We start from the raw sequence: 52,961 nt of genomic DNA, 5'->3' as shown, positions 1-52,961 counted from the left end.
CGATGCCTGCGTGGCCTGCGGGGTTCGCCCGGCCTCCGAAGCTCGTCCGGCCCCCAGGGTCCGTTCGGCCTCCGGGGTCCGCCCGGCCTCCGGGGTCCGCCCGGCCTCCGGGGTCCGTTCGGCCTCCGGGGTGCGTCCGGCCCCAGGGGTCCACCCGGCCCCAGGGGTCCGTCCGGCCCCAGGGGTCCACCCGGCCTCCGGGGGCCGTCCGGTGGTGCCCGTAGGCGGCCCGGTGTTCGGGGTGGGGACGGATATCCGGGGTGCGGCCGTCACGCCATCCACCGGTCCGGACGGGCCTCCCGGCGGCCTGTCCGCGACCGTTCGGCCTGGGCCCGCAGGAGTTCCGCCGCCTCGGTGGCGTCGCGCAGGCGGGCGGTGACCGTCTTGTTCGCGCCGGTGTCGACATGGACGTCGGCGAGGCGCTCGAACCGCTCCCAGGGCCCCTGCGCCAGCCGTACGCTCTGGACCTTGGCGTGCGGCACCAGGGCCAATTGCCTGCGGAGCAGCCCCCGCCGCGCGGCGAACACCGTGTCGGTGACGGCGAGCCCGTACCCCTTCCACCACAGCGGCACGCACCACCGGGCCCGCGCCGGCGGCCGTACGAGCGCCGCCGTGTCCGGCACGCTCACCCCCGGCAGCACCCGGGCGATCACCGACTCGGCGACCTCGCGCGGCGCGACCGGGATGAGCACGGAGTTCGAGGACCCCGCGACGTCCAGCTCGACCCGTACCCATCCGCGCCGCCGCCACAGCAGCGGCTCGACCACGCGTACGGTCTGCACGCGACCGGGCGGCACCGTCTCGTGGGCGCGGTCGAGGAGGCCGTGGTCGATGCGGAGACCGTCCGGGGACTCGCCCACCGTCCAGTCGTACTCGCCGACGAACCGGCCCACGCTGCTCGCCCCGGCCGCGCCGAGCAGCGGCAGCGCGGTCGCGAGGACCGTCCACAGACTTCCCGTGACGAACCACAGCACCGAGGGCACGACGACCGCCGCCGCCAAGGTCCCCCAGGTGGCGCCGGTCAGCGCCAGGGAGACGGCCAGGACGCGCGGCGGGACCTTCAGCAGCTGCCGTACGGGGGCCTCGCCGACGTCCTGCGCGGTGTCGGGGGCGAAACCGGCGGCACGGGCGAGCAGCTCGGCCCGCAGCGCGCGGGCGGTGCCCTCGCCGAGGTACGCCAGCTCGTCCTTGCTGCCGGTCCCGACCACGTCGAGCTTGAGTTTCGCGACGCCCGCGATCCGGGCCAGCAGGGGCCGGGTGACGTCGACGGCCTGGATGCGTTCGAGGCGGATGTGCGCGGTCCGGCGGAACAGCAGACCGGTACGTATGCGCAGCTCGCTCTCGGTCACCGCGAAATGGGTGAACCACCAGGTCAGAAAGCCGTACAGGGCGGCGGCCGGCAGCAGCACGGCCAGCCCGACCAGCAGCGTGGACGGATCCAGCCGGGTGAGCTGCCGCTGCGCCCCGTCCGGATCGTGCACCGCCCAGCCGATGACCACCGCCACCGGTGCCCAGGCCCGCCGGAGCGGCGTCACCGGATGCAGCCGGTGCTCCACGACGGCCTGTTGTCCGTCGGTGGCCGGCAGGCCGCCGTCCGCCTGCCGTTCCGTCGTGGGCCGCGGCTCGGCCGTCGTGCCTTCCGCGGTGCTCACCGAGTCGTCGGCGCCAGTGCTCGGCACGGTCACAGCCCCGCCGATCGGGCCTCGCCCAGCTGGGTCAGCCGGTCGCGGAGACGTTCCGCCTCCTCGGGGTCGAGACCGGGGATGCGGGCGTCGGTGGCGGCCGCGGCCGTGTGGAGCTGCACGCTCGCCAGCCCGAAGTGCCGTTCCACCGGCCCGGACGTCACCTCGACCAACTGCATGCGCCCGTAAGGCACCACGGTCTCCTCACGCCACAGCACCCCCCGGCTGATCAGCAGGTCGTCGGCCCGTTCGGCATACCGCCAGGAGCGCCAGTTGCGCGCCAGCATCGGCCAGCCCCACAGCAGCAGACCCAGCGGCAGCAGGGCGAACGCCGCCCAGCCGGGCCCGGCCAGCCAGCCGAGCAGCCCCGCCGTGCCGATGGTGATCGGGCCCAGCCACACCACCAGCAGCAGTCGTCTCATCCGCAGCAGCCGGCGCGGCAGTCCCGTCCACACCGGCTCGCCCTGCGCCCGCCCGGCGCCGTCCTCCAAGGTCCCCGTCTCCATCCCGCCAGCGTACGTACGACAGACTGGGTCCATGACTCCCCCGACGGAGACCAGACAGACGACGGTCGGTATCGGCGGTGCCGCCGAGAGCACGGACATGGTGCTGAACATCGGACCGCAGCACCCCTCCACGCACGGTGTGCTGCGCCTGCGGCTCGTCCTCGACGGCGAGCGCATCACGCACGCGGAGCCGGTGATCGGCTATATGCACCGCGGCGCGGAGAAGCTCTTCGAGGCGCGCGACTACCGCCAGATCATCATGCTCGCCAACCGCCACGACTGGCTCTCCGCCTTCTCGAACGAGCTGGGCGTCGTCCTCGGCGTCGAACGCATGCTCGGCATGGAGGTCCCCGAGCGGGCGGTGTGGATGCGCACGCTCCTCGCGGAGCTGAACCGGGTTCTGAACCACCTGATGTTCCTCGGCTCGTACCCGCTGGAACTCGGCGGCATCACGCCGGTCTTCTACGCGTTCCGGGAGCGCGAGGAACTCCAGAACGTCATGGAGGAGATCTCCGGCGGGCGCATGCACTACATGTTCAACCGCGTCGGCGGCCTGAAGGAGGACCTGCCGGCCGGCTGGACCGCGCGCGCCCGTGCGGCCGTCGCGGACGTCCGCTCCCGCATGGACGTCTTCGACGACCTCGTCCTCGGCAACGAGATCTTCCGGGGCCGCACGCGAGACGTGGGCGTCCTCTCCCCGGAGGCCGTGCACGCGTACGGGGTGAGCGGGCCGATCGCCCGTGCCTCCGGCGTCGACTTCGACCTGCGGCGCGACGAGCCGTATCTGGCGTACGGGGAGCTCCAGGACGTCCTGAAGGTCGTCACCCGCGACGAGGGCGACTGCCTCGCCCGCTTCGAGTGCCTGCTGGAGCAGACCCATGTCTCCCTCGCCCTCGCCGACGCCTGCCTCGACCGTCTCGCCGAGCTGCCGCCGGGGCCGGTGAACCAGCGCCTCCCCAAGGTCCTGAAGGCCCCCGAGGGCCACACCTACGCCTGGACCGAGAACCCCCTGGGTATCAACGGCTACTACCTCGTCAGCAAGGGCGAGAAGACCCCGTACCGGCTGAAGCTCCGCTCGGCGTCCTACAACAACATCCAGGCACTCACCGAACTGCTGCCGGGGACCCTGGTGGCCGACATGGTGGCGATCCTGGGGTCGATGTTCTTCGTGGTGGGGGACATCGACAAGTAGGGGGCCGGCGGGCCGGGGACGGTCCGGGGTTCCGGCCGGTCCGGGGTCCCAGCGATCCGGCGGGCCGTGGGTCCGGACTCCCGACCGTCATCCGCCCGCTCTGTCATCCGTCGGCGGCGCCGTCATCCGCCCGCGGCGCCGTCGTCCCCGAGCGGGTCCGGGATCCCCACCGGCTGGACGAGCCAGCCGAAGTCGCCGAGTCCGCCCGGTGCGGTGAGTTCGGCGGCCTCGCCGGCGCCCGCGAGGGCGCGGACGTAGGCGGCGGGGTCCGTGGCCGCCAGGGAGAGGGGCGGGCGGGCCGCGGTGACACCGAGGGCGCGCAGCGCGTCCCGCTGGGTCAGCAGCCGCGCTCCCGGCAGCGCGCAGGCGTCCAGGGCCACGTGGGCGGTGATGTCGCACGAACCGTCCGGCACGGGCGCCGTCTCCCGGCCCTCCCGGAAGCCGGTGAGCGTCCCGAAGGGCGGCCGGGCGTCCGCGAGATGCGCGTAGTCGACGGCGACCGCGAGGCCCCGTTGCACGCCCGCGACGGCCGAGGCCCAGGCCCGGTCCCGGGGCAGCCCGATCTCGGCGCGCAGCCCCTCCTCCGGGGCCGGCGGCCACCACCGCTCCAGCCAGGCCGCCTCCTCCCCGCCGACAGCCTCCCCGAGCCGTTCCCGTCCGTCCGCGCGGACGAGGACCAGCCGTGCGACGCCGGCCGCGTCCACCTCCACGACGTCCACCGGCACGTTGTCCAGCCACTCGTTGGCGAACAGCAGGCCGGTGATCCGTTCCGGCGGCTCGGCGAGCCACTCGACGCGGTGATCGAGCCCGTCCGGCCGGCCGGCGACTTCGACCGCGTACACGCGCGTGCGGGCGGCCACCTCCACGGGGAGCGACTCCAGGACGCCCTCGGCCAGCTCGCCCCGCCCCGCGCCCATGTCCACGAATCCCAGCTCGCGCGGCCGCCCCAACGCCTCGTCGACCCGGCACAGCAGTCGCGCCACGGCCCCCGCGAAGAGCGCGGACGCGTGCACGGACGTCCGGAAGTGCCCGGCCGGCCCCTCCGGCCGCCGGTAGAAGCCGCGGGCCCCGTACAGGGCCCCCTCGGTCGCGGCGCGCCAGGGCAGCCAGGGGCCGGCCCCGCAGTCGCAGTCCACGTAGCCTCCCGAGCTTCCGGACGATCCCTCGCCGCCAGAGGCTATGCCGCCTCCACCTTGGGGAGTACTTGGCCCTGTCATGGATCGGTCCTCCGGTTGACCCCGGTGGGCCGCGCGCTTCCCTACGCTGGGTTACGTGCAGCGCCTCTATGACTTCCTCCGCCGGCACCCGACATGGGTCGACAGCTTCTGGGCCGTCGTCCTGCTCGGGATGTCCCTGGTGGGCGGAGCGATCGACAGGGACTACGCGGAGAGCATGAACGAGGCCGCGCTCGTACCGATCGCCCTGGCGCTCTGCCTCTCGGTCGCCCTGCGACGCCGTATGCCGGAGAAGATGCTGGTGCTGGCCGCCGCGGCGGGCTTCGCCCAGCTGATCTTCGGCGTGCCGAGGATCGCGGCCGACTTCGCGATGCTGGTGATCATCTACACCGTCGCGGCGAACGGCGCCCGCTGGGCCTCCCGGTTCGCCCTGGCCGGGGGTCTCTGCGCCGCGCCGCTGGCGCAGATGCGGTGGAGCGAGGACCAGACGGGCATGCTGGGCAACGCGGTGCTCGCGATCATCCTGACGGTGCCGTTCGCCCTGGCCTGGGTGCTCGGCGACTCGCTGCGCACCCGCCGGGCGTACTTCGCCCAGCTGGAGGAGCGCGCCGCCCGCCTGGAGAAGGAGCGCGAGGCGCAGGCCAAGGTCGCGGTCGCCGCCGAGCGCGCCCGGATCGCCCGGGAACTGCACGACGTCGTCGCGCACAACGTGTCGGTAATGGTCGTCCAGGCCGACGGTGCCGCCTACGTCCTGGACGCCGCCCCCGACCAGGCGAAGAAGGCCCTGGAGACCATCTCGTCCACCGGCCGCCAGGCCCTCGCCGAGATGCGCCGCCTGCTGGGCGTCCTGCGCACCGGAGAGCACCAGGAGGTCGGCGAGTACGTACCGCAGCCGGACGTCGAGCAGATCGACGACCTGGTGGAGCAGTGCCGTACCGCCGGTCTGCCCGTCGACTTCAAGATCGAGGGCACCCCGCGCCCGCTGCCCAGCGGTGTGGAGCTGACGGCGTACCGCATCGTCCAGGAGGCCCTGACCAACACCCGCAAGCACGGCGGCCCGAACGCGGGGGCGAGCGTCCGGCTGGTCTACTTCGACGACGGTCTCGGTCTGCTCGTCGAGGACGACGGCAAGGGTGCCCCGCACGAGCTGTACGAGGAGGGCGGCGCCGACGGCCAGGGGCACGGGCTGATCGGCATGCGGGAGCGCGTCGGTATGGTCGGCGGCACGCTCGACGCGGGTCCCCGGCCGGGTGGCGGCTTCCGCATCAGCGCCCTGCTGCCCCTCAAGCCCGCACACTGACACGGTCGTGCCACCGGCTGACACCTGTCACATGTCACACGGCCGGCACCCGACGACACCCCACGGACACGGAAGAGGACCCCGATGGCGATCCGCGTAATGCTCGTCGACGACCAGGTGCTGCTGCGCACCGGGTTCCGGATGGTGCTGGCGGCCCAGCCGGACATGGAGGTCGTGGCCGAGGCGGGCGACGGCGTCGAGGCCCTCCAGGTGGTGCGGTCGACGGCCGTGGACGTGGTCCTCATGGACGTCCGGATGCCGAAGCTGGACGGCGTCGAGGCCACCCGCCGTATCTGCGCCGAGCCGGACCCGCCGAAGGTGCTCATCCTGACCACCTTCGACCTCGACGAGTACGCCTTCTCCGGGCTGAAGGCGGGCGCCTCCGGGTTCATGCTCAAGGACGTGCCGCCCGGCGAACTGCTGGCCGCGATCCGTTCCGTGCACAGCGGTGACGCCGTCGTGGCGCCCTCCACCACCCGGCGGCTGCTCGACCGGTTCGCGCCGATGCTGCCGGGTGCCGCCGATCCCCAGCACAAGGAACTGGAGCGGCTCACCGAACGCGAACGCGAGGTGATGATCCTCGTCGCCCAGGGCCTCTCCAACGGCGAGATCGCCGCCCGCCTCGTGCTGTCCGAGGCCACGGTCAAGACCCACGTCGGCCGCATCCTCACCAAGCTGGGCCTGCGCGACCGCGTCCAGGTGGTCGTCCTGGCGTACGAGACGGGGCTGGTACGGGCCGGGGGGCACGGCTGAGCCGACGGTCTTCCCCGGCGTCCCGCAGGAGCGTGACCTCCGTGTGGCGGGCGCCCGCTAGGGTGCGCGCATGCTCCTGTGGATCAACGGCCCCTTCGGGGGCGGCAAGACACAGACCGCACACGAGATCCGGCGGCGGCTGCCGGGCAGCGTGATCTGCGACCCCGAGCACCCGGGCTTCGGTCTGCACCGCATGCTGCCGCCCGAACTACGGGGGGACTTCCAGGACTTGGCGTCCTGGCGGCAGGGCGTGGTCGAGGTCCTGGACCTCGCCCTCACCCGGCACGACGGCGTGGTGATCGCCCCCATGACGGTCACCCACCCCGCCTACTTCGCGGAGACCGTCGGCCGCCTGCGCGAACTCGGCCACGACGTACGCCACTTCACGCTGCTCGCCGAGCGCGGGACGGTCCTGAAGCGGCTGCGGGAACGCGGCTTCGGCGATCTCCTCCGGTACGTGGCGGGGAAGGACGCCCCGCCGCGCGGGGAGAGCTGGGCGGTCGGACAACTGGACCACTGTCTGGAGCGTCTCCAGGAGCCCGAGTTCGCCGAGCACCTGTGGACCGACCACTCGACCGTACCGAGGACGGCGGACCGCATCGCCGTCCTGGCCGGTCTCGCCCTCCGCCCGAACAACGACGGCCCCCTGCGCACCCGCCTCCGCCAGGCCCGCGTCGGCCTACGACACATACGCTTCGACTGACGGCCGCTCGGGCGGCCGGACGGCGCCCCTACCGCAGTACCCCTTCCAGGAAGTCGCTCCCGAGGCGGGCCACCACCGCCACGTCCAGTTGGTGCAGGACGTACCGGCCGCGGCGGCGGGTCGTGAGGAGCCCCGCCTTCTTCAGGACGGCGAGGTGCCGGGATATCTCCGGCGCGGTCATGCCCAGCATCTGGGCCAGCTCGCCCGTGGTGTACACGCTGCGGGCGAGGTGGCGGCACAGGCGCATCCGGACCGGATGGGAGAGGGCGGTCATCCGCAGGGCGAGCTGCTCGACCGAGGGCGGCGCGGCGGGACCGGCCGTACTGACCGGGTACTGGAGCACCGGCTGCCAGCCGAACCGGTGCAGGACGGTCAGGTGGGGCCGGCCCAGACTGGTCGGCACGAGGAGCAGGCCCCCGTCCTCCGTGGCCGTCCGGCTCTCGACCAGCTTGTCCACGGTGATCCGGGCCGCCGCCGCGTCCAGGGCGATGGACGGGGACACGGCGCCCAGGGCCTCGGCCAGACCCTTGTGCCGCAGCAGTTCGGTCTTGTGACGGGCGTCCCCGGCGAGGGTGTGGTGCAGCCGGGACCAGGTCTCGGCGAAGAAGGCCTCGTCGCAGTCCTCCAGGAACTGCCGCAGCCAGGCCCGCACGCCCGGCGGGTCCGCCAGCAGCCGCTGCGCGAACCGCACCTGGCGCGGCCCCCGCGCGGCCGCCAGCTCCAGGGCGCGCCCACGCGCCTCCGGGTCGGACAGGACGTCACGCTTGCGCGAGTCGTGGCCGGGGGTGCAGACGAACTCCATCCCCGCGTCCACGAACTGGTCGTCCGTCAGCTTGTCCAGCAGATCCAGTTCCTCGGCGAGCGTCCCACCGGGGAGCGTGTCCCGGCCGGGGACGCCGGCGAACGGCATGAACAGGTCCGAGAACGTCGTGCGCCACAGGAAGTCCGCCTCGCACATCCGGTCGGCGAGATGGGCGTCCAGCCGGGCGGTCACCCCGGTCACCCAGCCCTGCAGCCCCGGATGGTGCCCCGGCTCGGCCAGCACGTGCAGCGCCATGCCGAGCTCGGCCAGGGGCGAGGGGACGAAGGTCACCCGCTCCGGCCGCAGCCCCGCGATGTCGATGCGCACGCTCATGCCCACATGGTGCCCCCGACCACTGACAGCGCCCTCGACCCGGAGACCCGCCCCGGCCCTTCGCGAAACCCGCACAGCGCCCCCGGCCCACCGGGACGCTCTCCCCGTTCCGGACGCCCGGCCCCTACGCCCCCAGCACCGTCGTCACCCGTGCCACGAAGTCCGCGACCGCCCGCCTCACGTCCTGCGCCGTCCACTCCAGCCCCGCCGCCCGCACCTCCACCTCGGTGACGGCCAGGCCCGGCCCGCCCCGGTCCCAGGGGCGGGCGAACAGCAGCGTCCTGGTCTCCTCGCCCTGCCGGACCGCCGCCTCCGCGACGACGTCGGCGTCGTACGGCAGCCACACCTGGAACTCGTGGGTGTGCGGGACCTCCGGGTGCACCCGCGCCCACGGCACCCCCGCCTCCGCGAACCCCTCGCGCAGCGCGGCGGCGACCACCCGCGCGTGCCGGACGTACCCAGGCAGCCGGGGCAGCTCCCGCTCCAGCCCGACGAGGACCGACAGGGCGGTCGGGAACTGCTGGAAGAGCTGGCCCCCGTACCGGTGTCGCCAGGTCCGCAGATCGTCGACCAGCGTCCGGGGACCGGCGATCGCGGCACCGCCGTAGGCGTCCAGGGACTTGTAGTACGACACGTAGACGCTGTCGGCGAGGGCCGCGATCTCGCCGACGGTGCGGCCGAAGTGGGTGGCCGACTCCCACAGCCGGGCCCCGTCGAAGTGGACCACCGCGTCGCGTTCGCGGGCCGCCTCGGTGAGCGCGGTCAGCTCCTCCCAGGAAGGCAGCACGAACCCCGCGTCCCTGAGGGGCAGTTCGAGCATCAGTGTGCCGAAGGGCTCGGGGAATCCCCTGACCTCGTCGGCGGTCGGCTGCCGGGACTCGCTCGTCAGCCGGACCGGGCGCAGCCCGCTGAGCTGGCTGAGCGCGTCCCGTTCGTGCACCTCCGGGTGGGACAGCGCGTGCAGCGCGACGGCCGGGTTCCCGGTCCGGGCCGCCCAGCAGCGCAGGGCCACCTGCTGGGCCATCGTGCCGGTCGGGAAGAAGGCGGCGGCCTCCATGCCGAGCAGTGCGGCCGTCCGCTCCTCCAGGGCCTCGACGACCCCGTTGCCGTAGATGTCCGCCGACTCGTCCAGGTCGTACACGTCCCCGGCCGCGTCCAGCAGGGCCAGCCGCTCCCGGACGGTCCCCAGGGCACCCGACCGCGACAGCACGCGGTCCGCCGCGCGGTGGGCGATCCGGCGCCGCCTGTACAAGGACATCGCCGGTGACTCCTTCTCCGGTGACTCCTTCTCCGCGGACTCGGTCTCCGGGGACTCGGTCTCCGGAGACTCGGTCACGCATCCCTCCGGCTCTCCCCGTACGGTCCCCTCGGGCTCCCCGGAGTGCTCCCGCCCGCGCGGCTCCTCCGCCGCTTTCCCCGCCGCTTCAGTCATCCCCGGATCATCCCGCGCCCGGCCGTCTCCCCGCACACGGAATTCCGCACGGCCGTGACCTGCGGACACTCTCCACGGAAACCCACAGCCTGTGGACAACCGAACGGCCCTCGAACCAATCGCGTTAACATGACGAGAAATCGTCCGGTACCCAGAGCGGACTGGAACGGGAAGGCCACCGCGAGTGAGTACATTCCAGCAACCAGAGCCGAAGGACCGCCCCGCGCGGCTCACCGTCGGCGTCGTGGGCGCCGGCCGGGTCGGCCCGGCGCTGGCCGCGTCGCTGCGGCTCGCGGGGCACCGCCCGGTGGCCGTGTCCGGGGTCTCCGACGCCTCCCGGCGACGCGCCGCCGAACTGCTGCCCGACGTGCCGCTGATGTCCCCGGCCGACGTACTGCGTCACGCAGACCTCGTCCTGCTGACCGTCCCGGACGACGCCCTGCCGGGCCTCGTGGAGGGCCTCGCCGAGACCGGGTCCGTACGGCCCGGGCAGCTGCTGGTGCACACCTCCGGGCGGTACGGCGCGAAGGTGCTGGACCCGGCGCTGCGGGCCGGGGCGCTGCCGTTGGCGCTGCACCCCGCCATGACGTTCACCGGGACCGCCGTGGACGTGCAGCGGCTCGCCGGGTGCTCCTTCGGGGTCACTGCGCCCGAGGAACTGCGGCTGGCCGCCGAGGCGCTGGTGATCGAGATGGGCGGCGAGCCCGAGTGGATCGCCGAGGCGAACCGGCCGCTCTACCACGCCGCCCTCGCCCTGGGCGCCAACCACCTGGTGACCCTGGTCGCCCAGTCGATGGAGCTGCTGCGCACCGCCGGCGTCACGGCCCCCGACCGTATGCTGGGCCCGCTCCTGGGCGCCGCCCTCGACAACGCGCTGCGCTCCGGGGACGCGGCCCTCACCGGCCCCGTCGCGCGCGGGGACGCGGGCACGGTCGCCGCGCACATCGCCGAGCTGCGCGCGCACGCCCCCGCGACCGTCGCCGGGTATCTGGCGATGGCCCGCGCCACCGCCGACCGGGCCCTCGCCCACGGCCTGCTCAAGCCGGAGCTGGCCGAGGACCTCCTCGGGGTACTCGCGAACGGAGCAGGCGGCACCACCGGGACCGAAGGGAACGCCGGATGACCACCACCGTGCTGCGCACCGCCGACGAACTGCACGCACGCACGCGTGCGGGCCGCCGCGCCGTCGTCATGACCATGGGCGCCCTGCACGAGGGCCACGCCACGCTGATCCGCACCGCACGCGGGATTGCGGGCGGCGAGGGCGAGGTCGTCGTCACCGTCTTCGTGAACCCCCTGCAGTTCGGCGCCGGCGAGGACCTCGACCGCTATCCCCGCACCCTGGACGCCGACGTCAAGCTCGCCGAACAGTCCGGCGCCGACGTCGTGTTCGCCCCCGCCGTCGACGAGGTCTACCCGGGCGGCGAGCCCCAGGTCCGCGTCACCGCCGGACCCATGGGCGAACGCCTGGAGGGCGCCTCCCGCCCCGGCCACTTCGACGGCATGCTCACCGTCGTCGCCAAACTGCTCCACCTCACCCGCCCCGACGTGGCGCTCTACGGCCAGAAGGACGCCCAGCAACTCGCCCTGATCCGCCGTATGGTCAGGGACCTCAACTTCGGTGTGGACGTCGTCGCCGTCCCCACCGTCCGCGAACCCGACGGTCTCGCCCTCTCCAGCCGCAACCGCTACCTGTCCGCCCGGGAGCGCCGCACGGCCCTCGCCCTCTCCCAGGCCCTGTTCGCGGGCCGGGACCGGCACGCCGCGCAGGAGGCGCTCCGCGCGCGTGCCCGCGAGGTGCCCGCCACCCGTGCGCGGGCCGAGGCCCTCAGCGCCCTCGGCGAGTCCCGCGCGGCAGCCGACGCCCACGCCATGGCCAAGGCCCACCCGTCACCCGCCACCACCCCCGGTGGAGACGCTTCGCGTCACCCCTCCGCATGCGGCCCCGCCGCCGTCCGCGCGGCCGCCCGGCTGGTCCTCGACGAGGCCCTGCGCATGAAGCCGCCGCTGGAACTCGACTACCTGGCCCTGGTGGACCCGTCCGACTTCACCGACATCCCCGACGACTTCACCGGCGAAGCCGTCCTCGCCGTCGCGGCCCGCGTGGGGACGACCCGGCTGATCGACAACATCCCGCTGACCTTCGGAGCCGCCTTGTGAGCACCGGCATACGACTGCACGCGCCCGCACCGGGCTGGTCCATCTCCGCCGACGTGGTCGTCGTCGGCTCCGGCGTCGCCGGTCTCACCGCCGCGCTGCGCTGCGAGGCCGCCGGCCTGGACACGGTCGTCGTCACCAAGGCCCGCCTCGACGACGGCTCCACCCGCTGGGCCCAGGGCGGCATCGCCGCGGCCCTCGGCGAGGGCGACACCCCCGAACAGCACCTGGACGACACCCTGGTCGCGGGCGCCGGCCTGTGCGACGAGGACGCCGTGCGCCTCCTCGTCACCGAGGGCCCCGACGCGGTACGCCGCCTGATCGAGACCGGCGCCCACTTCGACGAGTCCGAGGAAGGCGGCCTGGAGCTGACCCGCGAGGGCGGCCACCACCGCCGCCGCATCGCCCACGCGGGCGGCGACGCCACCGGCGCCGAGATATCGAGGGCCCTGGTGGAGGCGGTACGCGCGCACGGCCTCCGTACGATCGAGAACGCGCTCGTCCTGGACCTGCTGACGGACGCCGAGGGCCGCACCGCCGGTGTCACCCTGCACGTCATGGGCGAGGGGCAGCACGACGGCGTGGGAGCCGTCCACGCCCCCGCCGTGGTCCTCGCCACCGGCGGCATGGGCCAGGTCTTCTCCGCCACCACCAACCCTTCCGTGTCCACCGGCGACGGCGTGGCCCTCGCCTTGCGCGCGGGCGCCGAGGTCTCCGACCTCGAATTCGTGCAGTTCCACCCCACCGTGCTGTTCCTCGGCGCGGACGCCGAGGGCCAGCAGCCGCTGGTCTCCGAGGCCGTCCGCGGTGAGGGCGCCCACCTGGTCGACGCCGCCGGCACCCGCTTCATGCTCGGACAGCACGAACTGGCGGAACTGGCGCCGCGCGACATCGTCGCCAAGGGCATCATGCGCCGCATGCAGGAGCAGGGCGCCGAACACATGTACCTGGACGCCCGGCACTTCGGCGCCCCCATGTGGGAACACCGATTCCCCACGATCCTCGCCGCCTGCCGCGCCAACGGCCTCGACCCCGTCACCGAACCCATCCCGGTGGCCCCGGCCGCCCACTACGCCTCCGGCGGCGTGCGCACCGACTCCCACGGCCGCACCACCGTCCCCGGCCTCTACGCCTGCGGCGAGGTCGCCTGCACCGGCGTCCACGGCGCCAACCGGCTCGCCTCGAACTCCCTCCTGGAGGGCCTGGTCTACGCCGAGCGCATCGTCGCCGACATCACCGCCGCCCACGCCGGGAACAGCCTCCACGCGCGTGTGCCGCAGCCCGTCCCGTACGCCGAGCAGCCCGCGCACCCGCTGCTCGCCCCGGAGATCCGGTTCGCGATCCAGCGGACGATGACCGAGGGGGCCGGCGTCCTGCGGTCCGAGGCATCCCTGGCGACCGCCGCAGCGGCCCTGGACCGGCTGCACGCGGAGGCCCGCGACGCGCTCGCGGAGAACGGCAAGACGGCCGAGCCCGGCGTCGACACCTGGGAGACCACCAACCTCCTGTGCGTGGCCCGCGTCCTGGTCGCCGCCGCCCGGCTGCGCGAGGAGACCCGCGGCTGCCACTGGCGCGAGGACCACGCCGAGCGTGACGACACCGACTGGCGCCGCCACATCGTGGTACGGCTCAATCCGGACCGCACGCTCGCCCTACACACCACGGATACCGCAGACTTCCCCCCTACCCGGCCGTTTCACCAGGAGCAGTGACAGACGTGAGCACCCCCGAACTTCCCCTCGCCTCCGGAGGCGGCTGCGGCGACGGCTGCGCCTGCGGCGCCGATGACGGCCTCGCGGGCGAGGAGTACCTGGAGTGCGGGCTCGACCCCGCGCTCGCCCAGCTCCTGGCCGACGCCGGACTCGACCCCGTCGAGGTCGAGGACATCGCCAACGTCGCCATCCAGGAGGACCTCGACCAGGGCGTGGACGTCACCACCGTCGCGACGATCCCGGAGGACGCCCGCGCCACCGCCGACTTCACCGCCCGCGAGGGCGGCGTCGTGGCGGGCCTCAGGGTCGCCGAGGCGGTCCTGTCGGTGGCCTGCTCCGACGAGTTCGAGGTCGAGCGCCACGTCGACGACGGCGACCGCGTGGAGGCCGGCCAGAAGCTCCTCAGCGTCACCGGCGCCACCCGCGACCTCCTCACCGCCGAACGCAGCGCCCTGAACCTGCTGTGCCGCCTCTCCGGCATCGCGACCGCCACGCGCGCGTGGGCGGAGGCCCTGGAGGGCACCAAGGCGAGGGTCCGCGACACCAGGAAGACGACGCCGGGGCTGCGCTCCCTGGAGAAGTTCGCCGTCCGCTGCGGCGGGGGCGTCAACCACCGCATGTCGCTGTCCGACGCCGCCCTCGTCAAGGACAACCACGTGGTCGCCGCAGGCGGCGTCGCGCAGGCCTTCAAGGCCGTCCGCGAGATGTTCCCCGAGGTGCCCATCGAGGTCGAGGTCGACACCCTCCACCAGCTCCGCGAGGTCGTCGACGCGGGCGCCGACCTGATCCTCCTGGACAACTTCACGCCCCTGGAGTGCGAGGAGGCCGTCGCCATCGTCGCCGGCCGGGCACTGCTGGAGGCGTCCGGCCGTCTCACCCTCGGCAATGCCAAGGCGTACGCGGACACCGGTGTCGACTACCTGGCCGTCGGGGCCCTGACCCACTCGTCCCCGATCCTGGACATCGGCCTCGACCTGCGCGCGGCCGAGTAGGACGGGGCCGGCCATGCTGCTGACGATCGACGTGGGCAACACCCACACCGTGCTCGGACTGTTCGACGGTGAGGACATCGTCGAACACTGGCGCATCTCCACGGACGCGCGCCGCACCGCCGACGAGCTGGCGGTCCTGCTGCAGGGCCTCATGGGCATGCACCCGCTGCTCGGCGAGGAACTCGGCGACGGCATCGACGGCATCGCGATCTGCGCGACGGTCCCCTCGGTGCTGCACGAACTGCGCGAGGTCACCCGGCGTTACTACGGGGACGTCCCGGCGGTCCTCGTCGAGCCCGGGGTGAAGACCGGCGTGCCGATCCTCACCGACAACCCCAAGGAGGTCGGCGCCGACCGCATCATCAACGCGGTCGCCGCGGTCGAGCTGTACGGCGGGCCCGCGATCGTCGTCGACTTCGGTACGGCGACGACGTTCGACGCGGTCAGCGCGCGCGGGGAGTACGTCGGCGGTGTCATCGCCCCCGGCATCGAGATCTCCGTCGACGCGCTCGGCGTAAAGGGCGCCCAGCTCCGCAAGATCGAGGTCGCCCGGCCCCGCAGCGTCATCGGGAAGAACACGGTCGAGGCGATGCAGGCGGGCATCGTCTACGGGTTCGCCGGCCAGGTCGACGGCGTGGTGAGCCGGATGGTCCGCGAGCTGGCGGACGACCCCGAGGAGGTGACGGTCATCGCCACGGGTGGGCTGGCGCCGATGGTGCTGGGCGAGTCCTCGGTGATCGACGAGCACGAGCCGTGGCTGACGCTGATCGGGCTGCGGCTGGTGTACGAGCGGAACGTGTCGCGCCTCTGAGAGGGGGCGTCGGGCGCCTTGCCGCTCGGGGCCGCGGGTTCGTCGGCGGGTGCGGGTGGGCGGGGGTTGTGCGCGCCCACGCGGCGGAGCCGCAGGTGTCCCGCCCCGCGCCCCTGAAAACGGCCGGGGCCGCGCCCGTGCTCTTCCCATGGAGGGCGGGCCGCAGGCCCGATCCCTTCAGAGGCGCGGGGAACTGCGCGAGAGACCACACACCACCCGCACTCGCCAAAGAAGCCCGCACCCCGAGCTGTAGGGCGCCCGCGCTTCAAGATCCCCCCACGCGGGTGGTCCCCCGCGCCACGCGCCCCACGCGCGCCTCTTTTGTCTGATTAGCGCGTATCGTCACCGCATGCCCACGCCCCACGGAACCCGCGGCGGCATGGCGTTCGGCGCTGAGGAGCTGCGTGTGCTCCGTCGCGCCCTCGCCCTCGCCCTGAACCCCAGTCCCGCCTCGGCGGAGGACGTCCAGGACTGCCTCCGGCTCGCCGAGTCCGTCGACGAGGCGACCCGCGAGGACGCCCGCCTCAGGGCCTTCCTGCTGGCCGACCTGGCCCGATACCGCGCCGCGCTCCCCGGCACGGTCACGAGCTACGCGGCCCTGCTGGAGGAGGCCCTGGACGCCGGGTGCCGCCCCCACCCGGACGACCTCGCAGCGCTGCGCGCCCTGCGCGGCAACCCCGCGGCCGCGACCCTCCTGGACCGCTGCCGCGCCCTCGCGGAGCAGGACGTGCGCGCCCGCTTCGGGGGGCGCGCGGCGCGGGCGGGGGTCGTCCCGGCCTCTCGCTCCGCCGTCGGCGCCGCCCCGCGCGGGCGGCTCACCGCCCTGCCGGGCGGTCTTTCGGAGTGCGCGGTACGCGCGCGTGCGGCCGACGAGGAGCCCGCCCGGCAGCCCCCGAAACCGGCCGGGCCCGCACGTCCCGCCCAGCCCGCCGACAAGCCGGGCCCCGTGCCCCGGCCGGACGCGCCGCGGCCGAGCCGCCGGCCCGTCCCCACCCCGGGCGAGGTCTTCCCGCCCAAGCGGAAGCCCGGCGCCCCGCCCGCGAACCCGCCCCACCAGCTGGCCGCCGTCTAGCCCTGGCTACCCTGGACGCATGGACTACGTCTCCGCGCTGCTGCCCCCCTTCGTGATGGCCGCACTGTTCATCGGTGTGATCAGGGTGATCGTGAAGACCCAGGGCGGCCCCAACAAGGCCAAGGAGGACGCCGCCGTCGACGCGGCGCTCGCGCGCGCGGACCGCGCCCGCCCGGCCTCCGACGGCGACCGCTGAGGCCCGGCGCCCCGCGCCGCGCACCCCATCGGCGTACGACTCGTGTGCTTTTCGAGTCGTACGCCCTTTTTGTTCACCTTCTGCGGATATCGTGCGGAACTGTGCCTCGCCCCTTGGGAGAACTCGAAGACGCGGTCATGACGCGGGTGTGGAAGTGGAACCGCCCGGTGACCGTTCGGGAAGTCCTGGAAGATCTGCAACAGGAACGGTCCATCGCGTACACCACGGTGATGACCGTGCTGGACAATCTCCATCAGAAGGGCTGGGTCCGCCGGGAGGCGGAAGGCCGGGCCTATCGATATGAGGCGGTCTCCACGCGCGCCGCCTACGCGGCGGCACTGATGAACGAGGCCTGGTCGCAGAGCGACAACCCCGCGGCCGCTCTCGTCGCCTTCTTCGGGATGATGAGTGAGGAACAGCGGCAGTCCCTCACTGACGCCGTACGCATCGTGCAGGGTCCCGAAGCCGTCGCGCCGCCCGCCCCGGAAGCCGAAAGCCCTGCCGAAACCGGCGCCGAATCCACCGAATCGTCCGGCCGGACAAGGGGCACCCCCGGCCAATCCCCCGATCACCCCGGGCGATAGCGTCCGGTCATGCCAGCAGAGAGTCCCGAAGTCACCGCTAAAGCCCTCACTGTCCGACGGGCTCGGACCAGCGATGTCCCGCACGTGCGCCGGCTCCTCGACTCCTACGTCCAGCGGCGCATCCTGCTCGACAAAGCGACGGTGACGCTTTACGAGGACATCCAGGAGTTCTGGGTGGCTGAGCGGGACGACAACGCCGAGGTCGTGGGCTGCGGGGCGCTGCACGTGATGTGGGAAGACCTCGCGGAAGTCCGCACTCTCGCGGTGAACCCGGAGGCCAAGGGGCTCGGGGTCGGCCACCAGTTGCTGGAGAAGTTGCTGCAGACCGCTCGCTGGCTGGGTGTTCGCCGGGTTTTCTGTCTGACCTTCGAAGTCGAGTTCTTCGCGAAGCACGGCTTCGTGGAGATCGGCGAGACGCCCGTCGACACCGATGTCTACGCGGAGCTGCTGCGTTCCTATGACGAGGGCGTCGCGGAGTTCCTCGGTCTCGAACGAGTGAAACCGAACACCTTGGGCAACAGCCGGATGCTTCTGCATCTGTGATCGTCGGGCGATCGCCACGGAACCCCGGGGTTCCGAGGGGGTCTCAAGCGTTATTCCGGTGAGGGCGCCTTGCCCGGGTTCCCTATGTCCGAAACGCGCATGTTTTCGGTCTGTCCGGGCTCCCCGGTCTCTCCTGGCCCACTCCTCGGTCTCTCCCAGGGGTTTGTGTTTTTCCTGGAAAAGCGGTTTGCTTTCCGACGTACTGCAGTACTGCATATAACAGGGGACGTGAAACAGCGGCGGACGCCGCAGGCCCTCGGCCCTGAAGTTATCGATGAAAGGAAATCCGGTGGCACAGAAGGTTCAGGTCCTTCTTGTCGACGACCTCGACGGCGGCGAGGCGGACGAGACCGTGACGTTCGCGCTGGACGGCAAGACGTACGAGATCGACCTCACGACCGCCAACGCGGACAAGCTTCGCGGCCTTCTCGACCCCTACGTCAAGGGTGGTCGGCGTACCGGGGGTCGTGCCGCGGGCGGGCGCGGCAAGGCCCGTGCCGCTTCCGGCGGCAGCCAGGACACCGCGGCCATCCGCGCCTGGGCGAAGGAGAACGGCTACGAGGTCAACGACCGCGGCCGTGTCCCCGCCTCCATCCGCGAGGCCTACGAGAAGGCCAACGGCTGAGACTCGGACGGTCCGGTGCCGGCGCGCCGCAGCCGGACGCGGTGGCAGTGCGTCGCCACCGTGTCCACCACCCGTACGAGGTCGGGGGTGCCCGCAGCGCCCCCCAACGCCGACATCGTCGGCAGCGAGGGTTCGACCTCGCGTCCCGGCTCGGGGGGCCGCAGCCAGACGGCGGCCCCCTGTGAACCGGTGCCCCAGGGCACGCTCCTGCCCCCTCCGGCCCCGCCCGGAGGTGCCGGCGCCTCGATGTGACCGCCCGTTCCCACGGCTGTGAGGTCCAGTGCGAGGCCACCCCAGTCCAGCCACTCCAGCAGCCCCGGCAGCTCCTCCGCGCCGCCCGCCGCGACCAGCAGCAGCATCCGCCCGCCGCGCAGCGCCACCGGCGAGCCCGGCCCGGGAAGCGGGCCCAGATGCCGCAGCGCCGCGAAGCCGGCCTCGGCGGGGACGTCGAGCACATCGAAGCGCAGCCCCGTAATGAGATGTACGGGCGCCCCGGGCGAGGTCGCCCAGCCGAGATCGTTCTCGTACCACTGCCGCACCGCGGCGCCGTGCGGACGGCCCGGCGCGGCACGCGGAATATCGCCCGGGGTGTCGCTCGGGTCGAGCGGTCGGCGGGGAAGGGGGACGATGGCCATGTCAGGAGCAACCGTGCGAAGAGGCCCGGAGTTACGCTGGGCGTCGGCGCGGATGCACAGGGTGCAGGGAAAGGGGGCGTTCAGCGGTGTGCAGCGACGCAAGGATGTTCGCCCTTAGCGGAGGGAACCGGTGCACCCGGCATGGAGTGTCAGTCCCTACGGGTAAGACATCCCTAGTGGGAGGGGGCGACACGCAGGAAAGGCCGTCTCACGTTCGCCATCGGCGTACTGATGGTGGGGGTAACTGCCTGGCCTGCGGGAACATCGTCTCGCACCATCGGGTTGGAGCAGATGTCGGCGTTCGGGACCCAGGAGGCAGCAACTTCTGTCTCCGCGAGAGCGGAGGTGAACCGGACGGTGTCGGCAGTTGGAATGAGCGGTCCCCGCTTGCGGGACTAAGCTGCGGAAGGACAGAGAGGGGAGCGTCCCCTTACTGCCTGACCGCTCTGAGGAGCGATTAACGATGTTCGAGAGGTTCACCGACCGCGCGCGGCGGGTTGTCGTCCTGGCTCAGGAAGAAGCCCGGATGCTCAACCACAACTACATCGGCACCGAGCACATCCTCCTGGGCTTGATCCACGAGGGTGAGGGTGTCGCCGCCAAGGCCCTTGAGAGCCTCGGGATTTCGCTCGAGGCGGTCCGCCAGCAGGTGGAGGAGATCATCGGCCAGGGCCAGCAGGCCCCGTCCGGCCACATCCCCTTCACCCCCCGTGCCAAGAAGGTCCTGGAGCTGTCGCTCCGCGAGGCCCTTCAGCTGGGCCACAACTACATCGGCACGGAGCACATCCTGCTCGGCCTGATCCGGGAGGGCGAGGGCGTCGCCGCCCAGGTCCTCGTCAAGCTGGGCGCAGATCTCAACCGGGTGCGGCAGCAGGTCATCCAGCTGCTCTCCGGCTACCAGGGCAAGGAGACCGCCGCCGCCGGCGGTCCTGCCGAGGGCACGCCCTCCACGTCCCTGGTCCTCGACCAGTTCGGCCGGAACCTCACCCAGGCCGCTCGTGAGTCCAAGCTCGACCCGGTCATCGGGCGCGAGAAGGAGATCGAGCGGGTCATGCAGGTGCTGTCCCGCCGCACCAAGAACAACCCCGTCCTGATCGGTGAGCCCGGCGTCGGCAAGACCGCCGTCGTCGAGGGCCTCGCCCAGGCCATCGTCAAGGGCGAGGTGCCCGAGACCCTCAAGGACAAGCACCTCTACACCCTGGACCTCGGCGCGCTGGTCGCCGGCTCCCGCTACCGCGGTGACTTCGAGGAGCGCCTGAAGAAGGTGCTCAAGGAGATCCGCACCCGCGGCGACATCATCCTGTTCATCGACGAGCTCCACACGCTGGTCGGTGCGGGTGCCGCCGAGGGCGCCATCGACGCCGCTTCGATCCTGAAGCCGATGCTGGCCCGCGGTGAGCTGCAGACCATCGGTGCCACCACCCTGGACGAGTACCGCAAGCACCTGGAGAAGGACGCGGCCCTGGAGCGCCGCTTCCAGCCCATCCAGGTCGCCGAGCCCTCGCTCCCGCACACCATCGAGATCCTCAAGGGTCTGCGCGACCGGTACGAGGCCCACCACCGCGTCTCCATCACCGACGAGGCGCTGGTCCAGGCAGCCACCCTGGCCGACCGGTACATCTCGGACCGCTTCCTGCCGGACAAGGCGATCGACCTGATCGACGAGGCCGGTTCCCGGATGCGTATCCGCCGGATGACCGCGCCGCCGGACCTGCGTGAGTTCGACGAGAAGATCGCCGGCGTCCGCCGCGACAAGGAGTCCGCGATCGACTCGCAGGACTTCGAGAAGGCCGCCTCCCTGCGCGACAAGGAGAAGCAGCTCCTCGCCGCCAAGGCCAAGCGGGAGAAGGAGTGGAAGGCCGGCGACATGGACGTCGTCGCCGAGGTCGACGGCGAGCTGATCGCCGAGGTTCTCGCCACGGCCACGGGCATCCCGGTCTTCAAGCTCACGGAGGAGGAGTCCTCCCGCCTGCTGCGCATGGAGGACGAGCTCCACAAGCGGGTCATCGGCCAGGACGACGCCGTCAAGGCGCTGTCGAAGGCGATCCGCCGTACGCGCGCCGGCCTGAAGGACCCGAAGCGTCCCGGTGGTTCGTTCATCTTCGCCGGCCCGTCCGGCGTCGGTAAGACCGAGCTGTCCAAGGCCCTCGCCGAGTTCCTCTTCGGTGACGAGGACGCGCTGATCTCCCTCGACATGTCGGAGTTCAGCGAGAAGCACACGGTGTCGCGTCTCTTCGGTTCGCCCCCCGGCTACGTGGGCTACGAGGAGGGCGGCCAGCTGACCGAGAAGGTCCGCCGCAAGCCGTTCTCCGTCGTCCTCTTCGACGAGGTCGAGAAGGCCCACCCGGACATCTTCAACTCGCTGCTGCAGATCCTGGAGGACGGTCGTCTGACCGACTCCCAGGGCCGGGTCGTGGACTTCAAGAACACGGTCATCATCATGACGACCAACCTCGGCACCCGGGACATCTCCAAGGGCTTCAACCTGGGCTTCGCGGCCTCGGGCGACACGAAGACCAACTACGAGCGCATGAAGAACAAGGTCTCGGACGAGCTCAAGCAGCACTTCCGGCCCGAGTTCCTCAACCGCGTCGACGACGTGGTGGTCTTCCCGCAGCTGACCCAGGCCGACATCCTGCGCATCGTCGACCTGATGATCGGCAAGGTGGACGAGCGCCTGAAGGACCGGGACATGGGCATCGAGCTCTCCCAGTCCGCCAAGGAGCTGCTGTCCAGGAAGGGCTACGACCCCGTGCTGGGCGCCCGGCCGCTGCGCCGCACGATCCAGCGTGAGATCGAGGACTCGCTGTCGGAGAAGATCCTCTTCGGCGAGCTGCGTCCCGGTCACATCGTGGTCGTGGACACCGAGGGCGAGGGCGAGGCCCAGACCTTCACCTTCCGCGGTGAGGAGAAGTCGGCACTCCCCGACGTCCCGCCGATCGAGCAGGCGGCCGGCGGTGCCGGGCCGAACCTGAGCAAGGACGCGTAGTCCGCTGCGCGAGGCTTGAGCAGAAGGGGCTGCCCCGGGACTTCGGTCCCGGGGCAGCCCCTTTTCCGTTGAGGGCAGTGTGGGGGCGCTCAGAGCACGCTGTCCGGCCTATCGGCGAGGGACGGCGCCGGCCGGAGCCCGAGGACACGCTCCGGCACCGTGCCGGCGTCCGGCGCGTGATGAATTGCGGCCGTACCGAGGTTCGGAAAGCGCTCCGGGATTATCGAGAGGCCTTCGGTTCCCGTGAACGCGTTGAGCCGTAGCCGGGTGACGTCCGGCAGAACGAACCGGGACCGCTTCGCACCTGACGGCGTTCCCACCCGACGGCGTTCCGGTTGACGCGCGAATTCTCCAAGGTGCGCATGCGGGCGATCTTCCCGAAGTCGTCCCCGTGAGCCTTTCCGCAGTTTGGCGAGACTCTGTTTCTCCACTGAGCGCACCTGTCCGAGTCCGCGCAGACAGGTGTGCTTGAGTGCGCTTCTGGTGAATCGCAGATACTCCGGCGGCAACCCCGGCGGAAGGGCCGCGTCGACGGAATCGGCGGACAGCGGGATACCGGGGTCCAGCGACTCCAGGGTCGCCGAGGCCGGGAGAACATGAAGAACGCCCGGCTTTTCCAGACCGGGAAGGGTATTCGAGGCCGGCCAGGTGAGCGGAAGTTCGGTCGGCGATGTCAGATCGTCGACGTGGGGACCGATGCTGAGCCCTTCCCTCCCCGGTGGCAGTTCCGGCACGAGCGGACCGCAGGACGCCGGCATCCGGCCTCCTCGGCGGGACGTGGGGGCGTAGCCCCGGTCACATTTCCGGTGGGCTCGGAGGCGCGGGTCGGTGACATGCGGCATAGGGCGTGCGTCACGTACTAGGCGGAATAGTGGCCGCGCCATGGTGGGGCAAATCGGACTTATGGTGCATCGCCGGAGTGGGTGTGGGCTGACGTGCAGGGCTTCGGGCGTTTTGGGGTGTTAGTGGAGTGATCGAGGGATTGGAGGTCTGTACGACCTTGCGTCGTAGATAGGGCGTTTTGGGTGGCGCGGGGAGTGCGGGTACCAAGGGACATGCCATTCGGCGGTCGCATTGAGCGCCGGGTGGTTCTCGTGTGCCTCTCGAGGCACCGGTCCCTGTCTCCGTCCCTCGTGAGGTCTCCATGTCGCAGCGCGTTCGCTCTCCTCGTTCCCGTATGTCCGTCCTTGGTGTCCGTGCGGCCGTCGTGGCCGTCGGAATGGGAGTCTCGGGTGTGCTGGGCGTCGGGGTCGCGGCCGCCGCCGGCGGTGCTCAGAGCGCCGGCACCGTCCAGACCGCAGGCGTAGCCCAGGCCGCCAAGGCCAAGAAGGCGACCTCGTGGGTCACGCCCGTCAAGGGCTACAAGCTTAGTGCCCGCTACGCCCAGGCCGGCAACATGTGGAACTCCACGCACAGCGGGCAGGACTTCGCCGTCAAGAGCGGCACGGCGGTCTTCGCCGCGTACGGCGGCACCGTCGTCAAGGCCGGTGGCAACGGTGCCGGTGACGGCCCCGCGTACGGCAACGCCGTCGTCATCAAGCACGGCAACGGCACGTTCTCGCAGTACGCCCACCTCTCCCGGGTCGAGGTGAAGGTGGGGCAGGTCGTCAAGACCGGGCAGCGCATAGCCCTCTCCGGCAACACCGGTAACTCCAGTGGGCCGCACCTGCACTTCGAGATCCGTACGAGCGCGAACTACGGCTCCGCCGTCGACCCCGTCGCCTTCCTGCGCGGCAAGGGCATCACGCTCTGACCGACGCCGTACGGCGTCGTCGCGGGCGTACGGCGCCGACGGGTCCTCAGACCTCCGGTCCGCCCGCGTGCGCCTGGGTCACCAGATCGATCGCGACCTCCAGGACGGCCTTGCGCTTGTCCTCGGGGTCGCCTTCGACGTCCCGGAGCACGAACATCCCGGCGTGCATGGTGAACAGGGCGCTGATGCAGCGAACCTGGTCCGTCAGGGCGGCGTCCGGTTCCTTGATGGTGTCGACCAGGCGCATCATGCGCTCCTTGAACGACTCGCCGACGCTCAACTCCCGTACCGTCGCCTGGTTCTCCTGCATGAAGCGGAAGAAGGGGGCCACGTCGGCCAGGGCCTCGCTGTAGCGGCGCAGGATCTCCCGCTTGGTGTCCAGGGTGCGCGGCTGGGTTCCCGCCCACTCGATCAGCTCGTCGATCGGGCGCTGGAGGTCCTGGAAGAGGCCGACGAGGATGTCCTCCTTCGTCTTGAAGTGGTAGTAGAGAGCCGCCTTCGTCACCTCCAGGCGCTCGGCGATCTCCCTCAGCGAGGTCTTCTCGTACCCCTGCTCGGCGAAGAGTTCGAGGGCGACGTCCTGGATGCGCTGACGGGTGTTGCCGCGGCGATGCCGTTTCGGCGCGGTGTCAGCGGGCGCGGTACCGGCTGTCGTCCCGCCCTCGGCTGTCGTCTCGCTCATCCTGCTGCTCCTCGCCGCCGTGGCCCCTCGTGGGTCAAGCCTCTGCCAAGCCCACGGAACTTACTTGACGACCGGCTAGTTGTGGACCTACTTTCCCCAAGTGTAGTCAACTAGCCGGGCGGCAAGTAAGTGCGGAAGCGGTCCGGGGGGAAGGGAGGACCGCCATGGAGGCGGATACCGAGAAGGACGCGACCCGGGGGGCCGGAGGTGCCGCCGCCGGGACCGGTGACGTCGTCCGCGACGCGGTCGAGGCGACGGAGCCGCAGCCGCGCAGTGTGCGCGTCGTGCTGTTCGCCCTCATGATCGCGATGCTGCTCGCGATGCTCGACAACATGATCGTGGGCACCGCCATGCCGACGATCGTGGGCGACCTCGGCGGGCTCGAACACCTGTCGTGGGTGGTGACCGCGTACACGCTCGCGACCGCCGCCTCCACCCCCATCTGGGGCAAGCTCGGCGACCTCTACGGCCGCAAGAGCGTCTTCATGACCTCGATCGTGATCTTCCTGATCGGATCGGCGCTCAGCGGCATGGCCCAGGACATGGGCCAGCTGATCGGCTTCCGCGCCCTCCAGGGCCTCGGCGCCGGCGGGCTAATGGTCGGCGTCATGGCGATCATCGGCGATCTGATCCCGCCACGGGAGCGGGGCAAGTACCAGGGCATGATGGCCGGTGTCATGGCCCTCGCGATGATCGCGGGGCCGCTGGTCGGCGGGACCATCACCGACCACTGGGGATGGCGCTGGTCCTTCTACATCAACCTGCCGCTCGGCGTGGTCGCGCTGGCCGCCGTCAGTGTCGTGCTGCATCTGCCGAAGCCGACGCGCGAGGCGCGGTCGGCGCGGAGCGTCGACTACCTGGGTGCGGCGTTGCTGACCGTCGGCATCACGGCGATCGTGCTGGTGACGACATGGGGCGGGACCGAGTACGCGTGGGGGTCGGCCGTCGTCATGGAGCTGACCGCGATCGGGGTGGCCGCGCTCGTGGGGTTCCTGTTCGTGGAGACCAGGGCGACCGAACCGGTGATGCCGCTGCACATCTTCCGCAGCCGGAACTTCAGCCTGATGTCCCTGATCGGGTTCATCACCGGATTCGTGATGTTCGGCGCGGTGCTCTTCCTGCCGCTCTACCAGCAGTCCGTGCAGGGCGCGTCCGCGACCAACTCCGGGCTGCTGCTGCTGCCGATGCTGGGCGCGATGCTCGCGGTGTCGATGGTCGCCGGGCGGGTGACCACGGGCAGCGGCCGCTACAAGGTCTTCCCCCTCGTCGGCAGCGTCCTGATGATCGCCGGGCTCTTCCTGCTGGCTCAGATGGACACCGGGACGAGCCGGGTGACGTCCGGGGTGTTCATGGCGGTGCTCGGCGCCGGTATGGGATGCCTGATGCAGATCACCATGCTCGTCGCGCAGAACAGCGTCGAGATGCGGGACATGGGTGTCGCGTCCTCCACGACCACGCTGGCCCGGACGCTCGGCTCGTCCTTCGGCGTCGCGATCATGGGCGCGCTGTTCAACAGCCGGGTCCAGGACGTCATGGCCGAGCGGGCCGGGGCGCTGGGGTCCAAGGTGACCGAGCAGTCCGCGCAGCTCGACGCGGCGAGCCTGGCGAAGCTGCCGGTTCCGGCCCGGGAGGCGTACCAGTACGCGGTGGCCTCCGGCACGCACTCGGCGTTCCTGCTGGGCTCGCTCGTCGCCGTCCTCGCGCTGGTGGCCGCGGTGTTCGTGAAGGAGGTGCCGCTGCGGGGTGCAGGGGGACCGGCCGCGGGCACCGAGAGCGGGGACGAGGCGAAGGAGAGGGTCACGGGGGGCGTCTGACGGGCGTCCGGCAGGCCCGGGCGGTCCGAGGGGGTGTCGGCGGTCGGCGGGCCGGGGGCGCGGTCCCGCGCACCTGAGAGGCAGGCGGCCGCGCCCCCGCCTTTCAGACCGTCGTCTCCCCCGACAGCGGCAGCATCGGATAGCTGCCCGTGTTGGTGGGGGCGTGTTCGGGAAGCCAGAGGACGGCCACGGCGCCCTCCGCCGGGACGGAGTCCGGGGCGCCGGGCGGGCGGACGTTGCGGAAGGTGAGGCGGGCGCCGAGGACCCGCGCCTGGCCGGCCGCGATGGTGAGGCCTAGGCCGTGGCCCTGGCCGGCACGATCGGAGGCGCCGGTGCGGAAACGGCGAGGGCCGTCGGCCAGCAGCTCCTCGGGGAAGCCGGGACCGTGGTCGCGGACCCGGATGACCCGCCCCTCGACGGACACCTCGATCGGCGGCCTGCCGTGCTTCGCCGCGTTGGCCAGCAGATTCAGCAGCACCCGCTCCAGGCGGCGGGGGTCCGTCGTCACCTCCGACTCATGGACCACCTGCACCCGCACACCCGCGTCCCGCGCCGCCACCCGCCGGCTCACGAACTCGCCCAGCATGATGTCCTGCAACTCCGCCCGCTCCGACGCGCCGTCGAGCCGCGCCACCTCCAGCACGTCCTCGACGAGCGTCCGCAACGCCTGGGCCCGGTCCCGGACCAGCTCCGTGGGACGGCCCGGAGGGAGGAGTTCCGCTGCGGTGAGCAGACCCGTCACCGGAGTGCGCAGCTCATGGGCGATGTCCGCCGTCACCCGGCGCTCCGCCTCGATCCGCTGCCGCAGGGTGTCGGCCATGGCGTCCACCGCCCGCGCCAGCTCGGCGGTCTCGTCCCGCGTGACCCCGCCGATCGCGTCCTGCACCCGTACGTCGGTCTCGCCCTTGGCCACCTGGTTCGCGGCGGCCGCCGCCTTGCGCAGCCGGCGTGACATCCGCCCGCCGATCAGCACACCGAGGGCCGAGCCGCCGAAGACGACCGCGATCGAGCCGATGATCAGGGCCTGGTCGAGATCCCTCAGCACCGTGGAGCTGTGGTCCGTGTGCGTGTTCAGCGACAGCACCCGGTTGTCCTTCAACGGAACCGCCGCCCAGATGTCCGGCACCCCGTCGGGACCCTCCGAGACGTACGTCGCCCGCCGGCCCTCCATGACCTTGGCCAGCAGGTCCCTCGGGATACCGGGGTCGTTGATCCGTACCCCGAACGCCCCCGACTTCAGCGGGCGCCCCGACTCGTACATGCGCTGGGCGACCTGGATGCGCTCGTCGGCCAGGTCACGCGCGTTGTCCAGCATCGACACCCGCGCCGCGTTGTGCACGACCAGGCTCAGCGCGATCGCCACCAGCGCCCCGACGAACGCGATGGCGGCGCTGAGCTGCCAGCGCAGACCGGTGCGGAGGCCCGGGACAGGGCCCCCGGAGACCGCGTCCTCGCCGTCTGCGGCACCGGGAACCGAACCGCTCGTTCCGGGGCCGCCCCCGGCGCCCGCACCGCCCGCGGCACCGGCTCTCCGCCCCGCGGCGCCCGAACCGGCCCCGCCCGGCACCCCGGGCCCGCTCCGTCCTCGTATCCCCCTCACGGCCATACCGGCGGCCCCGCTCAGGCCTTGAGCTTGTAGCCGAAGCCACGGACCGTCTCGATGCGGTCCTGGCCGATCTTCGTGCGCAGCCGCTGCACATGGACGTCGACGACCCGGGTGTCGCCGCCCCAGCCGTAGTCCCACACGCGTTCCAGGAGCTTGTCACGGGACAGGACCGTGCCGGGGGCCGACGAGAACTCCAGGAGCAGCCGCATCTCGGTCGGGGTCAGCGCCACCGGCTCCCCTGCCTTGCGGACCTCCATGCCCTCGGTGTCAACCTCCAGCTCGCCGAAGGTGAGGACTCCGCCGGCGCCGGCGGACCCGTCGTCGTCGGCCCGGGCGTCCCCGCCGCTGGCGTGCCCGAAGCGGCGCAGCACCGCGCGGATACGGGCGACCAGGACGGCGCCGTCGAACGGCTTGGTCACGTAGTCGTCGGCGCCCGCCTCCAGACCGAGGACGACGTCGATGGAGTCGGCGCGCGCGGAGAGCATGATCACCGGGACGGTCGACTCGTCACGGATGCGGCGGCACAGCGAGACCCCGTCGAGGCCGGGCACCATGACGTCGAGGAGCGCGATGTCCGGCCGGTTCGCCCGGAACGCCTCCAGGCCCGACAGCCCGTCGGGCATGGCCGTGACCGCGAAGCCGTCCCGCTCCAGCGCGAGCTGGGTGGCCTCGCGGATGACATCGTCGTCCTCGACGAACAGGACGTGGGTCTGCTCTGCCATCCGGTCTTCTCGTCCGCTCTCGGTAGTGGTCGGTGGGGTGGGTGCGTCGGGTGCGTCGGGTGCGTCGGGTGGGGGCGCCGGGAGGGCCGTCGCCCGAGGTCAGCGCGGCTCGGGGGTGGCCGTCTCCTCGCCGCCCACCGAGGTGCTGTATTCCGTACGCGTACCGGACCGTTGGACGAAGCGGTCCTTCAGCCAGCGGTAGGTGGTCACTTCCTCGCTGGACGGATACGCGGACGGGTCGCCGTACCGGTCGTTCTCGTAGAGCTGCCTGGTCACCAGCAGGTCTCCCCGGTCGATCTCCGCGTACACCGGCGGCTGTTCGGAGAGGAAGACACTGCGGTACTTCCCCTTCTCCGACCGGTAGACGTACGAGGCCACGCCGACGGCGTCCGCGCAGGACAGCACGTTGACCACGATGTCGTCCGCCGAACCCCCGGTCAGATCGCCGTAGATGACGTCGATCGGGGGCTTGTCGGCCACACAGGGCTCCAGGTCGGCCTTCACCGCCTTGCTGACCTGCGGGTCGGCCCGGACCATCGTCACGACCTCGTCCACGCTCGGCTGGTCGCCGTGGGCCGAGGCGGAGACGGCCGGTGAGGCGGCGCCGGCCGCCAGCGAGTCGCGGTCCGCCGGGCCCTCGTCGCGGGCGCCGGTGCCGCCCGTGCCGCAGGCGGAGACGGAAAGGCCGAGGGCGGCGAGCACGGCCACCGCCGTGATCACCGCCTTCGATGCCTGCCCGGCCCGCTGGTCCGGGCCGGCCGCTGTGCTCAGGCCGCGCAACGCTCCTGCTCCTTGTTCGGTGCGAGCGCGCGGGCGGCGCGCTCTTCGAGGTCCCGCGACTCCAGCTCCTCGCGCAGCCGGGCCAGCGCACGGTGGAGCGTGCTCTTCACGGTTCCGGCCGACATGCCGAGGGCTGCGGCCGTCTCCTCCGTGGACATCTGCTCCCAGTGTCGCAGCACCACGACACTGCGCTGCTTGGGAGCGAGCACCTTCATGATGTCCATAAGGAGCGCGCGGTCCGCGTGCTGCTCGGTGGAGTCGTCGACGCAGGCGTCCGGGAGCTGCTCGGTGGGGACCTCCTCCAGCTTCCGGGCCCGCCACCACTCGGTACGCGTGTTGATCATGACCCGGCGCAGATACGCGTCCGCCAGCCGCTTGTCCGCGATGCCGTCCCAGCGGCCGTACGTCCGCGCCAGCGCCGTCTGCAGCAGATCCTGGGCGTCCACCGGGTCCGGGACGAGCCGGCGGGCGCTGCGCAGCAGCGCGTCCTGCCGGGTGCGGACGTACTCCTCGAATTCGAGCACCTCGCCGTGCGCCATGATCAACCGCCTCCGTTCCCCGTTTGCCGACCCTCGCGCGGTCTGCGCCGTCGGTTCCCGCTCCTCCGTGCCGCGTGTTCCTGCGGTACGCCGAAGAAGCTACTGAGCGGTTGTCACGGGGGTGTCCGAGGCAGCCTGCGGAGAACGCTCGGCTGTCCGTCGGTTGTGTAACAGAAGTAGGAACGGGGTAAGGCGAGGGGGGATTCGGGGCGGGTACAGGGGGATTCGTCCCCGCGGAGTCCGCCGGACTCCCGTTACGAGGCCCGCCGGTTCCCCGTCACGGAGCCCGCCGGTTCCCCGTTACGAAGCCCGCCGGTTCCCCGTCACGGAGCCCGCCGGATCCCCGTCACGGACTCCGCTGCGCACCGGGCGGCTGTGTGACGCCTGTCAGGTGAGGGGGAGACGGTAGAGGCGGCCGGGGAGGGGTTCCACCAGTCCGTCGGAGACCAGACCGTCCAGCGCCCGGGCCCGCTGCACCGGCTCGTCCCATACCCGGTCGAGCACCGCCTGCGGCACGGGCTCGACGGCCTCGCGCAGCACGGCGAGAAGCTTGCCGCGCACCTGGCGGTCGGTGCCGGCGTAGGTCTGGCCCCGGCGCGCCGGCCCGTCGTGCGCCGGCTTTCCCGCGAGCCGCCAGGCGCATCGCTCGGCGATCGGGCAGCGGTGGCAGGACTCGTTCTTCGCCGTGCACACCAGCGCGCCCAGCTCCATCGACGCGGCTGCCCAGCGCGACGCCGTGTCGTCGTCCTCCGGCAGCAGGAGGCGGGCCAGCTTCCGCTCGGCGGCCGTCGTGGCGTTCGGCGGGTACTGCGTCCCGGTGACCGCGCGGGCGAGGACCCGGCGGACGTTCGTGTCCAGCACCGCGTGCCGCTGCCCGTACGCGAACGACGCCACGGCCGCCGCCGTGTACTCCCCGATGCCCGGTAGCGCGAGCAACTGCGCGTGGTCCTTCGGTACGTCGCCGCCGTGCCGTTCCGTTATGGCCGTCGCCGCGCCGTGCAGCCGCAGCGCCCGCCGCGGATACCCGAGCCGGCCCCACGCGCGGACCGCCTCACCCGGCGGTTCCTTCGCGAGGTCCGCGGGGCGGGGCCAGCGGGCCAACCACTGCTCGTAGACCGGCAGTACGCGGCTGACGGGGGTCTGCTGGAGCATGAACTCACTGACCATCACCCCCCACGGGCCGGCCTCGGGCCGCCGCCAGGGAAGATCCCGCGCGTGCGTCTCGAACCAGGCGATCACCGGGGTGTGCAGGGGGGAGGCGGACGGGGTCGGGCCGGCGGTGGTGCTCTGGGGCTTGGTGGGTGCAGTCATGGCACCTCCGATCCTGCCATGTCGCTCCGCTGGGGTGGTGGGGGCGCGGCGGGGTGGGGTGCGGGGTTCGTCGGCCGGCGCGGGATGAAGGGCGGGCCGCAGGCCCGGCCCTGCAGGGGCGCGGGGAACCGACTGAGGAGGTTGGGCGGCCGTTGTACGGGAAGCGCGCACCGGTCCTGTGAACGGATGCCATGGCAACGGGAGTTGACCTCACGCACCGTCGATCATCATGATCACGGACGGTGTCCGATCCGCCCTCCTGGTTACTCACCGCGACCGGTGACCCCCTGGTCGGATGATAAGACAGGCCGACCGTGATGATGATCCGGAAAAGTTGCGGTTCAGGGCGGCGGGTGAGGCCGGTTAAGTCCTCGATCTCTCGTACAGTTTGCGCCGTGGGATCTCTGCGCAATCCGGTCGGGCCGCTTCCCTCCACCATCTACTGGCGACGGAGGGCCGTCATGCTGGCCGTCCTCGGTGTTCTCGCCCTCCTGATCGCATGGGCCGTCACCAGTGGTGGCGGTAACGGCAAGAACAACGCGGGCGAGCCCAACGGCAAGAATCCCGCGCCCTCCATCACGCCCGGGCCCTCCGGCTCGGGTCCCGCCATCAGCCAGGCGCCCGGCGGGCGGGACGAGTCGGGCGACGAGTCGAGCTCCGGCGGCGACGGCTCCGGTTCCGGCACGGGCTCGGGGTCCGGTGGCGACGGCGGTTCGGGCGCCGCAGCGGGCGGTACGTCGGACGACGGCAAGGGCGGTGGGGGAAGCGCCTCCGGTGAACAGGTGCCGGCGGGTTCCGGCCTGCCCAACTGCACCGCCACGGCGGTGAAGTTGAGCGTGCGCAGTGTGCGCAACGCCTACGCGCCCGGTACGGACCCCACGTTCGAGCTCATCGCCCGCAACTCCTCGGGCAGTGACTGCAAGCTGGACCTCGGCCCGGACAACACGGTCGTGACCATCACGGCGGCCGGGGCCGATGACGCGTTCTGGTCCTCCGACGACTGCCACGAGACCGCCGGCAGCCTGCTGTTCCGGGTCCCGGCCGGCGACCAGGTCACCTACACCGTCCAGTGGAACCGCGACCCCAGCGCCCCCAACTGCGCCACCCCGTCGGCCGGTTCGGCCAAGGCCGGCACCTATCTGGTCGAGGCGAAGGCCCCTGGCCTGGCCAAGGACAGGACGTCGTTCGTGCTGGAGAAGGACTGACGTTCCCGGCAGGGCGGCGTGGCCCGGCTTCGAGAGGTCGGCTTCGAGAAGTCGGCTTCGCGGGGACGGGTTCCTAGCGGCGACGGGGCCGTGCCAGCGTGTCGAGCCCGTGGGCGAAGCGGCGGCTTCGGCGTGGTGACCCGATGGGCGGCTTCGGGGTGGCGGGCGATGGAGCCGTGTCAGCGGCACCCCACGGGCGTCGGCGGCCGTCGCGTCCCGGGGGACGAGGCTCGCCTTGGATGCCGGCGGCCTGGTGGAGGCCGCTGCGGCAGGACGGCCCGGAGCGGGTCCCTGACCGCTCGGCGGAGGCGGGGCGAACGGGTCCGCCGGCACCTCGCCACCGCAGAACCTGGGGCTCGTGGTGGTGCGGCACTAGACGTAGCGCTCCAGGATCGAGGACTCCGCCAGGCGGGACAGGCCCTCGCGGACGCTGCGGGCGCGGGCCTCGCCGACGCCGTCGACCGTCTGCAGGTCGTCCACGCTCGCGGCGAGCAGCTTCTGCAGACCGCCGAAGTGCTCGACCAGACGGTCGATGATGGCGCCGGGCAGGCGGGGGACCTTCGCCAGGAGGCGGAAGCCGCGCGGCGAGACCGCGGAGTCCATGCCCTCGGGGGAGCCGGTGTAGCCCAGGGCCCTGGCCACCGTGGGGAGTTCGAGGAGCTCGGCGTGGGAGAGGGCGTCCAGTTCGTGGAGGGCCTCGTCGACCGTACGGGAGCGTTTGGCCGTGGGCTCGGGGACGTAGTCCCGGACCACCAGCTCCCGCTCCGGCTCCACGCCCGCGATGAGTTCGTCCAGCTGGAGGGCCAGCAGACGGCCGTCCGTGCCCAGTTCGACCACGTATTCGGCGATTTCGGTGGCGATGCGCCGGACCATCTCCAGACGCTGGGCCACCGCCGAGACGTCGCGGACCGTCACCAGGTCCTCGATCTCCAGCGCTGACAACGTTCCCGCGACCTCGTCCAGGCGGAGCTTGTACCGCTCCAGGGTCGCGAGGGCCTGGTTGGCGCGGGAGAGGATCGCCGCCGAGTCCTCCAGGACACGGCGCTGTCCGTCGACGTACAGGGCGATCAGGCGCATCGACTGGGAGACGGAGACCACGGGGTACCCGACCTGCTTGCTCACGCGGTCGGCGGTGCGGTGCCGGGTGCCGGTCTCCTCCGTCGGAATGGTCGGGTCCGGGACCAGCTGGACTCCCGCGCGCAGGATCTTCGACAGGTCGGAGGAGAGCACGATGCCGCCGTCCAGCTTGCACAGCTCACGCAGCCGTGTGGCCGTGAACTCGACATCCAGGACGAATCCACCCGTGCACATCGCCTCGACGGTCTTGTCGGAGCCGAGGACGATGAGTCCGCCGGTGTTGCCGCGGAGGATCCGCTCAAGCCCGTCGCGCAGGGCCGTGCCCGGGGCCACGGCGCTCAGTGAGGCGCGCATCAGGCCATCGGCACCGGAGCTCCCACCGGACTTTCCGGGAGCTGCTGCCCGGTCGTTGGCTGCCACTGCACTCCTCCGGTCGCAGGTTCTGGGGCGCTCCCGTTTCGCACACGTGGTTCGTACGGACGGGCGAGACCTGGGCAAAGTCTACCGGCGGTCCTCGTCGTCCCGTGGGGCCTCTCGTCGACGTGATCGGGGCAGCACGCGCAGCGCCTCCCCCATGTCCGCCACTTCCAGCACCTTCATACCGGGAGGAACCTTGCCGGGATCGGACGGAACGAGCGCGTGCGTGAAGCCGAGGCGGTGCGCCTCCGCGAGGCGGCGCTGCACGCCGGTGACCCTTCTGACCTCGCCGGCGAGGCCCACTTCGCCGATCGCCACCAGGTTCTTGGGCAGGGGGGTGTCGCTCGCCGCGGACGCCAGGGCGAGGGCGATCGCGAGGTCCGCGGCGGGTTCGAAGAGCTTCACGCCGCCCACGGTCGCTGAGTAGATGTCCCTTTTGCCCAGTGCGGCGATCCGGCCGCGCTGTTCCAGCACGGCGAGGACCATCGAGACGCGCGAGGTTTCCAGCCCGGAGGTGGTGCGGCGGGGCGAGGGCAGCTGGGAGTCGACTGTGAGCGACTGCACTTCGGCGACGAGGGGGCGGCGGCCCTCCAGGGTGACGGTGAGGCAGGTGCCCGGCACGGGCTCGTCGCGGCGGGTGAGGAAGAGGCCGCTGGGGTCGGCGAGGCCGGTGATGCCCTCGTCGTGCAGCTCGAAGCAGCCGACCTCGTCGGTGGCGCCGTAGCGGTTCTTGACACCGCGCACCAGGCGGAGGCGGGCGTGGCGGTCGCCCTCGAAGTGCAGCACCACGTCGACGAGGTGCTCCAGGAGGCGGGGACCCGCGATCGCGCCGTCCTTGGTGACGTGGCCCACCAGGAGGGTCGCCATGCCGCGTTCCTTCGAGGCGCGGATGAGCGCGCCGGCGACCTCGCGGACCTGGGCCATGCCGCCGGGGGCGCCGTCGATCTCGGCGGAGGCGACGGTCTGGACCGAGTCGAGGATGAGGAGGCCGGGTTTGACGGCGTCCAAGTGGCCGAGGACGGTGGCGAGATCGGTCTCCGCGGCGAGGTACAGGTGGTCGTGGAGGGCGTTGATGCGGTCGGCCCGGAGGCGGACCTGGCTCGCCGACTCCTCGCCGGTGACGTAGAGCGTGGGGTGTTCGGCGCCGGCGGCCTTGGCGGCCACGTCGAGCAGGAGGGTGGACTTGCCGACGCCCGGTTCCCCGGCGACGAGCACGACCGCGCCGGGGACGAGGCCGCCGCCGAGGACTCGGTCGAGCTCGGGGACGCCGGTGGGGCGGGCGGTGGCCTGGCGGCCGTCCACCTGGCCGATGGGGAGGGCGGAGGTCGTGACCCGGCCGGGGGTGGTGGTGCGGACGGCCGGTGTGCCGTACTCCTCGACCGTGCCCCAGGCCTGGCATTCGGGGCAGCGGCCCAGCCACTTCGCCGTCTGCCAGCCGCATTCCGTGCAGCGGTAGGAGGGGCGTTCCTTCGTGGACTTGGTACGGGCAGCCATGCACGAACCGTAGCGGAGGCCACTGACAACGGAGGGGGCCGATCCCTCCGGGGGCAGGGCAGGGCAGGGCAGGGCAGGGCAGGGCGGGGCGGGGCGGGGCGGGGCGGGGGAGTGGGGCCGAGGGCCGAGGACTACCGGGGGTGTGGGGGGAGCCGTTCTCCGTGCTTCTGTACGCGACGGGCTCGGCACACCGGCACGGCCCCTTCCGTCCGTGGGCGGCCGGCCCGCCGTGGGACCGACCGCCGACCGGGAGGGGCCGCCGGGGACTCGGCCGCCGCTTTCTACAGGCGGCGGCCGATCGTCAGGTCGGACGGGTGGTACGGGACGTACGCCGCGCCGTCCAGGTCGAGGGCGAGGGCGGCGGTCTGGAGGGCGCCCGCGGTGGCGGTGGCGCCCCAGTGGCCCTTGTCCAGACGGGACTCGACCGCGTGGAGGGCGGCCACCGTCTCGGCGGTGGTGAAGTTGCAGTGGCCCTGGCGTTCGACATACGCCTGGCGGTGGAGCGACGCGTCCCCGGAGGCGCGGACGCGTGCTGCGAAACGGGACTGCTGCTCGACGGGGACGAGGTCGTCGGCGACGGTGTGGATGTTGAGGAGGGGGACCGCGAGGCCCTGACCGGCGGAGGACGTGCGTCGTCCGGCGGCCACGGCGGCCGGGTCGGCGGTGATGGCGGCGTGGGCGGTCAGGTTCCGCAGGTCGGCCCGCAGGTCGAGACCGGCCTTCCTGTAGAGGTCCCTCACCAGGGGCGCGTGCCGGGAGGTGGACAGCACGCGCGCGTAGTCGATGCCCTTGTTGCCGGAGTTGTTGCCGCCGAGGGCCTTCTCGACGTGGTAGCGGGCGGGCACGACACGGTTGAGGATGCCCTGGAGCAGCCACGACGCCTGCTGGGCCTGCTGCTCGTCCCGGTCGCCCGCGGCGGGGCGGTCCTTGCCGACGGCCCAGGCGGGCAGGTTCAGGTAGGCCGCCGCGAGGGCGATGCGGGCGCGGCCCTCGGGGGTCTTCTGGGCGGCGACGACGGCGTCGGTCAGTTGGCGCCCGGTGACCGCGCCCTCGGCCTCGGAGGCGAAGTCCACCAGCTTCACCCCGGTGCCGGGGAGCAGGAGGCGGGCGATCGTGTACTCGGCGTCCAACTGGTAGTCGTGCAGGTCGTTCGCGCCGGCCACCAGCCCGCACAGGCCCAGGGCGCCGTCGATGCCGCCGGCACCGGAGCGCGCCAGCCGGGCGTTGACCAGGCCTCCCATGGACTGGCCGACGGAGAGGGTGCGGGCGGGTTCGCCGATCCTCTCGGTGACCGCCGCGATCGTGGCGACCTGGTCGCGCTCCGCGCTCTCCAGGGCCCAGAGGGTCTCGCTGGTGTCGTACGAGGAGCCGGTGAGCGCGTAGCCCTCTTCGAGCAGCCGCAGCCGGACGGCCTCGCGGGGAGCGTTCTGCGGCACGGTGACGCCGAAACCGTGGCTGAAGACGACCAGTGTGCCGTTCCAGTTCTCCGGCACGTCGGCTATCCAGGTGGCGCCGTCGGGGAGGGTGCCGGAGAGGCGCTCGACGGATCCGGCGGCCGCGCGGGGGGCGGCGGTCGAGACGGAGGCGCTGGTCGCGCAGAGCACGACGGCCGCGGCCAGGGCGGTGAGGGTGCGGGTGGAACGGCGACTGCGTAAGGCCATGGGAGGTGGGGCTCCTGTCGACGCATAGGGGGACGGGGGCGTTGCACGCTCGTACGTGTGGGTGACGTGAACCCGTGATGGAATGTAGGGCTGTTTTCTTGTGGCGGTCAATGAAGTGCACACCATTCGGCCGCAGTGCCGCGGAATCCGAGGCTCCTGTCCCCTTATGAGGGATCGTTTCACCCGTACGGAGTAAAAGTGCTCAAGAGGCGAGAAGGCGCTGCTCCCAGGCGCCTACCGTCCATGAATGATGAGCATCAGTCCGGAGACCTCGACCCGCACCGCCGGCGCCCACCAGGCGCACAGCGAGGCGCGCGATCGGGCTGCGGCGCGCGCGGTGGCGCAGCGCCCGTCCGCGCGCTACGAGCCCTACCTGGACGGCCTGTTCACCTACTGCATGTCCGTGCTGTGCGACCACGACGCGGCGATCGCCGCCCTGGGCGATGTCCTCGCCCTGGCCGAGCGCCGCCGCGGCCCGGGTGCGGAGGAGAGGCGCCGGGCCTGGCTGTACGCGCTGGCCCGCTGGTCCTGCCTGCGCAAGCTCGCCGAGACCCGGCAGACCCGCCCCGGTACACCCGCGCAGGGCCGCCGCGCCCCGCACGGCGGCGAGCCCCGCCACGGCGGGCAGACCGCCGCCGGGCCGCCCCTCTCCGATGACGAGGAGCGGCGACGACGGCAGGAACTCGCCCGGCTGGCCTGGCCGGAGGCCGCCGGGACCACCCCCGAGCAGCGCGAGGCCCTCGAACTGGCGGTACGCCACCAGCTCGCCGTCCAGGAGGTCGCCGACGTCCTCGGCATGGATGCGGCCGCCGCGCGCGAACTGCTCTCCTCGGCCGCCTGCGAGGTGGAGCGCACCCGCGCCGCCCTCGCCGTCGTGGAGACCGGCGCGTGCCCCGGCGTCGCCCTCCTCGCCGGCGACCGGCAGTTCGTCCTCAGCACCACCCTGCGCGGCGCACTGGTCCGGCACGTCGACGACTGCCCCGTCTGCCGCCGCGCCGCCGAGCGCGCCGTCCCGGGACACTGGCCCGGCACCAGCGTCACCCCCGCCGCGCTGCCCGTCCTGGAAGCCCCTCGCGCGGTCCTGTACGGCGCCATGGGGCCCCTCTCCCGCGCGCGTATCCCGCGTTTCGACCGGCGCGGCTTCCCCGTGGACCCCAGGGACCGCGCCGCGCGCCGCGACCGGCTCCGCGCGCGTGCCGTCACGACCACGGTCGTCGCCACCGTCGTCGCCGCGCCCGTCCTCGCCCTCTGGGCCGCGTACTGGGGCGCCCCCCTCATCGGCGAGGGCGCCGACGGCCGGGCCATCGCCGCCGGCGAGGAGCAGGGAGTCGGCGACGGCACCGTGGGCGACGGCTCCGGCGCGTACGAGAACGCCGGGAGCGCCAGGGCCGAGCCCGGCGCCCGCAGGGGAGGGCACGCCTCGGACGACGTCTCCGTGGAGGTCACCCGCGGCAAGGGCACCGGCGCGCTCGCCGTAACCGCAGGGAACGACGGCGACACCACCCTCATCACCCTGCGCGCGACCGGCGATTCCCCCGTCGCCTGGTCCGCCCGCACCGGCGCCGGCTGGCTCTACCTCAGCCGCTCCTCGGGAACCCTGGAACCGGGCGAGTCACTGACCATCAAGGTGTACGTGGACCGGCTGAGCGAGCCCGCCGGCCACTGGACCGCCCAGGTGACGCTCGCCCCCGCGGGCGCCGTCGTCACCATCGACGGCTACGGCCCCGTCGCCGTACCCCCGGACGACCCCCACGCGACCGCGCCCGTCCCGAACCCGGACTCGCCCAGGCCCACCGCCCCGCCCCCGCAGCCCGATCCGGAACCCACCCCCACCGGCCCCGCCCAGCCGGACCCGACCCCGACCGCCACCGACCCGGCCCCCACGGGCCCGGCCGACCCGCCGCCACCCCCGGGCGACGGCGGCGACCCCCCGCCCGCACCCTGAGGCCGCCGCACGGCAGCCGTGGTCCGCCTACGGCACCACCGGATCCGCCGGATGCGGGGCCACCAGCGGCAGCCCGGCCGCCAGCCGCTCCTCGCACAGCTCCACCAGCCGGTCGTACGCCGCCTTGCCCATCAGCTCGATCAGCTCCGGCCGGTACGACACGTACACCGGCTCGCCCGCACCGTGCGCCGACGTCGCCGACGTGCACCACCAGTGCAGGTCATGGCCGCCCGGACCCCAGCCGCGGCGGTCGTACTCACCGATCGACACCTGCAGCACCCGCGTGTCGTCGGGCCGGTCGATCCAGTCGTACGTCCGCCGGACCGGAAGCTGCCAGCAGACGTCCGGCTTGGTCTCCAACGGCTCCCGCCCCTCGCGCAACGCGAGGATGTGCAGCGAGCAGCCCGCCCCGCCGGCGAAACCCGGACGGTTCTGGAAGATGCACGAACCCTGGTAGGGCCGGGTCTGCCGATCCCCGTCCTCGTCCTGGGAGACCCACCCGGTACTGGTGCCCACATCGTGGAACTGCCAGATCTCCGGCGTGAGCCTCGCCACATGTTCGGCGACGCGCTTCTCGTCGTCCTCATCGGAGAAGTGGGCACCCAGAGTGCAGCAGCCGTCATCCGCGCGGCCCGCCTGGATGCCCTGGCAGCCACTGCCGAAGACGCAGTTCCAGCGAGAGGTCAGCCACGTCAGATCGCAGCGGAAGACCTGCTCGTCGTCCGCCGGATCGGAGAACTCCACCCACGCGCGCGCGAAATCGAGCCCCTTCTCGTCGGGCTCCGAAGCTCCCTTGCGCGGTTTCGGGGGTTTCGTCGCCGCCTTCGCCCGCGAAGATCCGGCGCCCGCCGCGGCCACCGCTGCCGACTTGTCAGCCTTTGCCTTTTTCGTCTTTGGCACCCGTCCAGGGTACGGCGCCGAAGCCCGCGGGGAGGACGGCGCACGGCTTCGCTGGCAGTAGCGTTCCGCCCATGAGACTCGGTGTCCTCGACGTGGGATCGAACACGGTGCATCTGCTGGTGGTGGACGCACACCCGGGCGCGCGCCCCCTGCCCGCGCACTCGCACAAGGTGGAGCTGCGCCTTGCCCAACTCCTCGACGACGAAGGGGCCATAGGCGCCGAAGGCGTCGACAGGCTCATAGCCGTCGTCCACGAGGCCCTCCAGGCCGCCGAGGACAAGGGCGTCGAGGAGATGCTCCCGTTCGCCACCTCCGCCGTACGCGAGGCCAGCAACGCCGACGACGTCCTCGCCCGGGTCAAGGAAGAGACCGGGGTCGAGCTCCAGGTCCTCACCGGCGCGGAGGAGGCCCGGCTGACCTTCCTCGCCGTCCGCCGCTGGTTCGGCTGGTCAGCGGGCAAGCTCCTCGTCCTCGACATCGGCGGCGGCTCCCTGGAGATCGCCTACGGCATCGACGAGGAGCCCGACGCGGCCGTCTCCCTCCCCCTCGGCGCCGGCCGCCTCACCGCCGGCTGGCTCCCCGGCGACCCGCCCGAACCGGACGACGTCCGGGCGCTGCGCCGCCACGTCCGCGCCCAGATCGCCCGCACGGTCGGCGAGTTCAGCCGCTTCGGCGCCCCCGACCACGTGGTCGCCACCTCCAAGACCTTCAAGCAGCTCGCCCGTATCTGCGGCGCCGCCCGCTCCACCGAGGGCCTCTACGTCCAGCGCGACCTCAAGCGCCAGTCCCTGGAGGCATGGGTCCCCAAACTGGCCGAGATGACCACCGCCCAGCGAGCCGCCCTCCCCGGCGTCTCCGAGGGCCGTGCCGGCCAGCTGCTCGCCGGCGCGCTGGTGGCCGAGGGCGCCATGGACCTCTTCGAGGTGGAGAACCTGGAGGTCTGCCCCTGGGCCCTGCGCGAGGGCGTCATCCTGCGTCGCCTGGACCACATGGGCACGGCGTAAGGGCCCTTGTGGCCTTGGGCGGGCAGGCTGTCAGGGCCGTCGGGAGCCGTGCGAGCGACCACGACGGACCCGCGGCCGCCCTCGCCGGCCGCCCCCGTGGCGGTGAGACGACCCGTCCCCCGCGGCGAGGCGGCGACCGACCCGTGGCGGCGAGGCGACCCACCCCCCGCGGCGAGGAGGCCAGGCCCCCGACTCCCGGCCAACAACCCGACCCGGCCCCACATGACGAACCCCAACCCTTAGGCTGTCCTGCGTGGCAGAAGTAGTGCGGATCCCGGATGCGAAGGTCGCCCTGTCCACGGCCTCCGTGTATCCGGAGTCCACGGCGACGGCCTTCGAGATCGCCGCGCGCCTCGGCTACGACGGCGTCGAGGTCATGGTCTGGACCGACCCGGTCAGCCAGGACATGGAGGCCCTGCGGCGCCTCTCCGACTACCACCGGATCCCCATCCTCGCCGTCCACGCCCCCTGTCTGCTGATCACCCAGCGGGTGTGGTCCACCGACCCCTGGGTCAAACTCCAGCGCGCCCAGGCGGCCGCCGAGAAGCTCGGCGCGAGCACGGTCGTCGTCCACCCCCCGTTCCGCTGGCAGCGCCAGTACGCGCGCGACTTCGTCACCGGCATCTGGCGCATGGCCAACGAGACGGACGTACGGTTCGCCGTCGAGAACATGTACCCCTGGCGCTACCGCGACCGCGAGATGCTCGCCTACGCCCCCGACTGGGACGTGACCAACGACGACTACCGGCACTTCACGATCGACCTCAGCCACGCCGCGACCTCCCGCGTCGACGCGCTGGAGATGGCCGACCGCATGGGCGGCCGCCTCGGCCACGTCCACATGGCCGACGGCAGGGGCTCGGCGAAGGACGAGCACCTCGTGCCGGGCCGCGGCACCCAGCCCTGCGCCGAGCTGCTGGAACGACTCGCCCGCTCCGGATTCGACGGCCATGTCGTGATCGAGGTCAACACCCGCCGGGCCATGTCCGGCGCCGAGCGTGAGGCCGACCTCGCCGAAGCCCTCGCCTTCACCCGGCTGCATCTCGCCTCCGCCTCGAAGGTCCCCCGGCCGTGACCTCGGCAACCCCCCGCCGCCGGGGACGGCCCCCTCGTACGGAAGCGGCCGACACCCCCGGCGCCCGCGACCGCATCCTCGCCGCCGCCCGCGAGGAGTTCTCCGAGCGGGGCTACGACAAGACGTCGGTACGGGGGATCGCGAAGGCGGCCGGAGTGGACTCGGCGCTGGTGCACCACTACTTCGGGACGAAGGAGCAGGTGTTCGAGGCGGCCATCGCGCTCTCCTTCCCGCCCGCGGTCGAGGCGCCCAGAGCCGTCGAGGACGGCCCCCTGGAGGCCGTCGGCGAACGGCTCACCCGCTTCTTCCTCGGCGTCTGGGAGAACCCCGCGACCCGTACCCCCCTGCTCGCGATCGTGCGCTCGGCGGTGAACAACGACACCGCCGCCGCCGTCTTCCGCCGTATCGTCTCCACCCAGGTGCTCCGCCGTATCGCCGGCCGTCTCGACACCCCGGACGCGGAACTTCGGGCGGAGCTGGCCGCGGCGCAGCTGGTCGGCATCGCGATGATCCGCTACGTGATCAAGGTCGAGCCCCTGGCGTCGGCGGACCCGGAGCAGATCATCAGACGGGTGGCCCCCGTGGTGCAGGCCCACCTGACGGCACCCCTGTGAGCACGCCGAAAACCGAGACGGTCGTCCCGTCATCCGGACGATGTGTCCGCCCACTGGATAACCGGCGTACGCTCGACTGCAGTCATAACTCTCCGAAGGAGCGAGGCGAGCGACGATGCCCGAGCTGAGGTCCCGCACAGTCACCCACGGCCGCAACATGGCGGGCGCCCGCGCCCTTATGCGCGCCTCCGGTGTACCGGGCGCGGACATCGGCCGCAAGCCGATCATCGCGGTCGCCAACTCCTTCACCGAGTTCGTGCCCGGCCACACCCACCTCCAGCCGGTGGGCCGGATCGTCAGCGAGGCGATCCGCGAGGCCGGCGGTATCCCCCGCGAGTTCAATACGATCGCCGTCGACGACGGCATCGCCATGGGCCACGGCGGCATGCTGTACTCCCTGCCCTCCCGCGACCTGATCGCGGACAGCGTGGAGTACATGGTCGAGGCCCACTGCGCCGACGCCCTGATCTGCATCTCCAACTGCGACAAGATCACCCCGGGCATGCTGAACGCCGCCCTGCGGCTCAACATCCCGACGGTCTTCGTCTCCGGCGGCCCCATGGAGTCCGGCCGCGCCACCCTCGTCGACGGCACCGTCCGCACCCTCGACCTGGTCGACGCGATCTCCGACGCCGTGAACGACAAGATCTCGGACGAGGACATCCTCCGTATCGAGGAGAACGCCTGTCCGACCTGCGGCTCCTGTTCCGGCATGTTCACCGCCAACTCGATGAACTGCCTGACCGAGGCCATCGGCCTGTCCCTGCCCGGCAACGGCTCGGTCCTGGCCACCCACACGGCCCGCAAGCAGCTCTACGTCGACGCGGCCAACACGGTCATGGACATCACCCGCCGCTACTACGAGCAGGACGACGAGACGGTCCTGCCGCGCTCCGTCGCCTCGTTCGCGGCCTTCGAGAACGCCATGGCCCTCGACATCGCCATGGGTGGCTCCACCAACACGATCCTGCACCTGCTGGCCGCCGCCCAGGAGGCGGGCGTCCCCTTCGGTCTGAACGAGATCGACGCCGTCTCGCGCCGTGTGCCCTGCCTGGCGAAGGTCGCGCCCAACGTCGCGAAGAACCGCACGTACTACATGGAGGACGTGCACCGCGCCGGCGGCATCCCCGCCCTGCTGGGCGAGCTGCACCGCGCGGGCCTGCTCAACGAGGACGTGAACTCCGTCCACAGCTCCTCCCTCGCCGACTGGCTGAAGACGTGGGACGTGCGCGGCGGCTCCCCGTCGCCCGAGGCCGTCGAGCTGTGGCACGCGGCCCCCGGCTGCGTCCGCTCCGCCGAGGCGTTCTCCCAGTCCGAGCGCTGGGACTCCCTGGACGAGGACGCCGAGAACGGCTGCATCCGCTCCGCCGAGCACGCCTACTCCAAGGACGGCGGCCTCGCCGTGCTGAAGGGCAACCTCGCCGTCGACGGCTGCGTGGTGAAGACGGCCGGCGTCGACGAGTCCATCTGGACGTTCGAGGGCCCGGCGGTCGTCTGCGAGTCGCAGGAGGAGGCCGTCCAGAAGATCCTCACCCAGCAGGTCAAGGAGGGCGACGTCGTCGTCATCCGCTACGAGGGCCCCAAGGGCGGCCCCGGTATGCAGGAGATGCTCTACCCGACCTCGTACCTGAAGGGCCGCGGCCTCGGGAAGTCCTGCGCCCTGATCACCGACGGCCGCTTCTCCGGCGGCACGTCCGGCCTGTCCATCGGCCACGCCTCGCCCGAGGCGGCCGGCGGCGGCACGATCGCGCTCGTCGAGGACGGCGACCGCATCCGCATCGACATCCCCAACCGCTCGATCGAGCTGCTGGTCGACGACGCAGAGCTGGCCCGCCGCGAGCAGGCCCTGAACGGCGTCTACGCCCCGAAGAACCGCGAGCGCAAGGTCTCCGCGGCGCTGAAGGCGTACGCCGCGATGGCCACCAGCGCCGACAAGGGCGCGGTCCGCGACGTCTCCAAGCTGGGCTGACCCACGGCGACGAGGGCCGCCGCCGGGAGGAATCCCGGGGGCGGCCCTCGGTGCGTTCGAGGTCGCGTTCGACGGGGGAGGGAGTCCGGCAGCCACGGAGGCGCGCATACCGGCCGGTGGGTGCCGGCGCGTGCGCGGCCACGGCCGTCGACCGCCGGGCGGCTACCAGCCCGCCGGATCGCCCGCGTCGACCCCGAACACCGTGCCGTCGGGTGCGCCCGCGCAGACACGTCCGCCGACGACGACCGGCTCGGGCAGCGCGGCCACGACCCGGTCGGTGTCACCGAGCCGCGGGGGAGTCTCCCCGGTGAGCCGGCCCTTGCGGGCGTCGAGCGCCAGCAGACGCCCGTCGGCGGTGGTGAAGTACACGTGCCGGCCGTCGGCCACGGGCGCCGAGCCCCGCGCCACCCCGGTCTCGGCCCGCCACAACTGCCTGCCCGCCTTCATGTCGACGGCCACGAGCGCACCGCCGGTACCCAGCAGATGGACGATGTCACCGCGTACGACCGCGCGGGCCTGCTCCAGCCGTACGGGCAGTGTGAACCGGTCCGTCGCCCTGGTTCCGGGGTCGTAGCGGACCACACCGACCGTGTCGCCGTACACCCCGCCGCTGGACAGCAGGAAGAGGGCGCCGCCACTGACCCCCACCGGCTTCAGGTCGCCGTCCAGCCGCGCGTCCCACACCACGTCCCCGCTGTCGGGGTCCACCGCCGTGACCCGGGTCCGCGCCCCCGCGCCCTCGCCGGTGACGCCCGCCACATACGCCGGCCCGTCCCCGTCGAACGAGGTGAAGTACGCCTCCCGCTGTCCGGGGAAGGACCGGCTCCACAGTGTGTCGCCGGTCGCGCCGTCCAGGCCGGTGACCGTGCCGTCGGCGGAGGTCAGCAGGAGCACGTCGCCGGCGAACCGCCGGCCGCTGTACGCGGTCAGGTCCCGCTCCCAGCGGACCTCGCCGGTCGCCGGGTCGAGGGCCTGCGACCGCCCGCCGGCGTCCGTGGAGACGTGTGCCAGACCACCCGACACGACGGGTGGCTCACTGGTGCCGCCGGTGACGGGATGCCGCCACAGCACCCGGCCGTCGGCCGGATCCAACGCCGAGACCAGCCCCGGCTGCGCGCACACCAACGTGCCCGCACCGTACGCGCACTGCGGCGCCCCGGCCTTCTTCGGCGCCGGCTTCGTCGCCCAGTGCTCCGGCGCGGGGGCGGCGGCCACGGTCGCCCGAGGCGTCGCCTCGCCCCCGCCGCCCTCGCCCCCGCCGTCGCCGAGCAACCGCACCGAGCCGAGGGCACCGCCCACGACCAGCACCAGGGTGGTGGCGACCACGAGGGCCCGCCTGCGCAGTCGGCCGCGTTCGCCCCGTGATCCCGTCGCGTCCGCCGGACCGCCGGCCTCCCCGCTGCCGACCGCGGCGTCCGGGCCCTCTGGTTCCTCGGCGGCACCGGAATCCCGCGCGGTCCGCGAGTGCTCCCCCGACGTCCCCGAACCCTGCTCCCGCTGGGCCGGTATGAACGCCTGGGTGTCGTACGACGCCGCCACCGACCGCAGCCGGTGCATCAGCTCGTCCGCCGTGGGCCGGTCCTCGGGCTCCTTGGCGAGGCAGGCCCGCACGAGCGGGGCGAGCTTCTCCGGTACGCCCGTGAGGTCCGGCTCGTCGTGGACCACCTGGTAGGCGACGACGTACGGGCTGTCGGAGTCGAAGGGCCCGCGCCCGGTCGCCGCGTGCACGGTCACCGAGCCCAGGGCGAAGATGTCGGCGGCGGGCCCGACCTCCCTGGGCCGCCGGAACTGCTCCGGGGCCATGAAGGGCGGGGTACCTATCAACTTGCCGGTCTCGGTGCGCAGTTCGCTGTCCTTCGGCCGGGAGATACCGAAGTCGATGACTTTGGGTCCGTCCTCGGCGAGGAGGACGTTGCTGGGCTTGAGGTCGCGGTGCACCACGCCCGCCCGGTGGATGTCCCGCAGCGCCTCGGCGAGCCCCGCCATCAGCCGGCGCAACTGCCCAGGTGTCATGGGCCCGTTCCGCTTGACGTGCTCGGCGAGGGTCGGACCGGGAATGAAGAGGGTGGCCATCCAGGGGCGGGCACTGTCGGTGTCGGCGTCGACGACCGGCGCCGTGAAGGCACCGCTCACCCGTCGCGCCGCGGCGACCTCCTGCCTGAACCGCCCCCTGAACTCAGGGTCCTTGGCGAACTCGGCGTGCACCACCTTCACCGCGAGGCGCAGCCCGGAGGTCGAGGTGGCCAGATGGACGACTCCCATGCCACCCGAGCCCAGGCATGACTCCAGGCGGTACTGACCGGCGTACTCGGGAAGTTCCGCTTCCGCTCCCGAACCGGTGTCCCGCTGTGGCGCCATGGGCACACCCCCGTGCTGTTCCGGCCGCTCGCGCGACGCACGGAGCCTAGTCGATGACACGTACGAGACAGAGGCGGCTTGCCCGCCTCCGGGAACCAAGAAGGCGCAGGTGCGCGTGTCCTGATCCAAGGGGTATCAAAGGGTCCCCATGGCTGTCATGGGGTGAAACGGGGGGAGTTCACACATGTCCATCGACCGCGTCGAAGAGATCACGGGCGACGGCGAGGCGGAGCGTACGGCCACGGCCGCCGCGACGGCGTCCGTCCGCTACTACTCGGTCGCCCCGGGCGTCCGCGTCAACGTCCGCAGCGGCCCGAGCACCAGCTACAGCATCGTCCGCGTCCTCGCCGAGGGCGCCAGGGTCCCGATCTACTGCCAGACCCCGGGCCAGACCATCTCCGGCCCCTATGGCACCACCAACATCTGGGACAACATCGGCGACGGCGACTACATCTCCGACGCCTACGTCTACACCGGCGCCGACGGCTACGTGGCCGGCCGCTGCGGCTGACCCGGCCAGGGGAACCGGCACCGGAGGAGCGCCCTCACCCGCAGGCCGGGTGGGGGCGCTCCCGCGTGCGCCGCACCCGATCCCCACCGGCCCGTGGTCCGCGACCGCCCCGCAGCCATAATCGACCCGTGAGCGACAAGCAGACCGGAACCGGGGCGAAGCCGCACCCCTCCAAGGTGCCCGCAGCCTCCAAGGCCGCCCCCACGACGCCCAAGGGCCCCCTTCCCGAGCCCATCCGCTTCTTCGGCACGACCTGGCTGCGTCACGACGGTGACTACACCGTCCGCCGCGTGACCGTCTCCATCGGCTCCCTCGCCGCCGTGGCGGCCTCCTGCCTCGTACTGCGCCTCGCCTACGAGGGCCTTCAACTGGCGGCGGTGGGCGGCTTCGTCTCGATCACCGTCGTCGTCATGTTCGCCGTCTGCAGCGCCCTCGCCTTCGGCCACACCTGGGGCTCCTTCACCCGGCGCCCCGACCCCGAACGCCAGTCCTCCCTGCGCGGCCTCCTCACCATCGGTTTCATAGGCTCCCTCGCCGCCTACTTCCTCCGCTCCCTCAAGGAAGCCCCCGGCGAGTCCCTCCACCGCCAGACCTACGAAACCGCCCTGGCCCAGTACACCCGCCGCACCACCAAACGCACCGGCAACCCGGCCAAGCGCCGCCCGCGCGGCTGAGTCAAAAACCCCGCGGACGCCCCCTCCTCACCCCACCCCCGCGCTCCCGGCGTCGCCGCCGGCTCGGCCGAGCGGGATGTGCGACCTCCTCACCCCCGCCCGGTCCGGGCACCGGAGACCCCACGCGCGGGGCCCGGAGGCCCTCCGCGTCCCGCGCCCCGGCGGCGTATCGGCCCTGTGGGGGAACACCGACGCCCTCGACCTCCCCGCCGTCGCCTCCGCCGGAGCCGACGGCCCTGTTCCGCCCCCGCCCCGCTGCCCGCCGCCGTACGACGACGCACTCCTGCCCGCCCGGCCCCGTGCCTTGACGCCCAACCCCACCCGGCGCATTATTCACCGCATGATGAATTACCCGCCCGGGAAGCCGGCACCCCCACCCCCCGACCCCGCCCCGACCACCCCGAGCGACCCCGCCCCGAGCGACCCCGCCCCGCCACCCGCTCCCGCCATCCGCGCGGAGAACCTCACCGTCACCCGAGGCCCCCGCACCGTCCTCCGCGACCTGGGCTTCGCGGTTCCGCCCGGCCAGATCACCGGCCTCCTCGGCCCCTCGGGCTGCGGCAAGTCGACCCTGATGCGCTCGATCGTCGGCACCCAGGACAAGGTCACCGGCACCCTCCAGGTCCTGGGCCACCCCGCAGGCGCCCCCACGCTCCGCTCCCGCATCGGCTACGTCACCCAGGCCCCCTCCGTCTACGACGACCTGACCGTCCGCCAGAACCTCGACTACTTCGCCGCGATCCTCGACCCCGGCCGCTCCGCCGCCGACCGCCGCCACGAGAGCGTCACCCGGGCCATCGCCGACGTCGACCTCACCACCCACGCCGACGCCCTCGCCGGCAACCTCTCCGGAGGCCAGCGCAGCCGCGTCTCCCTGGCCGTCGCCCTCCTCGGCACCCCCGAACTGCTGGTCCTCGACGAACCCACGGTCGGCCTGGACCCGGTCCTCCGCCGAGACCTCTGGGACCTCTTCCACACCCTCGCCACCGAGCGCCGGGCCACCCTCCTGATCTCGTCCCATGTCATGGACGAGGCCGAGCGCTGCCACCGCCTCCTCCTGATGCGCGAGGGCGAGATCCTCGCCGACGACACCCCCGAGGCCCTCCGCACCCGCACCCACGCCGAAACGGTCGAAGCGGCCTTCCTGCACCTGGTCGACGAGGCCGCCGCGACCGCCTCACCCCAGCAGGAGCCGAACCGATGACCACCACGTCACCCACCCCGAAGGCCGGCCGCGACACCACCGCGGTCCCGCCCCCACCCCGCCCGAAGGCCCTCAACCACTCCCGTACGACCGCAACAGCCGCCCGAGTCCTCCGCCAGCTCCGCCACGACCCCCGCACGATCGCCCTCATGCTCCTCGTCCCGTGCGTGATGCTGTTCCTGCTGCGCTACGTCTTCGACGGCAGCCCCCGCGTCTTCGACTCCATCGGCGCCTCACTGCTCGGCATCTTCCCGCTGATCACCATGTTCCTGGTGACCTCCATCGCCACCCTGCGCGAACGCACCTCCGGCACTCTCGAACGCCTCCTCGCCATGCCCCTCGGCAAGGGCGACCTCATCGCCGGCTACGCCCTCGCCTTCGGCACCCTGGCGATCATCCAGTCCGCCCTCGCCACCGGCCTGGCCCTCTGGTTCCTCGACCTGGACGTCACCGGCTCCCCCTGGCTGCTGCTCCTCGTCGCCCTCCTCGACGCACTCCTGGGCACCGCCCTCGGCCTCTTCGTCTCGGCCTTCGCCTCCTCCGAATTCCAGGCCGTCCAGTTCATGCCGGCCGTGATCTTCCCCCAGCTCCTCCTCTGCGGCCTGTTCACCGCCCGGGAGAACATGCACCCCGCCCTCGAAGCCATCTCCGACGCCCTCCCCATGTCCTATGCCGTGGACGGCATGAACGAGGTCCTCCTCCACCGCGACATGACCGCCACCTTCATCCGCGACGTCTCGATCGTCGCCGGCTGCGCCCTGCTGGTCCTGGCCCTGGGAGCGGCGACCCTGAGGCGCCGGACGAGGTAGACCGGCCGCCTCCGCCCCCGCGCCCCGCATCCCGCCCACCGGACACGTCACCCGAACCGGCACCCCCGATGCGAGGATGGCCCCAGGACGACGCACCCTCGGAGGGCACCCGCACCATGACCCAGAAAGTCGCAGTCCTCGGCACCGGAAAGATCGGCGAGGCCCTGCTCAGCGGCATGATCCGAGCCGGCTGGGCCCCCGCGGACCTCCTGGTCACCGCCCGCCGCGCCGAGCGCGCCGAGGAACTCCGCACCCGCTACGGCGTCACCCCGGTGACCAACGCGGAGGCCGCGAAGACGGCCGACACCCTGATCCTGACGGTCAAGCCCCAGGACATGGCCACCCTCCTCGACGAGCTCGCCCCGCACACCCCCGCCGACCGCCTCGTCATCAGTGGCGCGGCAGGCATCCCCACCTCCTTCTTCGAGGAGCGCCTGGCACCGGGCACCCCCGTCGTCCGTGTCATGACGAACACGCCCGCCCTCGTCGACGAGGCCATGTCCGTCATCTCCGCCGGCAGCCACGCGAGCGGGGCCGACCTCGCGCACGCCGAGGAGATCTTCGGCGCCGTCGGCAAGACCCTCCGTGTCCCCGAGTCCCAGCAGGACGCCTGCACGGCCCTCTCCGGCTCGGGCCCGGCGTACTTCTTCTACCTGGTGGAGGCCATGACCGACGCGGGCATCCTCCTCGGTCTGCCCCGCGACAAGGCCCACGACCTCATCGTCCAGTCCGCCATCGGCGCGGCCACGATGCTCCGCGACAGCGGCGAGCACCCCGTCAAGCTCCGCGAGAACGTCACCTCCCCGGCAGGCACCACGATCAGCGCCATCCGCGAACTGGAGAACCACGGCGTCCGCGCCGCACTGATCGCGGCGCTGGAAGCCGCCCGCGACCGCAGCCGCGAGCTGGCCTCCGGCAACAACAGCTGACCGCCACAGCCGACCTCAGCCGCAGCGCCCGGGGGCGGGACCCCGCCGTCACACCCCCGGTACAGCGGTCAACCGGCCAGCAGCCCGATCGCCCGGTACGCCGCGTCCACCCTCGGCCGAGCCATCCCCCTGGCCTTCTCCGCGCCCGACCGCAGCACCTCTTCCACATACGCGGGATCGGCGCACAACTCCTTGTGCCTCTGCTGTACGGGCCTGAGGAGCTCGACCACGGCCTCGGCGGTGTCCTTCTTCAAAGCCCCGTACGACTCGTACGCACCGCTCAGGTCCTCGGGGTCCCCACCTTCGCAGGCCGCGAGGATCTCCAGCAGATTGGCGAGTCCTGGCCGCGCCACCCGGTCGTAGACGACCTCGTGCCCGCTGTCCGTCACGGCCCGCATGATCTTCTTCCGCGCCACGTCCGGTTCGTCCAGCAGATAGACGATGCCCGGCCCCACGTCGTCCGTCTTCCCCATCTTCGACGTCGGCTCCTGCAGATTCATGACCCTGGCCCCCACCGCGGGATGCGTCGCCCGCGGCACCACGAACCCCTGCCCGTACCGCTGGTTGAACCGCACCGCCAGGTCCCGCGCCAGTTCCACATGCTGCGTCTGGTCGTCCCCGACCGGCACTTCGTCCGTCCCGTAGGCCAGGATGTCCGCCGCCATCAGCACCGGATACGTCAGCAGTGACAGCCGGACACTTCCGCCCCGGTCCCGCTCACGCGCCGCCTTCTCCTTGTACTGGATCATCCGCCGCATCTCACCGTCGGTGGCCACGCACTCCAGCACATACGACAGCCGCGCGTGCTCGTCGACCTGGCTCTGCACGAAGACCGTGCACAGCTCGGGATCCAGCCCGGACGCGAGCAGCAAGGTCGCCGCCTGCCGGCTGAGTCTCCGTACCCGCGCCGGATCGTGGTCCACGGTCAGTGCGTGCATGTCGACCACGCAGAACAGCGCGTCCGTCCGGTGCTGATCGACGTCGGCCCACCGCCGCACGGCCCCCAGGTAGTTCCCGAGCGTCAGATGCCCGGTCGGCTTGATCCCGCTGAAGACCCGTGTCATCTCTCATCCTCCTGGCCAGGACCACCGCCACCGGCCGGCCGCCCCTGGAGGGAGATACGAGAACGGCCGCCGGGGGCGGCGGCCGTCGAGTGCGTACGTGAGCGCGGCCGCCGTCAGGCGGCCCACCACTGCTGGTGACACGTACGCGTAGTCATGGAGGTCAGGCTACGTGCCGGAGGTACGGTCCCGCAGCGAGTTGACACACCCTGGGCCCGTCCGTAGTGTTCTCCGGGTTGTCCGACGTGAGCGCCGACCTCGGTCGGTCCCCGGACAGCCATTCCGCAGGTAAACACCAACAATCGGCGATCCGTCGTCGTGCCATTGGCATGCGTATTTGCAGAATGAGGAATCCGCGTTCGAAAGGGCGCAGCCCCCGATTAGCTCGGGAGCCTGGAATCCGCTAAAGTCTCACTCGTCGGAACGGCCCAACGGTCGTGAAGACAACTCCCGCTGACTGGGAGTCAGGCCCGAAAGGATCTGATAGAGTCGGAACCGCCGGAAAGGGAAACGCGAAAGCGGGAACCTGGAAAGCACCGAGGAAATCGGATCGGAAAACGATCTGATAGAGTCGGAAACGCAAGACCGAAGGGAAGCGCCCGGAGGAAAGCCCGAGAAACACTCGGGTGAGTACAAAGGAAGCGTCCGTTCCT

The 52,961-nt window shown here is 72.2% G+C and carries 47 protein-coding genes; 28 read left to right on the top strand and 19 right to left on the bottom strand.

The genetic code is table 11. The annotated features are described in order from the left end of the window. Window positions 1-269: 269 nt before the first annotated feature. Window positions 270-1,679, bottom strand: a complete 1,410-nt coding sequence (locus AC067N_RS09730; RefSeq protein WP_478678359.1) for a PH domain-containing protein — start codon at window positions 1,677-1,679, stop codon at window positions 270-272. Between the two features lie 2 nt (window positions 1,680-1,681). Next, window positions 1,682-2,188, bottom strand: coding sequence for a PH domain-containing protein (locus AC067N_RS09725; protein ID WP_478678358.1), 507 nt, complete (start codon window positions 2,186-2,188; stop codon window positions 1,682-1,684). A 31-nt stretch (window positions 2,189-2,219) separates the two neighbouring features. On the opposite strand from AC067N_RS09725, the gene AC067N_RS09720 reads away from it, so the two are divergent. Beyond that, the gene (locus AC067N_RS09720; RefSeq protein WP_478678357.1) at window positions 2,220-3,380 is read left to right on the top strand and encodes an NADH-quinone oxidoreductase subunit D; all 1,161 of its coding nucleotides are present in this window, start codon (window positions 2,220-2,222) and stop codon (window positions 3,378-3,380) included. A gap of 122 nt (window positions 3,381-3,502) precedes the next feature. On the opposite strand, the gene AC067N_RS09715 is transcribed toward AC067N_RS09720, so the two are convergent. Beyond that, on the bottom strand, window positions 3,503-4,597 hold the full coding sequence (locus tag AC067N_RS09715; protein WP_478678356.1) for an SAM-dependent methyltransferase: 1,095 nt from the start codon (window positions 4,595-4,597) through the stop codon (window positions 3,503-3,505). A 55-nt stretch (window positions 4,598-4,652) separates the two neighbouring features. On the opposite strand from AC067N_RS09715, the gene AC067N_RS09710 reads away from it, so the two are divergent. The 3 genes from AC067N_RS09710 to AC067N_RS09700 all read left to right on the top strand — a co-directional run bounded on the left by AC067N_RS09710 (window position 4,653) and on the right by AC067N_RS09700 (window position 7,311). Then, window positions 4,653-5,855, top strand: a complete 1,203-nt coding sequence (locus tag AC067N_RS09710) for a sensor histidine kinase (RefSeq protein WP_478678355.1) — start codon at window positions 4,653-4,655, stop codon at window positions 5,853-5,855. Window positions 5,856-5,939: 84 nt separating this feature from the next. Then, entirely contained in the window at window positions 5,940-6,608 is a 669-nt protein-coding gene (locus tag AC067N_RS09705; RefSeq protein ID WP_478678354.1) for a response regulator, read from the top strand. 70 nt (window positions 6,609-6,678) lie between these two features. Then, window positions 6,679-7,311, top strand: a complete 633-nt coding sequence (locus AC067N_RS09700; RefSeq protein WP_478678353.1) for an AAA family ATPase — start codon at window positions 6,679-6,681, stop codon at window positions 7,309-7,311. Between the two features lie 28 nt (window positions 7,312-7,339). Here the strand turns inward: AC067N_RS09700 and AC067N_RS09695 are convergent, their stop codons facing one another. Next, entirely contained in the window at window positions 7,340-8,446 is a 1,107-nt protein-coding gene (locus AC067N_RS09695; RefSeq protein ID WP_478678352.1) for a DUF5937 family protein, read from the bottom strand. A 124-nt stretch (window positions 8,447-8,570) separates the two neighbouring features. Continuing rightward, window positions 8,571-9,704: a threonine aldolase family protein gene (locus tag AC067N_RS09690; protein ID WP_478678708.1), complete on the bottom strand. Its 1,134-nt coding sequence runs from the start codon at window positions 9,702-9,704 to the stop codon at window positions 8,571-8,573. A gap of 358 nt (window positions 9,705-10,062) precedes the next feature. On the opposite strand from AC067N_RS09690, the gene AC067N_RS09685 reads away from it, so the two are divergent. The 10 genes from AC067N_RS09685 to AC067N_RS09640 all read left to right on the top strand — a co-directional run bounded on the left by AC067N_RS09685 (window position 10,063) and on the right by AC067N_RS09640 (window position 18,570). After that, window positions 10,063-11,001, top strand: a complete 939-nt coding sequence (locus AC067N_RS09685; RefSeq protein WP_478678351.1) for a Rossmann-like and DUF2520 domain-containing protein — start codon at window positions 10,063-10,065, stop codon at window positions 10,999-11,001. Next, window positions 10,998-12,038, top strand: coding sequence for a pantoate--beta-alanine ligase (gene panC, locus AC067N_RS09680; protein ID WP_478678350.1), 1,041 nt, complete (start codon window positions 10,998-11,000; stop codon window positions 12,036-12,038). The genes AC067N_RS09685 and panC overlap by 4 nt, the downstream gene beginning before the upstream one ends. Continuing rightward, window positions 12,035-13,747, top strand: coding sequence for an L-aspartate oxidase (locus AC067N_RS09675; RefSeq protein ID WP_478678349.1), 1,713 nt, complete (start codon window positions 12,035-12,037; stop codon window positions 13,745-13,747). Before panC ends, AC067N_RS09675 begins: the two co-directional genes overlap by 4 nt. Window positions 13,748-13,752: 5 nt before the next feature. Next, window positions 13,753-14,739, top strand: a complete 987-nt coding sequence (nadC, locus tag AC067N_RS09670; protein WP_478678348.1) for a carboxylating nicotinate-nucleotide diphosphorylase — start codon at window positions 13,753-13,755, stop codon at window positions 14,737-14,739. Window positions 14,740-14,752: 13 nt separating this feature from the next. After that, window positions 14,753-15,550: a type III pantothenate kinase gene (locus AC067N_RS09665; protein WP_478678347.1), complete on the top strand. Its 798-nt coding sequence runs from the start codon at window positions 14,753-14,755 to the stop codon at window positions 15,548-15,550. A gap of 379 nt (window positions 15,551-15,929) precedes the next feature. Next, on the top strand, window positions 15,930-16,622 hold the full coding sequence (locus AC067N_RS09660) for a hypothetical protein (RefSeq protein ID WP_478678707.1): 693 nt from the start codon (window positions 15,930-15,932) through the stop codon (window positions 16,620-16,622). 19 nt (window positions 16,623-16,641) lie between these two features. Next, a complete protein-coding gene (locus AC067N_RS09655) occupies window positions 16,642-16,818 on the top strand; it encodes a hypothetical protein (RefSeq protein ID WP_478678346.1) in 177 nt (58 codons plus the stop codon). A gap of 137 nt (window positions 16,819-16,955) precedes the next feature. After that, on the top strand, window positions 16,956-17,402 hold the full coding sequence (locus tag AC067N_RS09650) for a BlaI/MecI/CopY family transcriptional regulator (RefSeq protein ID WP_478678706.1): 447 nt from the start codon (window positions 16,956-16,958) through the stop codon (window positions 17,400-17,402). A 9-nt stretch (window positions 17,403-17,411) separates the two neighbouring features. Next, the gene (locus tag AC067N_RS09645) at window positions 17,412-17,945 is read left to right on the top strand and encodes an amino-acid N-acetyltransferase (protein ID WP_478678345.1); all 534 of its coding nucleotides are present in this window, start codon (window positions 17,412-17,414) and stop codon (window positions 17,943-17,945) included. A 289-nt stretch (window positions 17,946-18,234) separates the two neighbouring features. Continuing rightward, a complete protein-coding gene (locus tag AC067N_RS09640) occupies window positions 18,235-18,570 on the top strand; it encodes a histone-like nucleoid-structuring protein Lsr2 (RefSeq protein ID WP_033524724.1) in 336 nt (111 codons plus the stop codon). Here AC067N_RS09640 and AC067N_RS09635 read toward each other — a convergent pair. Then, the gene (locus tag AC067N_RS09635; RefSeq protein WP_478678344.1) at window positions 18,549-19,205 is read right to left on the bottom strand and encodes an SCO3374 family protein; all 657 of its coding nucleotides are present in this window, start codon (window positions 19,203-19,205) and stop codon (window positions 18,549-18,551) included. The two genes, AC067N_RS09640 and AC067N_RS09635, sit on opposite strands and share 22 nt — an antisense overlap. A 463-nt stretch (window positions 19,206-19,668) precedes the next feature. On the opposite strand from AC067N_RS09635, the gene AC067N_RS09630 reads away from it, so the two are divergent. Next, window positions 19,669-22,194, top strand: coding sequence for an ATP-dependent Clp protease ATP-binding subunit (locus tag AC067N_RS09630; RefSeq protein ID WP_478678343.1), 2,526 nt, complete (start codon window positions 19,669-19,671; stop codon window positions 22,192-22,194). Window positions 22,195-22,283: 89 nt separating this feature from the next. On the opposite strand, the gene AC067N_RS09625 is transcribed toward AC067N_RS09630, so the two are convergent. Continuing rightward, on the bottom strand, window positions 22,284-22,952 hold the full coding sequence (locus AC067N_RS09625) for a hypothetical protein (protein ID WP_478678342.1): 669 nt from the start codon (window positions 22,950-22,952) through the stop codon (window positions 22,284-22,286). Window positions 22,953-23,338: 386 nt separating this feature from the next. Here AC067N_RS09625 and AC067N_RS09620 point away from each other — a divergent pair, with 386 nt between their 5' ends. Further along, window positions 23,339-23,947 (top strand): M23 family metallopeptidase, encoded by a 609-nt coding sequence (locus AC067N_RS09620; protein ID WP_478678341.1) that lies wholly within the window; start codon window positions 23,339-23,341, stop codon window positions 23,945-23,947. A 46-nt stretch (window positions 23,948-23,993) separates the two neighbouring features. Here the strand turns inward: AC067N_RS09620 and AC067N_RS09615 are convergent, their stop codons facing one another. Then, complete coding sequence (locus AC067N_RS09615; RefSeq protein WP_478678340.1) at window positions 23,994-24,629, bottom strand: TetR/AcrR family transcriptional regulator; 636 nt, start codon at window positions 24,627-24,629, stop codon at window positions 23,994-23,996. Window positions 24,630-24,793: 164 nt separating this feature from the next. Between AC067N_RS09615 and AC067N_RS09610 the strand changes: the two genes are divergently transcribed. Further along, a complete protein-coding gene (locus AC067N_RS09610) occupies window positions 24,794-26,443 on the top strand; it encodes an MDR family MFS transporter (protein ID WP_478678339.1) in 1,650 nt (549 codons plus the stop codon). A gap of 103 nt (window positions 26,444-26,546) precedes the next feature. Here AC067N_RS09610 and cseC read toward each other — a convergent pair whose 3' ends face one another. From cseC to AC067N_RS09585, 5 genes are all read right to left on the bottom strand, one after another. Then, entirely contained in the window at window positions 26,547-28,049 is a 1,503-nt protein-coding gene (cseC, locus tag AC067N_RS09605; protein ID WP_478678338.1) for a two-component system sensor histidine kinase CseC, read from the bottom strand. A 14-nt stretch (window positions 28,050-28,063) separates the two neighbouring features. After that, entirely contained in the window at window positions 28,064-28,771 is a 708-nt protein-coding gene (gene cseB / locus AC067N_RS09600) for a two-component system response regulator CseB (protein WP_478678337.1), read from the bottom strand. Window positions 28,772-28,870: 99 nt separating this feature from the next. Then, window positions 28,871-29,551, bottom strand: a complete 681-nt coding sequence (locus AC067N_RS09595) for a hypothetical protein (protein ID WP_478678336.1) — start codon at window positions 29,549-29,551, stop codon at window positions 28,871-28,873. Beyond that, window positions 29,539-30,090, bottom strand: coding sequence for a SigE family RNA polymerase sigma factor (locus AC067N_RS09590; protein WP_478678335.1), 552 nt, complete (start codon window positions 30,088-30,090; stop codon window positions 29,539-29,541). Before AC067N_RS09590 ends, AC067N_RS09595 begins: the two co-directional genes overlap by 13 nt. Window positions 30,091-30,477: 387 nt before the next feature. After that, window positions 30,478-31,401 carry an HhH-GPD family protein gene (locus AC067N_RS09585; RefSeq protein ID WP_478678334.1) on the bottom strand — a complete coding sequence of 308 codons (924 nt, stop codon included), beginning with the start codon at window positions 31,399-31,401 and terminating at the stop codon, window positions 30,478-30,480. Window positions 31,402-31,796: 395 nt separating this feature from the next. Between AC067N_RS09585 and AC067N_RS09580 the strand changes: the two genes are divergently transcribed. After that, a complete protein-coding gene (locus AC067N_RS09580; RefSeq protein WP_478678333.1) occupies window positions 31,797-32,606 on the top strand; it encodes a hypothetical protein in 810 nt (269 codons plus the stop codon). 372 nt (window positions 32,607-32,978) lie between these two features. On the opposite strand, the gene disA is transcribed toward AC067N_RS09580, so the two are convergent. The 3 genes from disA to AC067N_RS09565 all read right to left on the bottom strand — a co-directional run bounded on the left by disA (window position 32,979) and on the right by AC067N_RS09565 (window position 37,255). After that, entirely contained in the window at window positions 32,979-34,103 is a 1,125-nt protein-coding gene (gene disA / locus AC067N_RS09575; RefSeq protein WP_478678332.1) for a DNA integrity scanning diadenylate cyclase DisA, read from the bottom strand. Window positions 34,104-34,184: 81 nt separating this feature from the next. After that, window positions 34,185-35,594 carry a DNA repair protein RadA gene (gene radA / locus AC067N_RS09570; protein WP_478678331.1) on the bottom strand — a complete coding sequence of 470 codons (1,410 nt, stop codon included), beginning with the start codon at window positions 35,592-35,594 and terminating at the stop codon, window positions 34,185-34,187. Between the two features lie 281 nt (window positions 35,595-35,875). After that, window positions 35,876-37,255: an alpha/beta hydrolase gene (locus tag AC067N_RS09565; RefSeq protein ID WP_478678330.1), complete on the bottom strand. Its 1,380-nt coding sequence runs from the start codon at window positions 37,253-37,255 to the stop codon at window positions 35,876-35,878. 247 nt (window positions 37,256-37,502) lie between these two features. Between AC067N_RS09565 and AC067N_RS09560 the strand changes: the two genes are divergently transcribed. After that, window positions 37,503-39,200 carry a BACON domain-containing protein gene (locus AC067N_RS09560; RefSeq protein ID WP_478678329.1) on the top strand — a complete coding sequence of 566 codons (1,698 nt, stop codon included), beginning with the start codon at window positions 37,503-37,505 and terminating at the stop codon, window positions 39,198-39,200. A gap of 27 nt (window positions 39,201-39,227) precedes the next feature. Here the strand turns inward: AC067N_RS09560 and AC067N_RS09555 are convergent, their stop codons facing one another. Beyond that, window positions 39,228-40,100 carry a DUF3109 family protein gene (locus AC067N_RS09555; RefSeq protein ID WP_478678328.1) on the bottom strand — a complete coding sequence of 291 codons (873 nt, stop codon included), beginning with the start codon at window positions 40,098-40,100 and terminating at the stop codon, window positions 39,228-39,230. Window positions 40,101-40,171: 71 nt separating this feature from the next. Between AC067N_RS09555 and AC067N_RS09550 the strand changes: the two genes are divergently transcribed. The 4 genes from AC067N_RS09550 to ilvD all read left to right on the top strand — a co-directional run bounded on the left by AC067N_RS09550 (window position 40,172) and on the right by ilvD (window position 44,762). Then, window positions 40,172-41,104 carry a Ppx/GppA family phosphatase gene (locus tag AC067N_RS09550; protein WP_478678327.1) on the top strand — a complete coding sequence of 311 codons (933 nt, stop codon included), beginning with the start codon at window positions 40,172-40,174 and terminating at the stop codon, window positions 41,102-41,104. Between the two features lie 253 nt (window positions 41,105-41,357). Next, window positions 41,358-42,179, top strand: coding sequence for a sugar phosphate isomerase/epimerase family protein (locus AC067N_RS09545; RefSeq protein ID WP_478678326.1), 822 nt, complete (start codon window positions 41,358-41,360; stop codon window positions 42,177-42,179). Next, the gene (locus AC067N_RS09540) at window positions 42,176-42,793 is read left to right on the top strand and encodes a TetR/AcrR family transcriptional regulator (RefSeq protein WP_478678325.1); all 618 of its coding nucleotides are present in this window, start codon (window positions 42,176-42,178) and stop codon (window positions 42,791-42,793) included. Before AC067N_RS09545 ends, AC067N_RS09540 begins: the two co-directional genes overlap by 4 nt. A 115-nt stretch (window positions 42,794-42,908) precedes the next feature. After that, window positions 42,909-44,762 carry a dihydroxy-acid dehydratase gene (gene ilvD, locus AC067N_RS09535; RefSeq protein ID WP_478678324.1) on the top strand — a complete coding sequence of 618 codons (1,854 nt, stop codon included), beginning with the start codon at window positions 42,909-42,911 and terminating at the stop codon, window positions 44,760-44,762. A gap of 162 nt (window positions 44,763-44,924) precedes the next feature. On the opposite strand, the gene AC067N_RS09530 is transcribed toward ilvD, so the two are convergent. Further along, complete coding sequence (locus tag AC067N_RS09530) at window positions 44,925-47,120, bottom strand: serine/threonine-protein kinase (RefSeq protein ID WP_478678323.1); 2,196 nt, start codon at window positions 47,118-47,120, stop codon at window positions 44,925-44,927. Between the two features lie 184 nt (window positions 47,121-47,304). Here AC067N_RS09530 and AC067N_RS09525 point away from each other — a divergent pair, with 184 nt between their 5' ends. From AC067N_RS09525 to proC, 5 genes are all read left to right on the top strand, one after another. Then, window positions 47,305-47,631: an SH3 domain-containing protein gene (locus AC067N_RS09525; RefSeq protein ID WP_478678322.1), complete on the top strand. Its 327-nt coding sequence runs from the start codon at window positions 47,305-47,307 to the stop codon at window positions 47,629-47,631. 176 nt (window positions 47,632-47,807) lie between these two features. Next, window positions 47,808-48,305, top strand: a complete 498-nt coding sequence (locus AC067N_RS09520; protein WP_478678705.1) for an EamA/RhaT family transporter — start codon at window positions 47,808-47,810, stop codon at window positions 48,303-48,305. 76 nt (window positions 48,306-48,381) lie between these two features. Beyond that, window positions 48,382-49,509 carry an ABC transporter ATP-binding protein gene (locus tag AC067N_RS09515; protein ID WP_478678321.1) on the top strand — a complete coding sequence of 376 codons (1,128 nt, stop codon included), beginning with the start codon at window positions 48,382-48,384 and terminating at the stop codon, window positions 49,507-49,509. After that, complete coding sequence (locus AC067N_RS09510; protein WP_478678320.1) at window positions 49,506-50,318, top strand: ABC transporter permease; 813 nt, start codon at window positions 49,506-49,508, stop codon at window positions 50,316-50,318. The genes AC067N_RS09515 and AC067N_RS09510 overlap by 4 nt, the downstream gene beginning before the upstream one ends. A 116-nt stretch (window positions 50,319-50,434) precedes the next feature. Next, complete coding sequence (proC, locus tag AC067N_RS09505) at window positions 50,435-51,247, top strand: pyrroline-5-carboxylate reductase (protein WP_478678319.1); 813 nt, start codon at window positions 50,435-50,437, stop codon at window positions 51,245-51,247. A gap of 68 nt (window positions 51,248-51,315) precedes the next feature. Here proC and trpS read toward each other — a convergent pair whose 3' ends face one another. Beyond that, the gene (gene trpS / locus AC067N_RS09500; protein WP_478678318.1) at window positions 51,316-52,311 is read right to left on the bottom strand and encodes a tryptophan--tRNA ligase; all 996 of its coding nucleotides are present in this window, start codon (window positions 52,309-52,311) and stop codon (window positions 51,316-51,318) included. Between the last annotated feature and the right edge of the window lie 650 nt (window positions 52,312-52,961).

It is taken from the genome of Streptomyces sp. NPDC042364 (genome assembly GCF_056437585.1).
This window is presented reverse-complemented; position numbering and strand designations above follow the sequence as displayed.

What these genes read in the sequence shown, in the direction of transcription:
- AC067N_RS09660 (WP_478678707.1), top strand. Translation starts at nt 15,930, where the DNA reads ATGGCGTTCGGCGCTGAGGAGCTGCGTGTGCTCCGTCGCGCCCTCGCC.
- AC067N_RS09590 (WP_478678335.1), bottom strand. Translation starts at nt 30,090, where the DNA reads ATGGCGCACGGCGAGGTGCTCGAATTCGAGGAGTACGTCCGCACCCGG.
- panC (WP_478678350.1), top strand. Translation starts at nt 10,998, where the DNA reads ATGACCACCACCGTGCTGCGCACCGCCGACGAACTGCACGCACGCACG.
- AC067N_RS09630 (WP_478678343.1), top strand. Translation starts at nt 19,669, where the DNA reads ATGTTCGAGAGGTTCACCGACCGCGCGCGGCGGGTTGTCGTCCTGGCT.
- AC067N_RS09525 (WP_478678322.1), top strand. Translation starts at nt 47,305, where the DNA reads ATGTCCATCGACCGCGTCGAAGAGATCACGGGCGACGGCGAGGCGGAG.
- AC067N_RS09585 (WP_478678334.1), bottom strand. Translation starts at nt 31,401, where the DNA reads ATGACTGCACCCACCAAGCCCCAGAGCACCACCGCCGGCCCGACCCCG.
- AC067N_RS09625 (WP_478678342.1), bottom strand. Translation starts at nt 22,952, where the DNA reads ATGCCGGCGTCCTGCGGTCCGCTCGTGCCGGAACTGCCACCGGGGAGG.
- proC (WP_478678319.1), top strand. Translation starts at nt 50,435, where the DNA reads ATGACCCAGAAAGTCGCAGTCCTCGGCACCGGAAAGATCGGCGAGGCC.
- AC067N_RS09560 (WP_478678329.1), top strand. Translation starts at nt 37,503, where the DNA reads ATGATGAGCATCAGTCCGGAGACCTCGACCCGCACCGCCGGCGCCCAC.
- AC067N_RS09645 (WP_478678345.1), top strand. Translation starts at nt 17,412, where the DNA reads ATGCCAGCAGAGAGTCCCGAAGTCACCGCTAAAGCCCTCACTGTCCGA.
- AC067N_RS09620 (WP_478678341.1), top strand. Translation starts at nt 23,339, where the DNA reads ATGTCGCAGCGCGTTCGCTCTCCTCGTTCCCGTATGTCCGTCCTTGGT.
- AC067N_RS09515 (WP_478678321.1), top strand. Translation starts at nt 48,382, where the DNA reads ATGTGCGACCTCCTCACCCCCGCCCGGTCCGGGCACCGGAGACCCCAC.
- AC067N_RS09550 (WP_478678327.1), top strand. Translation starts at nt 40,172, where the DNA reads ATGAGACTCGGTGTCCTCGACGTGGGATCGAACACGGTGCATCTGCTG.
- cseC (WP_478678338.1), bottom strand. Translation starts at nt 28,049, where the DNA reads ATGGCCGTGAGGGGGATACGAGGACGGAGCGGGCCCGGGGTGCCGGGC.
- AC067N_RS09700 (WP_478678353.1), top strand. Translation starts at nt 6,679, where the DNA reads ATGCTCCTGTGGATCAACGGCCCCTTCGGGGGCGGCAAGACACAGACC.
- AC067N_RS09530 (WP_478678323.1), bottom strand. Translation starts at nt 47,120, where the DNA reads ATGGCGCCACAGCGGGACACCGGTTCGGGAGCGGAAGCGGAACTTCCC.
- AC067N_RS09655 (WP_478678346.1), top strand. Translation starts at nt 16,642, where the DNA reads ATGGACTACGTCTCCGCGCTGCTGCCCCCCTTCGTGATGGCCGCACTG.
- AC067N_RS09650 (WP_478678706.1), top strand. Translation starts at nt 16,956, where the DNA reads ATGACGCGGGTGTGGAAGTGGAACCGCCCGGTGACCGTTCGGGAAGTC.
- AC067N_RS09610 (WP_478678339.1), top strand. Translation starts at nt 24,794, where the DNA reads ATGGAGGCGGATACCGAGAAGGACGCGACCCGGGGGGCCGGAGGTGCC.
- radA (WP_478678331.1), bottom strand. Translation starts at nt 35,594, where the DNA reads ATGGCTGCCCGTACCAAGTCCACGAAGGAACGCCCCTCCTACCGCTGC.
- AC067N_RS09635 (WP_478678344.1), bottom strand. Translation starts at nt 19,205, where the DNA reads ATGGCCATCGTCCCCCTTCCCCGCCGACCGCTCGACCCGAGCGACACC.
- AC067N_RS09695 (WP_478678352.1), bottom strand. Translation starts at nt 8,446, where the DNA reads ATGAGCGTGCGCATCGACATCGCGGGGCTGCGGCCGGAGCGGGTGACC.
- ilvD (WP_478678324.1), top strand. Translation starts at nt 42,909, where the DNA reads ATGCCCGAGCTGAGGTCCCGCACAGTCACCCACGGCCGCAACATGGCG.
- cseB (WP_478678337.1), bottom strand. Translation starts at nt 28,771, where the DNA reads ATGGCAGAGCAGACCCACGTCCTGTTCGTCGAGGACGACGATGTCATC.
- AC067N_RS09690 (WP_478678708.1), bottom strand. Translation starts at nt 9,704, where the DNA reads ATGTCCTTGTACAGGCGGCGCCGGATCGCCCACCGCGCGGCGGACCGC.
- trpS (WP_478678318.1), bottom strand. Translation starts at nt 52,311, where the DNA reads ATGACACGGGTCTTCAGCGGGATCAAGCCGACCGGGCATCTGACGCTC.
- AC067N_RS09715 (WP_478678356.1), bottom strand. Translation starts at nt 4,597, where the DNA reads ATGACAGGGCCAAGTACTCCCCAAGGTGGAGGCGGCATAGCCTCTGGC.
- AC067N_RS09565 (WP_478678330.1), bottom strand. Translation starts at nt 37,255, where the DNA reads ATGGCCTTACGCAGTCGCCGTTCCACCCGCACCCTCACCGCCCTGGCC.
- AC067N_RS09725 (WP_478678358.1), bottom strand. Translation starts at nt 2,188, where the DNA reads ATGGAGACGGGGACCTTGGAGGACGGCGCCGGGCGGGCGCAGGGCGAG.
- AC067N_RS09510 (WP_478678320.1), top strand. Translation starts at nt 49,506, where the DNA reads ATGACCACCACGTCACCCACCCCGAAGGCCGGCCGCGACACCACCGCG.
- AC067N_RS09705 (WP_478678354.1), top strand. Translation starts at nt 5,940, where the DNA reads ATGGCGATCCGCGTAATGCTCGTCGACGACCAGGTGCTGCTGCGCACC.
- AC067N_RS09615 (WP_478678340.1), bottom strand. Translation starts at nt 24,629, where the DNA reads ATGAGCGAGACGACAGCCGAGGGCGGGACGACAGCCGGTACCGCGCCC.
- AC067N_RS09665 (WP_478678347.1), top strand. Translation starts at nt 14,753, where the DNA reads ATGCTGCTGACGATCGACGTGGGCAACACCCACACCGTGCTCGGACTG.
- AC067N_RS09720 (WP_478678357.1), top strand. Translation starts at nt 2,220, where the DNA reads ATGACTCCCCCGACGGAGACCAGACAGACGACGGTCGGTATCGGCGGT.